This is a genomic window from Citromicrobium bathyomarinum (genome assembly GCF_021021475.1).
GTDB classification, from domain to species: domain Bacteria; phylum Pseudomonadota; class Alphaproteobacteria; order Sphingomonadales; family Sphingomonadaceae; genus Alteriqipengyuania; species Alteriqipengyuania bathyomarina.
The window spans coordinates 1,505,498-1,553,528 of record NZ_JAINWL010000001.1; the positions used below are offsets into that span (position 1 = coordinate 1,505,498).

Below are 48,031 nucleotides of genomic sequence, written 5' to 3' on the forward strand. Positions count from 1 at the left end.
AGCGCCTTTCACGTGCACGGCCCGACAGCCTCGCGCAGGCAGGCCGGGTTGCGGGCATTACGCCTGCGGCAGTGGCGGCGCTGCTGGTCTATGCTCGCAAATATCACGAGAGCCGCGCCGCATGATGATCGAGACCGAGGAAGAGGCGAAAGCCTTTGTGGCCGAGCGTTGCTCCGACGCTGCGTTCGCCAAGCTGGAGCAATTCGTCGCCGAGTTGCGCATCGAGGCTGAGCACCAGAACCTGATATCACGCTCGACGATCGACAGCGTCTGGCAGCGCCATGTTGCGGATAGCGCGCAGTTGCTAGACCATGTTCCACGTGAAACATCGGGCACATGGCTCGATATCGGCACAGGGGCCGGCTTCCCCGGCATCGTCACCGCGATCATGAGACCGGACCTGCCGCATGTACTTTGTGAACCAAGGGCGAAACGCGTCACGTGGCTCGAGCGGATGGTGGCGCTGGCCAAGCTGGGGAACTGCCGTGTCGCTGGCAGTCGAGTCGAGAAGGTGGAGACCTTCGCCGCGGATGTCATCAGCGCGCGTGCCTGCGCGTCGCTGAAGGATCTCATCAGCTTGTCCGCACGCTTTTCCACCGACGCCACGCATTGGGTCTTGCCCAAAGGCAGGTCGGCGGCGCAGGAAAGAGACGAGCTAAATTCTCAGCAGCACGCAATGTTTCACGTGGAACAATCGCTCACCAGTCGCGACGCTGCGATCCTAGTCGGCAGGGGCCGGCCCAAAGGCGGGAGCAGACAATGATCCGCATCGCAATTGCCAACCAGAAGGGCGGCGTGGGCAAGACCACCACCGCGATCAACATCGCGACCGCCATCGCGGCGACCGGCTGGCGAACACTGCTGATCGACCTGGATCCGCAGGGAAATGCCTCGACCGGGCTCGGTATTCCCAGCCGGGACCGTGAGGATTCGACGTACGACCTCCTGATGGAGGAGGCGACCGTTGCGCAATGCACGCTGAAAACGCGCATCCCCAATCTCGATATCATCCCCGCAACCCAGGACCTGAGCGGCGCTGAGGTCGAGCTGGTTGCGGAGGGCGACCGGGTCGAGCGGCTCAAGAAGGCACTGGTGAATGCCGATCATCATTATGATGTCTGCTTCATCGACTGCCCGCCATCGCTCGGCCTGCTGACGCTCAACGCGCTCAGCGCAGCCGATTCGCTGATGGTCCCGCTCCAGTGCGAATTCTTCGCGCTCGAAGGGCTCAGCCAGCTGCTCCAGACCGTCGAACGCGTGCAGCAGGGGATCAATCCCTCGCTCAACATCATCGGCGTGACACTGACCATGTTCGACCGCCGTAACCGGCTCACCGATGCGGTGGCAGAGGATGTTCGCGAGTGCCTCGGCGGGCTGGTCTTCGATACCGTGATTCCGCGCAATGTCCGTCTGTCGGAGGCCCCCAGCCACGGGTTACCGGCATTGATCTACGACCACTCCTGCGCGGGCAGCCGCGCTTACATGGCGCTTGCCCGTGAACTGCTCGGCCGGATGCCCCTGGAAAGGAAAGCCGCATGAGCAGCAAGCCCGAAGTCTCCACCGCCGCCGACGTCACACCGGATCGCGCAAAGCGCAAGCTGGGCCGCGGGCTCGGCGCGCTGCTCGGCGAAACCCATCGCGAAGAAAGCGTTGCGCCGAGCGAAGGCGGGACCGCGCTGTCGAGCGCTGCAGGCCAGGGTGAGGGCGGCGCGGGTGCACCGCGCAGTGGCCTCGCCTCCATTCCCGTCGCCCGGATCGAGCCGTTGCCCGGCCAGCCGCGACAAATCTTCGACGACGACGCGCTCGACGATCTTGCCCGCTCGATCGCGCAACGCGGGGTCATCCAGCCTGTCATCGTCCGTCCGCTTGAGCGCAAGGGCCGCTACCAGCTGGTCGCCGGCGAACGGCGCTGGCGCGCGGCGCAACGCGCCAAACTGCATGAAATTCCAGCGATTATCCGCGATCTCGACCAGCGCGAGGTGATGGCGATTGCGCTGATCGAAAATATCCAGCGCGAAGACCTCAACCCTATCGAAGAAGCGCGCGCCTACCAGCATCTCGCCGACGAAGAGGGCATGAGCCAGGCGGAAATCGCCGAACTGGTCGACAAGTCGCGCAGCCACGTTGCGAATCATCAGCGACTGCTGGCGCTCCCCGAAAAGGTCATCGCCTATGTCGAGCGTGGCCAGCTGAGCATGGGACACGCCCGGGCTCTTATCGGCCACGATGCTGCGGAGATGCTGGCTGAAGAGGCGGTGACCCGCAATCTGTCGGTGCGGGACGTGGAAAAGCGCGCTCGCAGCAAGGGCACCGCTTCGGGCCGCGCGTCATCAGCCAGGCCCAGCAAGTCTGGCAGCCACGAGAGCGAGGATATCGCCGCGGTCGAACGGCACCTGGAAGAATTCCTCGGCATGTCGCTCAAGATCAAGCCCGACGCCGATCCAAGCTCTGGAGCGATTACGATCAAGTACAAGACGCTCGATCAGCTGGACCTGCTGTGCCAGCGCCTCACCGGCGGGAAGATCTAGCCGAGAGGCGCGGCGCTGAAATGCGCCGCACGTCTCAGCGCTGCTTGGTGTAGCGGATCCGCTTGTCGCCCCGTCGCCGTTCTACGGGCAGGGGGACGTAGTCGGTAACGCGTTCGCGAACCGTTTCGTACTCGGTCGTCTCGTACGTCTCTTCGATGATTTCCTCTCGAATAACAGGCACATAGCGTTCGCCGCGCTGGTGTTCGACAACCACCACTACGCCCGCCGCATAGCCCCCGCCGGCGTATCCACCAGCATAGCCGCCCGAGTAACCCCCGCCGCTCGCGTAGGCGTAGCCACCGCCACCATATCCGGGCGCAGCATAGGCGTAACCATCGTCATACCCGTAACCGTAGCCCCCCTGATCGTAGCCGTAGTCGTAGTCGTAGCCATATCCGTCAGCTGCACGCTCTGCAGCTGCGCGTTCGTAGTGATCCAGCCAGGCCCTGCAATCGCGGCGCTCGTCGTCGCGACCTGCGAGACCGATTGCCGTTCCGATAGCAACTCCGGCCAGACCACCGATCCCGCCGCCGATCAACGATCCGGCAAGCCGCGAACCATCGTCCGCCAGCTCATTGCCCAGCAGGGCGCCGCCGGCCCCGCCGATCAGTCCGCCGACGACTCCGCCGGTCTCGCCCCGCCGACGGCGGTCGCGAAGATAGGCGCGGCACTCGCGAACCCAGTCGCCCCGATCATAGCTCGGCGGTAGCGGCGGGCTCGCGCGCGCAGGTGCAGGCGCATAGGCGGGGCGCGGCGCGTAGTACTGGGCCGACGCAGGCGCGGCGAGCCCGACAAGCGCAGCGGCACCGGAAATGAGAAACAGACGCATGGCAGACCAACCCCTTGTTGACGGGAGGCGCGCTCCAAGGACGCGCTCCCGATATACTTAATTTCGGGTTAGCGCTTTTGCTCCGTTGATGATTGTCGAACGATCCGACCTGTCCCGGGCTGGGGCAGCGGCTGCGCCTCAGACCCTGGTAGCGATACGCTTGGCGACTGCCTCGATACCGCGTGCATCGGCCTCACCGAATCGAGCTTTGCTGGGGCTGTCGAGGTCGATCACGGCGATAACCTGCCCATCGCGGATCACCGGCACGACCAGTTCGGACGCACTTGCCGAATCGCAGGCGATATGGCCGGGGAAGGCATGCACGTCTTCCACCAGCTGGGTTTCCCCGCTGCAAGCGGCGGTGCCGCAAACCCCCTGACCGAAGGGGATACGGATGCACGCGGGGCGCCCGATGAAGGGGCCAAGCACCAGTTCGCCATCGACCACACGATAGAAGCCGGCCCAGTTGAGATCGGGCACGAAGCTCCAGATCAGCGCTGCCAGGTTGGCCATGTTGGCCACCGCGTCGCTCTCACCATCGGTGAGGGAATCCCCGGCATTGGCGAGCTCGCGATAGCGCTCTTCATCACTGGTATCGGCGGGCAGGGCAAAATCGAACATGTAAGCTCCAGAATCAGGGCCGCGATCATTGGCGATTGCCGCCTGCGTGCCCGCGCCCTATTTCGGGTGCATGACCCTTCTTCGCAATATCGGCATCGCCCTGCTCGTCATTCTGGTTGCGGCTGCCATCGCCATCGCGCTGCTGTTGCGCGGATCGAAGGCCGAACTCACCGTGGATGAGGTTAGCGGAACCGATCCCACGCTGGTTGAGCCCGACAACGAGTGGTTTCCGACGATCAAAATTGCGGAGCCGGTCGGCTGGGCGCAAGACGAGGCCCCACCGGCCGCGAAAGGCCTCGAGGTCATCCGTTTCGCCGAGGGATTGGACCATCCCCGCGTGCTCTATCGCCTGCCCAACGGCGATGTTCTGGTTACCCTCACCAACAGTCCGCCGCGCGATGTCGGCGGAATCCAGGGCTTGGTAATGAAATATCTGATGGGTGAGGCAGGCGCTGGAGTGCCTTCGCCCAACAAACTGGTCTTGCTGCGCGATACCGATGGCGACGGGCGCGCAGATGTGCAGAAAACCCTGCGCGAAGCCGACCTCGATTCGCCTTCCGGCATCGCTTACGGCGACGGCAAGCTCTACATCGCCAACCACAACGCCTTGCTCGAATTCGATTACGAGCTGGGTTCGGACAAGGTGGCCGGAAACCCGCGCAAGCTGATGGACCTGCCGGGCGGCGGCAACCACTGGATGCGCAACATCATCCTGTCGCCCGATGGGGAGCGAATCTACATCGCGGTCGGATCGTCGAGCAATATCGGCGAGAACGGCATGGAGGCCGAGGAAGGCCGCGCCGCGATCTGGGAATACGACCTGACCGACGACTCCAAGCGAATCTACGCAACCGGCCTGCGCAACCCCAACGGGCTCGCTTGGAACCCGATGTCGGGCGAGCTGTGGACCACCGTGAACGAGCGCGACATGCTCGGCGGCGATCTGGTGCCCGATTACCTCACCAATGTGCCGATCGGCGCGAACTACGGCTGGCCCTGGGTCTATTACAAGAACGAGTTCGATCGCCGGGTCGATGCGCCGATGCCCAACTTCCTCTCCGAATATGCGCGCTATCCGGAATTTGCGCTCGGCCCGCATGTCGCCGCGCTCGGCCTAGCATTCAGCAGCGAAGGCAACCGGCTGGGTGAGCGTTACGGACGCGGCGCATTCATCGCCCGCCACGGCTCTTGGAACCGCAAGCCGCCCTCGGGTTACGACGTCGTGTTCGTCCGCTTCGACGAGCGCGGCAATCCGCTGGGCAAGCCGGTCCCCGTGCTGGGCAGCTTCCTCAACGGTGACGGCGAGACGCGCGGGCGGCCGACCTGGGTCGAATGGGCCCCTGATGGCGGACTGCTGGTAAGCGACGATACCGCCGGGATCATCTGGCACGTCATCGACCCCAAGGCCGATCCGTCGCCCGCGATCGAGCGCAACCAGGGCAAGTCGCTCGACCCGCAGGTCGAGCTCAAGGGTGATCCGCGCGAAGCCTTCACCGATGAGTTCGCCCGCGAATTCAATCCGATGGGGAACTGATCCCCATCGGGTTCAGGCGGCGAGCACGCTTCCGTCCAGTTCGTACAGCAGCGCTGCTCCGGCGGTTGCCGATGCTTTGAGGCCGATCGCTTCGGGCACGATGTGATCGAGGATGAAGCGCATCGTGACCTTCTTAGCGTGGGCGCGCTGGGTATCGTCGCTCTCGGTGAGCGCCGCGTGCTGCTTCGTCAGGCACCAGCCTGCCACTGCGACCGCGCACATGGTGGTGAAGGGCACGCTGCCCGCGAGGCGATCGTCGAGCGAGGCATCCTCGCGCATCCACTTGGCAATCGCCGCACATTCGCCCGCCAGCGCCTGTAACTGCGCTTCCTCGCCCGCATCGCGGGCGATATCGGCGAACAGGGCCTGCAGAACTTCGCCATTCTCCAGCCCCAGCTTCCGGGTGACCAGATCGGCCGCCTGGATGCCGTTGGTGCCTTCGTAGATCGGCGCGATCCGCGCATCGCGGAAATGCTGCGCGGCGCCGGTTTCCTCGACAAAGCCCATGCCGCCATGGACCTGGATGCCGAGCGAGGCGACCTCGATCCCGGTATCGGTCGCCCAGGCTTTCAGCATCGGGACCAGCACTTCGGCGCGTGCCTTCGCGGCAGCATCGCCGATGTCGCCACGGTCGACCTGTCCGGCGGTGTAGTACAGCAGCCCGCGCATCGCCTCGGTCAGACTGCGCATGCGCAGCAGCATGCGGCGCACATCGGGATGGTCCATGATCGCGACCGGCGTGCGGTCCTCGGCCCCGGCACGGGCCGACTGGACCCGCTCCAGCGCATAGGCGAGGGCCTGCTGCGTCGCGCGCTCGGCGATCTGCACGCCCTGCGAACCGACATTGATCCGCGCATTGTTCATCATCGTGAACATTGCGGCGAGGCCCCGATTCTCGGCCCCGACCAGCTCCCCGATGCATTCGTCATTGTCGCCGTAGGACATGACGCAGGTGGGCGAGGCGTTGATGCCAAGCTTGTGCTCCAGACTGACGCAGCGCAGGTCGTTATGCGCCCCCGGCGTGCCATCGTCCTTCAGATGGTACTTGGGCACCAGAAACAGCGAGATGCCGCGGCTGCCCTCAGGTGCGCCGGGGAGGCGGGCGAGAACCAGGTGGATGATGTTCTCGGCCAGCTCGTGCTCGCCCCAGGTGATGTAGATCTTCTGGCCCTTGATCCGGTACTTGCCCGCATGCTCGCCGTCTTCGATCGGCTGTGCGGTGGTCCGCAGAGCGCCCACGTCGCTGCCAGCCTGCGATTCGGTCAGGTTCATGGTGCCCGACCATTTGCCGCTGATCAGATCTGGGAGATAGCGTGCCTGCTGCTCCTGCGTCCCGTGCGCCGCCAGCGCCTCGATCGCTCCGACAGAGAGCATCGGCAGCAGGTTGAAGGCGAAGTTCGCCGCGCCAAGGTTTTCGAGCACGTTGCAGGCGAGGGTGAAGGGCAGGCCCTGGCCACCATATTCGGCGCTGCCCGCGATCGCGTTCCAGTCCTGCTCGACATAGGCCTGATAGGCCTCCTCGAACCCGTCGGGCAGCCGAACCACGCCGTTCTCCAGCTTGGCGCCTTCCAGATCGCCCTTGCGGTTGAGGGGTGCCCACTCGCCTGCCGCGAACTGGCCCACGCCTTCGACGATCGCCTCGACGAGGTCGGGCTCGGCGGCGGCGAAGTGTTCATGCTCGGCCAGTTCGGCGATGCCGGCATTGGCACGAATGGCGAGCAGCTGGTCTTGCGTGGCGGGCTTGTAGGGGGTCACTTGGCTCACATCCTCTTGGAATTCCTACGCCCCGGATATATCGCGCGGCGATGGACCGCAAATACGTTACGGAACGGCTAGCGCCCGACTCGACCGGAATCGCACGCACTGCGCAGATCCTGCGCGACGGCGGTCTGGTCGCGGTGCCGACCGAGACGGTCTACGGCCTGGCGGCGCGCGCGGATAGTGAAGACGCGGTCTCGCGGATCTTCGCAGCCAAGGGACGACCGAGTTTCAATCCGCTGATCGTCCATGTGAGCGATGCGCAGCATGCTGAGGCACTGGTCACAATGGAGCCGCGTGCCCTTGCGCTCGCCGCCCGCTTCTGGCCCGGACCGCTGACGCTGGTGCTGCCCCGGCACGGGAATGCTGCCGTGGCGTCATCGATCCATGCAGGCCTGCCCACGCTCGCAGTGCGGTGCCCGGCGCACCCGGTGATGCGGGCAGTGCTGGACGAGCTTGCCATTCCGGTGGCCGCACCCTCGGCCAATGCGAGCGAAACCGTCAGCCCGACCACGGCAGAGCATGTCCTCGCGACGCTGGATGGCAGGATCGACGCCGTGCTCGACGCGGGCGCGAGCGAGCGCGGGCTCGAGTCCACCATCGTCGCATTGCGTGCGGACGGGGGCTGGTCCGTTCTCCGGGAGGGGCCGATCGGACGCGAGATGCTCGAAGATATGCTTGGTGGCGAGGCGTCGAATGGGCGTGGGATCGAAGCCCCGGGCCAGATGCGGCGGCATTATGCGCCGGGAAAGCCGTTGCGCCTGAACGCCCGGAAGGCCGAAGCAGGGGAATTTCTGATAGGTTTCGGCGCAGTCGAAGGCGACGTCACGCTGTCAGCAATCGGTGACGTCAACGAAGCTGCGTCACGCCTCTACGCGTGCCTCCATCTGGCAGCCGCTTCCGACAAGCCGCGAATCGCGGTGGCTCCGGTTCCCGAAGACGCAGTAGGCCGCGCAATCAACGACCGGCTGCGGCGTGCTGCTGCGCCTCGCGGGGGCAATCAGCGCTCCGGTTCGTAGGGCACCGTCGGCAAGAGCCGCTGGATTTCCTCGTAAGTCTCGCGCGCCTCCTCGCACGCGCGGCGGTCGCCGTCCTCGCAATCCTCGCGCAGGTCGCGATAGCGGCGCTCCAGCTTCCCGAGCCGTTCCTCGCGCTTGCGCAGCTCGCGCCCGCGCTTTTCGTCCGCCTCGCTCTGGCTGGTCGTCGCCAGGTCAACCGCCTTGCTGCCCGCCTTTACCGGCAGCGTGGCGACATCCCAGGCGGTCTTGGCGAGACACCCCTGCAGGGTGAGGGCGGCTAGCAGGGCGAGCGGAATGATCGGTTTCATACCGCCAGCTTATGCCCTGCGCCGCCCCGGCACAAACGCCTATTCGGCGTCCTCGGCTGCCGCACCGCTTGCCGCGGTGCGCTTGCGGCATTTCAGCTCGCCCGAGCCCATCGAACTGACCGAGCAGCTGGCATTGCCCAGCACCTCGACCGTGCCCGAGCCCATGATGCTCGCCTCGACGTCGCCATCCGAGGCGAAGGCGGCATCGCCCGATCCCGCGATCGCAACCTCGGCGCTGTCCACCTTGACGTCGCGCATATCCAGATCACCCGACCCGGCAATCGAGAGATCGAGCGTCTTGGCCGCACCCGCTGCCTTGAGCGAGCCCGAACCCGCGACATTCACCTCCAGCGCGTCCGCATCGATCCGGCCGACCTTCGATTCGCCCGATCCGGCGATCGAGATCTCCGCCTCACCGCCCTTGCCAAGCCGATCGACGGTCATCGTACCCGATCCGGCCATGGACATGCGGGTCGGGGTGGGCATGGTCACGCGGATGGTCGCGACTCCGTTTTGACGCCAGTTGCCCTCGCGCCCGATTCCCAGAGAATCGTCGTCGAGATCGAAGCGCAGATCCTCGGTCACGCTCGAATCGCCTTCGACGTCGATGGTCAGCGTGTCGCCCGAGGTGACGATCACCCGGTCGGGGCCGGCCAATGAAATGCCGGTGGGGGTTGCGCCTTCGTAGTCGAGCTCGGCAAGCGGCACGCCGTCGCTGCTCGAGCTGATGTTGAAATCGGTGTTGCATGCCGAGAGCATGGTGGCTGCGGCGGCAACGGCTAGGCCTGGCCAGAACTTCATGACGATCTCCCTGTCGATGACTGTGTTAGCGATCTAATACAGGATGCGATGGGCGCAAAGCAAGAGGGCCGCCCCTTTCGGGACGGCCCTCTGTCGGACTGCGTTGGCAGCCGGTCGATCAGGCTTCTTCGGTATTCTCGTAATATTGCGGCGCGTGTTCGCGCAGCACCGAGAGGATCTTCTCGAGCGCGGCAGGCTCGTCGGTCTTCTCCATCGCGGCCAGTTCGCGGGCGAGGCGGCTGGAGGCGGCTTCGAAGATCTGCCGTTCGGAATAGCTCTGTTCGGGCTGGTCGTCGGGGCGGAACAGGTCGCGGGTCACTTCGGCGATCGACACGAGGTCGCCCGAGTTGATCTTCGCTTCGTATTCCTGCGCGCGGCGGCTCCACATGGTCCGCTTGACCTTGGGCTTGCCCTTGAGCGTTTCCATCGCTTCCTTGAGCGTCTTGTCGCTGGAAAGCTTGCGCATGCCGATCGCTTCGACCTTGTTGACCGGTACGCGCAGCGTCATCCGCTCTTTCTCGAAGCGCAGCACGTAAAGCTCGAGCTGCATTCCCGCGATCTCTTCGCTCTGCAGTTCGACCACACGGCCGACGCCGTGCTTGGGGTATACGACGTAATCGCCGACATCGAAGGCCAGTGCCTTGGCTGCCATGAAATTTCCTTTCATCCGAAGACAGGGTGTGCATCGGACGCAAGAAAAGACCGGCCGCCTGCAAGAGGCGAAGGTCCATTCGCGTCGTGATGCTGGGGGAACCTGCCTTTCAACTTCCATAGGCCGTCGCGACCGTGGATCGCGGCGGGAGTGCCTATATAGCAGGTTCTTGCGAATATTGCGAGTCGATGAAACAAATGCCGCAAGTCATGTCTGCTCCGCGCGTGCCTGGACGAATTCGCCGCCCAGCAGCAACACGAAGGCGCTGAGGTAGAACCACGTCAGCAGGATCACCACCGCGCCGAGCGAGCCATAGGTGGCGTTGTAGTTCGCGAAATTGGCGACGTAGCTGCCAAACAGCGCAGTCGCCCCAACCCACACCAGAGCGAACAGCGCAGCGCCGGGCAAGACCGCGCTCCACGGCGGATCGGGCCGGTTGGGCGCGAAGCGATAAAGAAATCCTGCGCCAAGCATCCCGGCGATGAACATCAGCGCGAAGCTTGCCACCGGTGCCGCCGCACCGGGCAGCGCCGCAGCGAGCGAAATGGCCGTGCCCGCCAGCGCCAGGGCGAACACTGCACCCAGCGTGACGACGAGTGCAATCGCGTTACTCTTCAGAAAGCCGCGATCCTCCTCGACATTGAAGACCACGTTGAGTCCGCCAATGATCGAGCGGGCAGCGTTGCGCGCGCCGAACAGCGCGATGGCAAAGGCGATAGCGAGCCCGAGTCCCTTCGCATTATCCTTCGCTTCGGTCACCGATTGCAGCTGGTCGCCGATGAGCGATGCGGCACTGGGTGGCAGTCCGCGACCGAGCGCGTCGATATCGCGCGCGACAGCATCGGGTGTTGCGACGAGGCCGTACAGTAGCACACACACCGCCAGCAGGGGCACCATCGCGAGAAAGGCGTAGTAGGACACGCCGGCCGCAACGAGTCCGGCATTGTCTTCCGACGCGCCGCGCCAGGTCCGCTTCAGCAGGTCGAGCATTCGATTCCCCCGTGTACCCCGAGACGACGCAGCTGGGTGCTGTCGGTTCCAATCGTCGTGAACCAACGGGATCGACACACAGGCCTGCCCGCCATACGCTGACGACATGTTTACCCTCGCTCTGACGCTCATGCAGCCCGCCGCCGTCAATACGCCGCTGCAGGAATCGGCGAGCGTGGTGGGGGAGAAGGCGTATAGCGCTGAAACGCTTGGCATCCTTGATACTATCGACCCTGCAGACCCCGACACCGCCATCGCGGCTCTGGAAGCGCTGGGGGAAGCAGGCGATGCCTCCGCGGTGGAGGCATTGGGCGAACTGTTCGGCGCGGGCGCGCGGGGTATTCGTCGCGACCCCGCACGGGCGTGTGATTATTTCGAACAGGTCCCCGCAGAGCGAGCCGATGCGCAGCACAATATCGCAACCTGTTACTACGACGGTGTGGGGCGCCCGCGGGATCATGCCAAGGCGCGGGTCCATTACGCGCGCGCGATTGCAGCCGGCTTCACGCAGTCGCAATGCGCGCTGGGAAACATGCTGATCAAGGGCGAGGGGGGCGCGCCGGACGTCGAGCGCGGACTGGCGCTGTGCAGGCAGGCTGCCACTGCAGGAAACGCCCATGCGCAGACCGATCTGGGCGGCTATCTGCTCATGGGCCAATATACCAAGCGCGATCCGGTTGCGGCGCGATACTGGCTCGAAAAGGCGGGCGCGCAAGATCAGGCCAACGCCAGTTATCTGCTGGGCCAGATTTATCAAAAGGGCGATGGCGTCGACCGTGATCTCGCCAAAGCGCAATCATGGTTCGAGCGCGCCCATGCCCATGGCCGCGCGGACGCGGCATTCCGGGTTTTTCAAACGCTCTTCCAGCGCGGCTACGTCAGCGACGGGGAGCGGGCGAGCGTCGATCCTGGATTGCTGCAAGACGCCGTTGAATGGGCGCGAGTCGCTGCCGAAGCGGACCCCGATGCAGAGTACCGCAAGCTTGCGGGGGAGGCTTCGGACGCAGTCCAGCGCATCCTGGCCTCCGTGAAGGCCGCCGATTGACGAGAATGAAATGCGCGCGGTCGCAAGCGACCGGCTGCGTCAGTCGCCTTCGCCGGGTTCCGGGTTGAAGAACTTTTCGAACTTGCCCTCTTCGCCCTTGTGCTCGTCGGCGTCTTCGGGCGGGTCCTTCTTCTGGGTGATGTTGGGCCACTCGTTCGAGAACTTGGTGTTGAGCTCCAGCCACTTCTCGAGGTTGTCCTCGGTATCGGGCAGAATCGCCTCGGCCGGGCACTCGGGCTCGCACACACCGCAATCGATGCATTCGCTGGGGTTGATCACCAGCATGTTTTCGCCCTCGTAGAAGCAGTCCACCGGGCAGACTTCGACGCAATCGGTGTACTTGCACTTGATGCAGGCGTCGGTGACGACATAGGTCATGGGGCGTTATCCTTGCGCGCCGTTTGAATCTCGCGCTGCTGCTAGTGGGTCGGTGCCCGCGCGGTCAAGCAGGCTGTAACATTCACGCGCTTCTGCTGGTGGTCCGCGACGCTTGGGCAGGGCCTCGATTCGGATGACCAGCACCCCGGATGTGCGCGGAATGGTAAGGACATCGCCCACCGCAATCTCGCGCGAAACCCGTTCTACGCGGGTGCCATTTACCCTCAGATGCCCGCCTTCGACCAGCCGCCGTGCCGCGCTGCGCGCGCGCACGAAGCGCAACCGGCACAGCGCGAGGTCGAGCCGCATCAGGCCCCGCGCATCAGGAAAGCATGTCCTTCAGCGCGGCGAAGGCGTTCTCCGGACGGGGCTCGCGCGGTTTGGCAGGTGCGTTCTGCCCGCCCTGCCGGGGGCCACGGCCCTTGCCCGCCTGCTTCCCTCCAGGCTTGCCGCGCCCCTTGTGCTGGTGGGCTTTGCCGCCGGGGCGGTGCTGCTGATGGCGATCGTCCCCGCCTTTGCGAGAGGGCAGCCAGCGCCACCGGTCGGGCAGGGCCGGGCCGAATGCGCCTTCCGCGAGCGGTTTGCCATCGATCATGCGGAACCCTGCCGCACCCAGCAGCCGCTTGATGCTGTCCGGAGTCAGCCCGGTCGACACCGCGAGCGAGAGGTCGAGCACGAAGGGCGCGCCACGGCCCTTCTTGCCGTCGCCCTTTCCGGCTCTGGTCTCGTGTGCCTGCTTGAACAGCTTTTCCGCAATATCGACGCGGACCAGCTGTTCGCCAGCCGGACGATATCCTGCGGGAAGCGGTTTGGTTGCAGGGATGACAGAGCGCATCGCCTCGTCGATCGGGCGCTCATCTATCCCGGCCTGCTTCATCGCGAGGCGTGGGGCAGGTTTGAGCAGCGAGGGCGCAAATATGTCGAGCGCGCCGAAGGTCACACCGACCCTGCGCAGGAACGGACGCGCTTCTTTGGGCAGGTTCTCGATCCCCGCCTGCTCGCGCGTGGCGATGCCGTGCCCGTCGAGAAGATTGAGAAGCAGCGCCCGTGCCCACGAGGTCGCATCCTCGCTCTTCGAGGCGAGCTGGAGCTTGCGTAAAGGTTCGAGCGGGGCGAGCCATTCGGTCACCTTCGCTTCGATGGCCGCGAGAAAGGCCTCGCGCGCGCCGTCAGGCAGGCGGTCCAGCTCTCGCGCAGGCTTCAACCGGGGCTCTGCCGGGTCGACCGGGTGTTCCAGCCGGGCGATCTCCTGCCCGGCCCACATCACCCGGCCATTTTCCAGCGTCACGCCTTCAAGCTTGTTCTCGCGCAGTCGCTCGGCCTGGGTGGCGAGGATGCGGGGAAGCGCCTTTTCGCCTGCCGACAGCAGCATCTTGCGGTCGCCGACCGCCGCCTGCGGATCGATCGCGAAGCGGAACCCTTCCAGCTTGCCGATCGGCTGGTCCTCGACCAGCAAGGTGCCGTCATCCTCCAGCGAAATGGGGAGCAGCGCAGGGTCGTTTCCAAGATGCTTCATTAAAACGGAGGTCCTTCGATTCACGAATCGCTCGGTCAGGCGCATGTGCAATGCGTCCGACAGGCGTGCTTCGACCGCGCGGGCCCGCGCTGCCATTTCGTCGCGCGCGAGCACCCAGTCGGGCCGCTGGCAGATATAGGCCCAGGAACGGATCGCGGCTATCCGCCCCTGCAACACGGCAATATCGCCGCGCACGGTATCGAGTTCGGCGATCCGGGCGGCGACGAAGTCCGCGCCGATATAGCCTTCGCGCAGATCCTGCCAGAGCCGGGTGACGAAGCGCGCATGAGTCTCCACGCCCGAGGCGCGGAAATCGGGCAGCGAGCAGACCTCCCAGAACCGCCGGACATTGGCAGGGCCGCGAATCATGCGCGCGAAGGGCTGGTCGGCGAGCTTGCGCAGAACCGCCAGGTCGATCGCTTCGGGGGCGGGTGCAAGCTCTCGTTCGTCGGGCCGAGCGCACAGGTCTTCGATCAGCACGGACAGCGAATCGAAGCGCGGCTCCGCCTCGCGCCAGTAGAGTTTGGTCAGCGGCTGGAAGCGGTGTTCCTCGATCGCGTAGATCTCTTCGTCGGTGAATTCGGCGTCGTGGCCGCCGGTGCCCGTCAACGTGCCGAAGCTGCCGTCGCGATGGTGGCGACCCGCGCGCCCGGCGATCTGCGCCATCTCCGCCGGAGTCAGCCGCCGTCGCTTGACCCCGTCGAACTTGGCGAGACTGGCGAAGGCGACATGGGTGACGTCAAGATTGAGTCCCATCCCGATGGCATCGGTCGCGACGATGTAGTCGACCTCGCCATTCTGGAACAATTCGACCTGGCGATTACGCGTCTCCGGGCTCAGCGCGCCCATCACCACCGCCGCTCCGCCGCGATGACGCCTCAGCATTTCCGCGATGGCGTAGACTTGGTCGGACGAGAAGGCGACCACCGCGCTGCGCTTGGGCAGGCGGGAGAGCTTTTTCACGCCCCCATGGGTGAGCGTCGAAAAGCGCGGCCGCTCGATTAGTTCAGCATGCGGAATCAGTGATTTGATGACCGGCGCTGCGGTGGAGGAGCCCAGCAGCATGGTCTCCTCACGACCGCGTGCATTGAGCAGCCGGTCGGTGAAGACGTGACCCCGCTCCCGGTCGGCGGCCAGCTGGACCTCGTCGAGCGCGACGAAGGCATGTCCTCCGCCATCGTGCGGCATCGCCTCTGCCGTGCACAGGAAATAGCGAGCATCGGGCGGCTCGATCCGCTCCTCGCCCGTGATCAGCGCAACCGCCTTCTCCCCCTTGATCGCGACCACGCGGTCGTACACCTCGCGCGCAAGCAGGCGGAGCGGGAAGCCGATCGCCCCGCTCGAATGGCCGCACATCCGCTCGATCGCGAGGTGCGTCTTGCCGGTATTGGTGGGGCCGAGGACGGCCTTGATCGCGGGGGCGGACATACCTCCCAATGTGGCAAGGTCGGCAGGCACCCGCAAGCGAACGCGGTTCGCCGCGCATCAGCCTCCGGTCGTCGACCAGCCGGGCAAGCACTATAGCGTGATTAAACACGGATTAAGTTTGCCGTGGCACATAATCCTCTCACCCGATATGCGCCGCCCGGTCATGAAAAGACAGGTCCGGGCGGCAGCACCAGACTATCGGAGACGGGATCTGACCAACGCCGAACAGCAGGTGACAGGGGAGCAAGCGCCCGCACCTGCGGATGACGACATTGCCGCGATCAGGGACAGGGCAGCAGCCGAGTCGACCAAGGCCAGCGTGCGCATGGAGCGTGCGGTGAAGGCTTCGCGCGCGTGGTTTTCGGCGCAGGCGCAGCGGATCGAGCGGGCCGACCTGGCCCCCGATCTCGCCCAGAACATCGGCAGCCTGCGCTGGTTTCGCGGGGCGGCCACCTTCCTTTCGCTATCCGCTGTCGCACTGGCTTTCTGGCCCGACTTTGCTCCGCTGGAGGCCGCACCGGCAGTCCGGCTGGACGAGCAGGCGCGCGACGAATTTCGCAGCCAGACCATTCAACCGCTCGCGCTGGGCGGCGATACCGGCACGCGGATGGCGGCGACCGCGCTGGTCCGCCCGCTTGCCGATGCGCCCGAGCGGCCGCAGCTGGAGGCGACTGCGACCTTCGGGCGGGGTGACGATCTTGCGCGGATGCTCGCGCGGCAGGGTGTCGGCAAGGCCGACGCGGCGCGCGCTGCCGAACTGGTCGCGCAGGCGATCGCGCTCGACGAGATCGAGCCCGGCACCCAGATCGATGTGACGTTGGGCCGCCGCGCAGCGCCCAAAGCGCCCCGTCCGCTTGATGAAGTGCGCTTCCGCGCGCGCTTCGACCTTGCGCTGGCCGTCGCGCGTGGGGACGACGGCAATCTCTCGCTGATCCGCGAGCCGATCGAAGTGGACGAGACGCCGCTGCGCGTACGCGGCACCGTGGGCGGCAGCCTCTACCGCTCGGCCCGTGCGGTCGGCGCACCGGCGAGCGCCATCCAGTCCTACCTGAAGGCGCTCGGTGATTACGAGGATCTCGACCAGGCGCTGCAGCCGGGCGACACCTTCGACATGATCGTCTCCTACCGCCGCGCTGCGACCGGTGAACGCCAGGCAGGTCGGCTGCTTTACGCCGGCGTCGAGCGTGACGGGAAAGACAAGATCCAGCTGATGCGCTGGGGCAAGGACGACCAGTTCTTCGAAGCCTCTGGCGTGGGCGAGCAGCGATCCGGCCTGCTTGCCCCGGTACCGGGGCCGATCGGCTCCCGCTATGGCATGCGTCGCCACCCGATCCTGCGGTACAAGCGGATGCACGCGGGCGTCGACTATCGTGCCCGCTACGGCACGCCGATCGTCGCTCCGACCGATGGCCGGGTGACCAGCGCGGGTCGGATGGGCGGCTGCGGGAACGCGGTGAAGCTGTCCCACGAGGGCGGCCTCGGAACCAAGTTCTGCCACATGAGCCGGATCGCGGTGTCGCGCGGGCAGTATGTGAAGCGCGGCCAGATCATCGGCTATGTCGGATCGACCGGCCTCTCAACCGGGCCGCATCTCCATTACGAGATGTACCGTGGCGGCCGCCATATCGATCCGCTGAGCGTACGCTACGTCACCCGCGCGCAGTTGAGCGGGGCCGAGCTGCAGCGCTTCCGCTCCACGCTGGAGGCGCTCAAGACGGTCGATGCCGGGGTCGCGCTGGAAGAGATGCACCCGACCAAGCCGGTTGCGGAAGAGCCGCTGCGCGAGATCGACCGGATTGCGCTGGTCGCGCACCACCGCCGCGGCGGCTAACGCCCCTTGCGGGGGGCGCGGCCATGCGCCACACCTCGCCGCCATGGCTGCTGCATTTCCCTCGACCCGCCTTCGTCGCACCCGCACCCGCGACTGGAGCCGCCGGCTTCACCGTGAGACCACGCTTTCCCCTGCCGACCTGATCTGGCCACTTTTCGTGATCGACGGGGAGGGGCAGGAGCAACCCGTTGCCAGCCTGCCCGGTGTCAGCCGCTGGTCGGTCGATCTGCTGGTGGACCGCGTGGGCGAGGCGATCGACCTCGGCATCCCGTGCGTCGCGCTGTTTCCGAACACGCCCGCGCGGCTTCGCAGCGAAACCGCGGAAGAGGCCTGGAACCCTGATAACCTGCTCTGCCGCGCGGTCCGCGCCATTCGTGAGCGCTACGGCGATGCGATCGGCGTGATCTGCGATGTCGCGCTCGACCCCTATACCAGCCATGGGCAGGATGGCTTGCTGGACCAGCATAACTATGTCGCCAACGACGCGACGATAGAAGCGCTGGTGAAACAGTCGCTCAATCAGGCTGCGGCGGGTGCCGACGTGATCGCCCCGTCGGATATGATGGACGGGCGCGTTGGCGCGATCCGGCAGGCGCTGGAAGAAGCCGGGCACACCAATGTCCAGATCATGAGCTATGCGGCCAAGTTCGCGTCCGCCTTCTACGGCCCGTTTCGCGATGCGGTGGGCACGGGCGGCAGGCTGAAGGGCGACAAGCGCACCTACCAGCTCGATCCGGGCAACAGCGACGAGGCGATGCGCGAAATCGCGCTCGACATTGCCGAGGGTGCGGACAGCGTAATGGTCAAGCCCGGGCTCGCCTATCTCGACATCATCCGGATGGCGCGCGACCGGTTCGATGTGCCGATCTTCGCCTATCAGGTGAGCGGCGAATATGCGCTGATCGAGGCGGGTGTCGCGGCCGGCATCGGTGAGCGGGAGGCGTTGGTGATGGAGAAGCTGATCGCGTTCAAACGTGCGGGGTGTGCAGGCATACTGACCTATCATGCGCCGCTCGCAGCTCGCGTCCTCGCTGGCTGAGCATCCGTGGGCGAATTCCGGCACGAAACCGACCGGCTGATCCTGCGCGACTGGCGCGAGGAGGATTGGCCGCGCTTCTGGGAGGGGACCAACACGCCCGCAGTCATGCGCTGGCTGGGCGGCGTGTGCGATGCGGACAAGCGGGCCGGGGCGCAGGATCGCCTGCTGGGCTATCAGCGCGATCACGGCCACACCTTCTGGGTGCTCGAGCGCAAGGCGGATGGCGCGATCCTTGGCTTTTGCGGGCTCAAGCGGTGCAACCAGGCGGGTGGGCCGCTGGGCATGATGGAGGTCGGCTGGCGGCTGCGCGAGGATGCGTGGGGTCAGGGCTATGCCAGGGAGGCGGCCACCGCATCGCTCAACCTCGCGTTCGAGCGTTACGGGGCCGATGAGGTCGTCGCGCTGACCGTGGCGCGCAACATCGCGAGCTGGGGTCTGATGAAGCGGCTGGGCATGCAGCGGCGCGAGGATCTCGATTTCGCCAATGCCGATTTCGACCCGGAAGAGCCGACGATCATCGTGTATTCGATCACCCAGCGCGAATGGCGGTTAGCGCGTGGCTGAGTGGATCCTCGAGACCGAGCGGCTGCGGCTACGCCGGATAGAGCCGGGCGATGCACAGCTGCAGTTCGGCCTGCTCAACACCCCGGCGGTCATGCACCATCTGGGTGGGCCGCTTTCTCTGGAGGCGATCGAGCAGAAGCACCGCACATCGATGGACCTTCACGATCGCGAGGGTTTCAGCTTCCTGTTCCTGATCGAGCGCGACACCGGCGAGTTCGTGGGCCACTGCGGCCTCAAGCGGGTCGATGCCGAGGGTGCGCGCAACCCCGGAGACTTCGAAATCGGCTGGCTGATCCGCGAGGATCGCTGGCGGCGCGGCTATGCCATCGAAGCTGTCCGCGCGGTGCTGCGCTGGGCCTTCGTCGACCACCATGCACCGCATGTCGTCGCGCTGACATCGCGCGCCAACGAGCCAAGCTGGCGGCTGATGGAGCGGCTGGGGATGGAGCGGCGCGAAGACCTCGACTTCGACGACCCGCGCTTCCCGCCCGAGGACAACCCGACCATCCTCTATTCGCTTAGCCGGGAGGCATGGGCCGCGAGCAAGCCGAACGTCGCATGAAGGCACCTGCGCGCCCTCTCTTCGTCGCGACGATCCTGCTCGGCAGCTTCCTGCTGTTCCTCGTCCAGCCGCTGGTCGCCCGGCTTGCTCTGCCGCAGCTGGGCGGTGCGCCGGCCGTGTGGAACAGCGCAATGCTGGTCTATCAGGCGCTGCTGCTGGGCGGTTATGCCTACGCCCACGCGATCTCCCGGCTGGCGATCCGGCGGCAGGCGCTGATCCACTTGGCGCTGATGATGGTGGCGCTGGTGTTCCTGCCCATCGCGCTGGCCGATGTGCCGCGGCCGAGCGGGTACGAGGTGTTCTGGGTCCCGCTGCTGCTGGTCGCCACCATCGGTGCGCCCTTCTTCGTCGTCGCCGCGCAGGCCCCGCTGATCCAGCGCTGGTATGCCGCCGAGCCTTCCGCAGGCGACCCCTATTGGCTCTATGCCGCGTCCAACATCGGCAGCTTTGCAGGCCTGCTGAGCTATCCGCTGCTGCTCGAGCCCAACCTGCCGCTGGCGGGCCAGAGCATTGCCTGGGCGGCGGGCTACGGCGTGCTGATCGTGTGCATGGCGCTGCTCGCGTGGACCCGGTGGCGCACGCCCGATGTCGCTGCGCAGGGCCCGGCGGACGGCGACGATGTCGAGCCGATCGGCTGGCGGCGGATCGCGCTGTGGCTCGCACTGTCCGCCGTGCCTTCGGGCCTGATGCTCTCGACCACCACGCATCTGACCACCGATATCGTCGCGATGCCGCTGCTGTGGGTGCTGCCGCTGGGCTTGTACCTGCTCAGCTTCGTGTTCGCCTTCAACGCTCGCAGCACGCTGGGCTTCGCGCTCGCCCGCACTGCACCCACCGTGATCCTGCTGGTCGGCGCGATGGCGATGGTGAGCCGCGGGGCGGACGGGCTCTCGATCGCGATCGCGGCGGTGCTGATGCTGTTCGTGGTCGCGACCGCGCTCCACCGGCGTCTCTATGCCACGCGCCCGGAGCCTGCCCGCCTGACCCTGTTCTACCTCGTGATGAGTGCAGGGGGCGCGCTCGGCGGGCTGTTCGCGGCTCTCATCGCGCCGCTGCTGTTCGACTGGGTGTGGGAGCATCCGCTGCTGGTGCTCGCCGCCGCTGCGCTGCTCCCGCAGACCCCGCTGGTGCCGTGGATGGACCGGCTGGGGTTGAGCGCGCGCCAGCGCAGGTTGGCACGGCTGGCGCTCGTTCTCGGGGCGGCGCTGCTCGGCTGGTGGATGACCCGGGCGATCGACGCGCAGGGGGATATGACGGTCCACCTCCTGCTGCTCGCCATCGCGCTGCTGGGCGTGCTGGCGCTGGGCAACAGATGGGCGTTCCTCGCGATCCTGCTGATCCTGATGCTCGCGCGCGGAGGCTGGACGACGCTGGGGGAAAGCGCGGCGGGCATTCGCGAACGCAGCTATTTCGGCGTCTACACCGTGCGTCAGTTCGACAATCCACCGACCCGCGTGCTGTCGCACGGGACCACGATCCACGGGCGCCAGTTCCTCGATCCCGAGCGGCGCGACCTGCCGACCAGCTATTACGGGCCGACCTCGGGCGTGGGCCTCGCCCTGTCGGCAGCGGATACGATCTATGGCGACAACGCGCAGATCGGCGTGATCGGCCTCGGCACCGGCACGCTCGCCTGTTACCGCGAGCCGGGGCAGCGCTACACCTTCTACGAGATCGACCCGATGGTGGTCGACTACTCGCGCAATGGCGTGTTCACCTACCTCAGCGACTGCGCCCCCGATGCGCAGATCCATCTGGGCGATGCGCGGCTGGAGCTGGAGGCGGAGCCTGCCCAGCAATACGACATCCTCGCGGTCGACGCGTTCAGCTCCGACGCGATCCCGCTGCATCTGCTGACGCGTGAGGCGATGCATGCCTACGGCCGCGCGCTGAAGCCCGACGGGCTGATGCTGATCCACATTTCCAACCGCTATGTAAACCTGCGACCGGTGATCGCTGCACATGCGCTGGAGAACGGCTGGATCGCGCTGATGCGCGACGATCCGGGCGATCCGGACCGGGGCATTTCGGCCAGCTACTGGGTCGCGATTGCCAGCGATGCGGTGCCGATGGCCAAGCTGCTACAATCCAGCCCGCAGACCAACTGGATCGAACTGGGCGACCCGCGCGGCCCCGCGTGGACCGACGACTTCGCGTCGATCCTGCCCTACCTCGATTGGGACACAATATTGGGAGACAGATGATGACCGACACGAGCAGCAGGCCCGGCGTGCGCCTGATCCCGATCCACGGCAAAGCGCCCCGGATTCACGAGAGCGCCTTCATTGCGCCCGGCTGCACGATCGTGGGCGACGTGACGATCGGGGCGGGCAGCTCGATCTGGTACAACTGCGTACTGCGCGCCGATGTCAGCAGCATCACGATCGGGGAGCGGACCAATGTGCAGGATGGCAGCGTGCTCCACTGCGACGGCCCTTCGCCGCAATACCCCGATGGCTGCCCGCTGGTGATCGGCGACGACGTGCTGATCGGCCACATGGCGATGGTCCACGGCTGCATCATCGAGGATCGCGGCTTCGTGGGCCTCGGCGCGATCGCGATGAACAAGGCGGTGATCGCCAGCGATGCGATGCTGGCGGCGGGCGCGATGCTGACCGAGAACAAGGTGATGGGTGCGCGCGAGCTGTGGGGCGGCCGCCCTGCGCGCAAGATGCGCGATCTCGACGATGCGGCGATTGCGGGCATGAAGCTGGGCGTGGCGCACTACGCCGAAAATGCGAAGCACCACGCGGCGGCGGTCGCTGCAGGCGAGCAGCCCTGACACACCTGACACACAGTCCAGGGGTTGAAACCCGCTCGATCGACGGGCGCGAATTGATCGCGTGTCTCGATCAGGAGCGATTGGGATGCGCACAAGAATACGGACCATGGGAAAGAACGGCCTGACCATGCCACGGCAGGGCATCTGTAGGACAGCGCGCAATCGCGCCGAATGCGATGGCGCGACCCAAGGCTGACCTCCCCGATGCCCAGGCGCTGCGCGCGCTGGTCCGCTCGGGCGAGCTGCGCGTGCGGGTGACGCCCGGCGCCCGCACCGAATCGCTCGCGATCGTCGCCGGCGGCGTGCAGGTGAAGGTCCGCGCCAAACCGCAGGACGGCGCAGCCAATACTGCGGTTGCAGAGCTGGTTGCCAAGGCGCTCGGCATCCCCAAATCGCGCTGCACGCTGTTGCGCGGCGCAACTTCGCGCGAGAAGGTGCTGGGCGTTACGCTCTAGCGGGCGCGATGCGCGTTGCCGCGAGGCACAGCGCCAGCGCCAGCCCGCCCGCGACCCATAGCGAAGCGGCACCCCATTGCATCGCGAGGACCCCGCCGCACAGCGCGCCGACCAGCAGGCTGACCCACAGCAGCGCGAAGGGCAGCGGATCGGCCTTGCGGTCTCCGGACAGGCGATCTGCAATCAACTGCCCCGTGCGCACCAGCGCGCCGGTCATGTAGGTCAGCCCCACCGGGCTTTCGCGATTGGCGCTCAGCACGGTGTTGAGCGCACCCATCGCGATCACCAGCAGGCCGAGCGAGATCTCGCGCAGCTCCGCCACCCGTGCCAACGCCGCGCAGATCAGCAGCGTGGCAACCAACCCGGTGACCACCACCTTGCGTCGTGACGCCACCCGGTCCCCCACCAGCGTGCCCGTCACCACCCCGATCACGAAGCCCGCAATCAGCAGCGCGGGCACCGCCACCCGGCTCGCCCCCTCCGCCAGATCGCGCGCGAGCAGGGTAGTGTTACCGGTCATGAAGGAGACGAAGTAGCCGTTCAGCTGGAGATAGCCGGTGACGTCGACGAAACCGGCCAGTCCGGCGACGGTATAAGCGAAGAGACGCTGCGGAGGCGTGAAGCGCTGCATGGCATTGGCGGTACACCGCGCGCGCGCAGGATTGAAGACGCGGCGGTGGTGCTGTCGTGACGTCAGTATTCGCGCCGACCTCTCTATCTCGTCAGCCGGGGTGACGAGGAAGAAGAGGTCAGTCTCTCACCAGCGCGCGCAGTGCCTCGATCCGGTCCGCCTCGTGCGGCGGCTTGTCCCAGCGGATGCGGTGGATGCGGGGGAAGCGCATGGCGAGGCCGGACTTGTGCCGCTTGCTCGCGTGGACCGAGTCGAACGCGACCTCGAACACCAGACTCCGGTCGGTCTCGCGCACGGGGCCGAAGCGGTTGACGGTGTTCTGGCGCACGTGGCGGTCGATCTTTTTCAGCTCGGCATCGGTGAAGCCCGAATAGGCCTTGCCCACCGGCAGCAGGTCCGCGCCCGCATCCGGGTCGCCGTTCCAGCAGCCGAAGGTGTAGTCGGAGTAGAAGCTGGAGCGTTTGCCTGACCCGCGCTGCGCATACATCAGCACGCAGTCGATCAGCAGCGGGTCGCGCTTCCACTTGTACCATAGCCCGGTGCGGCGGCCCGGCACGTAGGGCGAATCGCGGCGTTTGAGCATCAGCCCCTCGATCGCATCGTCGCGCGCGCCTTCGCGGATTTGTGCGAGGTGCTCGAAATCGCGTGCTTCGACGATTGCGCTGAGGTCGAAGCGTTCGGACGGCAGCCGCGCCATCAGCGCTTCGAGAACCGCGCGCCGCTCGTGCCACGGCTTGTCACGCAGGTTCTCCCCATCGAGCGAGAGGACATCGTAGACGCGCACGAAGGCGGGGCTTTCGGCCAGCATCTTCTTGCTGACGGTCTTGCGCCCCAGCCGCTGCTGGAGCGCGTTGAAGCTGGCCGCGCCGCCTGCTTCACCGCCTTGCGTGCTACCCTGCACCAGCAATTCGCCATCGAGGATCGCGGGAAAGTCGAGCGCGGGCAGCATTTCGGGGAAGGTGTGCGAAATATCGTCGCCGCCGCGCGAAAAAAGCCGCGTCTCGCCGCTACCTTCGGGGCCGGCATGGACGAGCTGCACGCGGATCCCGTCCCACTTCCATTCCGCAACATAGTCGTCGAGGCTGACCACCGTGTCTTCCAGCGGATGCGCGAGCATGAAGGGCTTGAACAGCGGGATGCCCGCCATGTCGGGCGGGTCCGCACCCTCGGCGGCCCAGGCGAACAGTTCGGGATAGGGCGGGGCGAGCCCGTGCCAGTATTCCTCCACCTCCTCCACCGGCACGTCGAACGCATCGGCAAAGGCGACCTTCGCGAGCCGCGCGGAAATGCCGATCCGCATTGCGCCGGTGGCCAGCTTGAGCAGCGCGTAGCGGCCCGACACGTCCAGCCGGTCGAGCAGCGCGGGAAGCTCTGTCAGCACGGACTTGCGCGTCATCCCCCTGAGCAGCTCCACCGTCTCGCTCACGCTCGGCGGGGAAGGCGCATCGTCGGGTTGGGGCCACAGCAGGCTCGCGGTTTCCGCCGTGTCACCCACGAAATCGCGGCTGAGCGTCCACAACACGGGATCGACCCGCTCCTTCAGCAAGGTGCGGATGGTGGAGGATTTGACCGCGGGAAAGTCCAGCCCGTCGCTCAGCGCGGCGAGCGCCCAGCCGCGGTCGGGATCGGGCGTGGCGCGCAGATATTCGCCGATCAGCCGCAGCTTCTCGTTGCGGCTGCGGGTATAGACCAGCGCGTCGATCAGGGCGGCGAATAGCTCCACTTCTCAATCCGTTCTTGCGCACGGCGCTGGGCGTGCGATGATCGGTGCCGGGCGCATCGCGCGCCCCGCCATTCCACCGGAGAGACTGCCATGAAGACCGCCCTTTTTGCCCTGCCGCTGCTGCTTGCGACCAGTGTCGCCCCCGCGATCGCGCAGGACGACCATTCCGGCCATGAAGAGGCCGCTACCGCCTACACGATCGAGACCCCGATCGAGGCGCTGATGGCGAACGAGACTACCAGGGCGATCGTGCTCGGCGAGCTTCCCGGCCTCGACGAACATCCCGCCTACGGCCAGTTCAAGGCGCTGAGCCTCAAGGCCGTGCAGCCCTTCTCGCAAGGCGTGATCACCGACGAGAAGCTGACCGCGATCTCGGCCAAGCTGGCCGAAATCAAGTAGGTTCGTCTGACATATGGCCGGTGCCCGGCTGTTGTCGGGCACCGGTCGCACTCCCCTCGCGCGCCCCGATCGCTGGCTTCCAGGGGATCCGCGCAGAGCCGCGCCGATCGCAGGCAACCGGCCCTTGCGGGTGCGGAGGTGGCAGGTCGAAGCGGCGAAAGGTCCCATGCGGCGATAACCAGGGACCGGCCCGATAGCTCCCGAGCGGGCCCGGATGCGTATCGAATGGGCGCAGTTGCGCGGCGCAAGGGGCGGTGGCACATCCTTTCGCCACGGGGGCACGCCATGAGTCGACTTGGTTCACACACCGAAGCGCACGCGACATCGCGGATCGGATGGCTTCGGGCCGCGGTCATGGGCGCAAACGACGGCATCGTGTCGACCGCCAGCCTGATCATCGGTGTCGCGTCCGCCAGTGCAAGCGCCAATGGCGTGCTGGTTGCCGGGATTTCCGCGCTCTTCGCCGGTGCAATGTCGATGGCTGCGGGCGAATATGTCTCGGTCAGTTCGCAAGCCGACACCGAAAAGGCGGATCTCGCACGCGAAGCCGCCGAGCTGGCCGATCAACCCGACCAGGAACTCGCCGAACTGACCCGGCTGTACGAGGAGCGCGGGGTGCAGCCCGAAACCGCGCTTGCCGTTGCCCAGCAGATGACCGCGTTCGATGCGCTGGGCGCGCATAGCCGCGACGAACTGGGCATTTCGCATGCGACGAAGGCGCGCCCGCTGCAGGCTGCGATCACATCCGCGCTGACCTTCACGGCCGGCGCAGCGGCACCGCTGGCGGTGGTGCCCCTTGCACCGCCGCACATGCTGGTCCCGGCGGTGGGTGTGATTTCGCTCGTCTGCCTCGCCGTGCTGGGTGCGTTGGGTGCGCGGACCGGCGGCGCCCCGATCCTGCCATCGGTGCTGCGGGTGGTCTTCTGGGGTGCGCTCGCGATGGCGATCACCGCAGGGGTGGGTAAGCTGTTCGGTGTCGCGGTGGGGTAGCAGGCGAGGCTCCGACTCTCCGCCGTCCCCGTCAATCATCCTCGTCCTCGTACCCGACCAGCGCGAGCGCGCGGGCGGGCCGCTGGTGCAGCTGGCACCAGCGCAGCAATGCCTCCTCGCGGCCATGCGTGATCCAGGTTTCCTGCGGATCGACCTCGCGGATCGTGTCGGTCAGCTCGCCCCAGTCGGCATGGTCGGAGATGATCAGCGGCAGCTCGACATTGCGCTGTCGCGCGCGCTGGCGCACCCGCATCCAGCCCGACGCCATCGCGGTGATCGGATCGGGCAGGCGGCGGCTCCACCGGTCGTTCAATGCCGAGGGCGGGCACACGACGATGTGGCCGCGCATGTCGTCCTTATCGTGATCGGAGACGAGCCGCAGCTCGCCCAGATCGACGCCGTGCTCTTCGTACAGGCGGCACATCCGCTCCATCGCCCCGTGGAGATAGATCGGGTCGGCATGCCCCGCCGCGCGCAGCTCTGCGATCACCCGCTGCGCCTTGCCCAGCGCATAGGCACCCACGAGCACGCAGGAATCGGGATGCGCCGCCAGCCGGTCGGTCAGCTTGGCCATCTCGCCTGCGATCGGCGGGTGGGTGAACACCGGCAGGCCGAAGGTCGCCTCGGTGATGAAGATGTCGCAGGGCGTCACTTCGAAGGGCGGGCAGGTCGGGTCCGGACGGCGCTTGTAATCGCCGGTGACGACGATCCGCTCGCCCGCATGTTCGAGCAATATCTGCGCGCTGCCCAGCACGTGTCCTGCGGGAATGTAGGTGACGTCGACGCCGCCCTTCAGCCGGACCGTCTCTCCGTAGCGAACCGGCTCGGCCCGGTGCGGAATCTCGCCCGCGTCGTCCTCGGCCCCGGTGCGGTAGCGCAGCTCCATGATGGCGAGCGTCTCGGGTGTCGCATAAGTGGTGCCATGCCCACCGCGCGCATGGTCCGCATGACCGTGGGTGACCAGCGCATTGTCGACCGGGCGCGAAGGATCGACCCACGCATCGGCGGGCACAACATGGATGCCGTGTGGATGCGGCTGGATCCAGGAGAAGGGAGCTGCGGGCATGCCGGAATAACCTAGGCAGGGGACGCCGCGTTCCCCAAGCGCCGCAATCCCACCCCGCTGCGACTAGCGAGCAAGCTCGCAAGTCTCGCTGCCCCTCCCTTGAGGGAGGGGTTGGGGTGGGTGTTCGACCGTTGAGGCTTAGCTCTCGCTATCCTTCGTGACCCCGCCATCGGCTTCACCCGACGCAGCCTTCTTCTTCGCCGGAGCCTTCTTGCGCTTCGCCTTGGGCGGAGCGGGCGTCAGCTCGAAGTGCGGTTTGCCGTCCTTCAGTGTCACGTTGACCTCGCCGCCGTCGGCCAGCTTGCCGAACAGCAGTTCCTCGGCGAGCGGCTGCTTGATCTTTTCTTGGATCAGGCGGCCCATCGGGCGCGCGCCGTAGAGCCGGTCGTAGCCCTTGTCGCCGAGCCATTTCTTGGCTGCGTCGTCGAACTGGATGTCGACGTTCTGTTCGGCCAGCTGGAGTTCGAGCTGGATGATGAACTTGTCGACCACCCGCGCGATGGTGTCCTTGCCGAGATAGCCGAACGGCACGATCGCATCGAGGCGGTTGCGGAATTCGGGGGTGAACATCTGCTTCACCGCCTCCTCGCTCGCATCCTCCTTGCTTACGTCGCCGAAGCCGATGCCGCTGCGCGCCATGTCCGCCGCGCCGGCATTGGTGGTCATGATCAGCACCACGTTGCGGAAATCGACCGTCTTGCCGTGATGGTCGGTCAGGCGCCCGTTATCCATCACCTGCAGCAGGATGTTGAACAGGTCGGGGTGCGCCTTCTCGATCTCGTCGAGCAGCAGCACGCTGTGCGGATTCTGGTCGACGGCATCGGTCAGCAGCCCGCCCTGGTCGTAACCGACATAGCCCGGAGGTGCGCCGATCAGGCGCGAGACGGAGTGCCGCTCCATATATTCGGACATGTCGAAGCGCTTGAGCTCGATGCCCATGATGCTGGCGAGCTGGCGCGCGACCTCGGTCTTGCCGACGCCGGTGGGGCCGGAGAACAGGAACGAGCCGATCGGCTTGTCCGGATCGCGCAGGCCTGCGCGGCTGAGCTTCATCGCGGTCGAGAGTTTCTTGACCGCCGCGTCCTGCCCGAAGACGACCTGCTTCAAATCGCGTTCGAGGTTTTCGAGCGCGGCCTTGTCGTCCTTGCTCACCGATTTGGGCGGGATGCGCGCCATCGTCGCGATGACCTGTTCGATCTCGCGCGCGGTGATCTTCTTCTTGCGGCGGCTGGGCGGGACCAGCATCTGCATCGCGCCGACCTCGTCGACCACGTCGATCGCCTTGTCGGGCAGCTTGCGGTCGTTGATGTAGCGCGCGCTCAGCTCCACCGCGGTCTTCAGAGCATCGGCGGTGTAGGTCACCTTGTGATGCTGCTCGAACGCGGACTTGAGGCCCTTGAGAATCTTGACCGTATCCTCGATCGTCGGCTCGTTGACGTCGATCTTCTGGAACCGGCGCAGCAGCGCGCGATCCTTTTCGAAGTGGTTGCGGAATTCCTTGTACGTGGTCGACCCGATGCAGCGGATCGCGCCGCTGGACAGCGCGGGCTTGAGCAGGTTCGAGGCATCCATCGCCCCGCCTGAGGTCGCACCCGCACCGATTACCGTGTGGATCTCGTCGATGAAGAGAATCGCGTGCGGCATCTTTTCCAGTTCGGAGACGACCTGCTTCAGCCGTTCCTCGAAATCGCCGCGATAGCGCGTGCCCGCGAGCAATGCTCCCATGTCGAGCGAATAGATCACCGCCTCGTTCAGCACCTCGGGCACGTCGCCCTCGATGATCTTGCGCGCCAGACCTTCGGCAATCGCGGTCTTCCCGACGCCGGGGTCGCCGACATAGAGTGGGTTGTTCTTGCTCCGACGGCACAGGATCTGGATCGTCCGGTCGACTTCGGGGCCACGCCCGATCAGCGGGTCGATCTTGCCACCCTGCGCCTTGGTGTTGAGGTTGACCGTGAACTGGTCGAGCGCGGTTTCCTTCTTGTTGCCCTTGGCCTCTTCCTTCTCCTCGGCCTCGGCCTCGTCGGCACCGCGCGGCGAGCGCGGCTCGATCGCCTGGCCGCCCTTGCCGATGCCGTGGCTGATGAAGCTGACCGCATCGAGCCGGCTCATATCCTGCTGCTGGAGGAAATAGACCGCGTATGAATCGCGTTCGGAGAACAGCGCGACCAGCACGTTGGCACCGGTCACGGTATCCTTGCCCGAAGACTGGACGTGCAGGATCGCGCGCTGGACCACGCGCTGGAAACCGGCGGTCGGCTGCGGTTCGCCCGATTCCTCGGCTTTGAGGGACTGGTATTCCTGGTCGAGATAGGTGCGCACCACGTCGGCCAGCTCGGCGAGGTCGACCCCGCACGCGCCCATCACTTCGGCTGCATCCTCGTCCGCGATCAGCGCGAGCAGCAGGTGTTCGAGCGTGGCGTATTCGTGACGTCGCTCCCGCGCGCCATCGAGCGCGGCGTGGAGGGTCTTTTCGAGATTCTGGGCGAAGCTAGGCATGATGCTCCTGCGGGGTATGGCAGCGCGAAGCTGGGCTGCGGAATGTCACCGAAAATCTGCGCAAGGGGTTTAGCGCAAGGTGAACAGGTTGCCTGAGATATTGGATGCCGCCGGTGCCATGTGAAGGGCGCGGCACGCTCAATTCTCGTTTTTCTTGGCAAACAGCGCCTCGGCGGCACTGCGCTGCTGCGAATAGCGCGTTCGGTGCTGTTCGACCCGCGCGATTTCCAGCTGCAGCATGCGGATACGCTCGTCGAGTTCGAACTGCGACAGGCGCGTCAGATCCTCCGCAGCCAGCTGGCTGGCCGCATCGCTGGCAGGGCGGGGGCCGACGTCTTCTTCCATGACCGTGCCACCTTCCTCCCAGCGTCGCTTGCTGTCAATGCACGCTGAAGCTAGGTGGCGGGCTCGCGACAGACCTGTTGACCGCGATTTTGGGGGGAAATCGATGCCAGCCGTACCCGACACCATGCAAGCGATCGGCTTTGCCGAGCCCGGCGGACCCGAGGTGCTCAGGCTGGAGCAGGACGTGCCGGTGCCCCAGCCCGGGCCGGGCGAGATCCTGCTGAAGGTCGCCTATGCGGGGGTCAACCGTCCCGACTGCATCCAGCGTGCGGGCAATTACCCCGCCCCGCCGGGTGCTTCGCCGATCCTCGGGCTGGAAGCTGCGGGCGAGATCGTCGCGGTGGGCGAGGGCGTCGATCCGGCGCGGCTGGGCGAGCATGTCTGCGCGCTGACGCCGGGCGGTGCCTATGCGCAATATTGCGCAGTGCCCGCCGGCCACACGCTGCCGGTGCCCGACGCGATCACCCTGGCGGAGGCGGCGGCGCTGCCCGAAACCCTGTTCACCGTGTGGCACAATGTCTTCCAGCGCGGAATGGCGCGCGACGGGGAGACGTTGCTGGTCCATGGCGGCACCAGCGGGATCGGCACAATGGCGATCATGCTGGGCAAGGCGTTCGGCCTGAAGGTGATCGTGACCGCGGGCAGCGAGGAAAAGTGCGAGGCCGCGCGGCGTGTGGGTGCCGATCATGCGATCGATTACAAGACCACCGATTTCGTTGAGGCGGTCGGCAATATCACCGGCGGCGAGGGGGTCGATCTGGTGCTCGACATGGTCTCTGGCGACTATGTCGCGCGCAATCTCAAGTGTCTCAAGCCAGGCGGGCGGCACGTGACGATCGCGGTGCTCGGCGGAATGAAGGCCGAGATCAACATGGCGCTGGTCATGTCCAAGCGGCTGGTGCTGACCGGATCGACTTTGCGCCCCCGCTCCGACGCGTTCAAGGCCGCGCTGGGCAGCGAGATCGCGCGCGAGGCGTGGTCGCTGGTCGAAGAGGGCGCGGTGCGCCCGGTGATGGACGAGATTTTCCCGCTGGCCGAAGCGGCCGCGGCACACACGCGGATGGAGGCGGGCGATCACATCGGCAAGATCGTGCTCGCGGTAGACGAAGAACTCTAGGCACGTTCAAAGTCGCCGACTTCATGGCGATATGACGGACAAGGCTGTGGAAATTAGCGGTACTGTAACCGTTCTGTGAGTCGCCTGTAACAATAGCGGTCTACCCCACGCCCAATATACCGCACGGAATACGAGATATTCTTTGCGGGCTTTTGGACGACGAACCTCCCTTCAGAGGGACAACAGGGGCCGCCCACCGCCATGTTCGACCAGACCACGCCCGACGGCTTGCCCAAAGAATTCGCCGCCTTCGCGGGCGGCGCAGGCAACGTCTCCGCCTTTCCCTCGATCGAGCCATCGGTGCCCGAGCCCCAAGACGGCAAGCGCCGCCGTTTCCGCACAATCTGGATCAGCGACGTGCATCTGGGCACCAAGGGCTGCAATGCGGAGATGCTGATCGATTTCCTCGACAGCACCGATTCCGAAACAATGTATCTGGTCGGCGATATCATCGACGGCTGGCGGCTGAAGAAGAAGTTCTACTGGCCCGCCGCGCATAACGACATCGTCTGGCGGATCCTCAAGCGGTCCAAGCGCGGCACGCGGATCGTCTATATTCCGGGCAACCACGACGAGGTCGTGCGGCCGTTTTGCGGGATGAACTTCGGCGATGTCGAAATCCGCCGCGCCGCGTTCCACACCACCGCCGACGGGCGCCGGCTGATGGTTCTGCATGGCGACGAATTCGATACCGTGATGCTCACCCACAGGTGGCTCGCATTCGTGGGCGATACCGCCTACCATCTGATGATGGCGCTGAATCAATGGGTCAACAAGGCCCGCACGGCGCTGGGGATGCCCTACTGGTCGCTGTCGAAGGCGGCCAAGCACAAGGTGAAGAATGCGGTCGAGTTCATCTCGAAATACGAGGAAATCGTGGCCCGCGCCGCCGGAGAGCGCGGGGTCGACGGGGTCGTGTGCGGCCATATCCACACCGCAGAGCACCGCATGTTCGCCCATCACGGGCGCGAGATCGAATACTGGAACGACGGCGACTGGGTCGAAGGGTGCAATGCGCTGGTCGAGCATTTCGACGGGCGGATGGAAATCCTCCACTGGCCGGACGAGATCGCGAAACGCGAAATCGCGCCACCCGCGCATGACGGTGCGGCGGACGACGTGCGGGCGGTCGCCTGATGCTGCTGGTCGAACCGGGGGGCTTGGCTGAGTTGGCCGAACTGCCGCCCAAGTCGATCGCGATCGTCACCGACGCGTGGTATCCGCAGATGAACGGCGTGGTCCGCACGCTGACCACCACCTGCGACATCCTGCGCGCGCACGGGCACCAGGTGGATATGATCACGCCCGATCAGTATCCCTCGCTGCCCTGCCCGACCTATCCCGAAATCCGCCTTGCGCTGACCCTGCCCGGCACCGTGGGCCGGCGGCTGTCGGACCTGCACCCCGATGCGGTGCATATCGCCACCGAAGGCCCGCTGGGGCTGGCCGCGCGGCGATATTGCATGGCCAAGGCGGTGCCGTTCACCACCGCCTATCACACGCAGTTTCCCGACTATATCGCGCGGCGCACCTCGCTGCCCTCGGATGCGTTCTGGCCCTATATCCGCTGGTTCCACCGCCCCGCGCAGCGGGTGATGGTGGCGACCGAGAGCATCCGCGAGGAACTGCGCGCGCAGGGCCTCACCCGGCTGCATCACTGGGGCCGCGGGGTCGATCTGGAGGCCTTCCATCCCGATGTCGGCCCCTGCGAGGATTACGAGGGGCTGGTCCGCCCGATCCAGCTGTATGTCGGCCGGGTCGCGGTCGAGAAGAACATCGAGGCGTTCCTGCGCACCACAAGGCCGGGCACCAAGGTGGTGGTCGGCGACGGGCCGGCCCGCGCCGATCTGGAGGCCCGCTATCCCGAGGCGGTGTTCCTTGGCAAACGCAGCGGAGACGCGCTCGCCCGCTGCTATGCCAATGCCGACGTGTTCGTGTTCCCCAGCAAGACCGATACCTTCGGGCTGGTCATGATCGAGGCACTGGCCTGCGGCACGCCGGTTGCCGCCTTCCCCGTGCCGGGCCCGCGCGACGTGCTGAGCGAGGAAGCGGGCGCGATGCGCGACGATCTCGACGATGCGATCGCCAATGCGCTGCTGCGCGACCGGCAGACCTGCGCCCAGTACGGCGCGCAGTTCAGCTGGGAAAAGGCGACCCTGCAGTTCGTCGCCGGGCTGGAAGAGTTCGATGGAGAAACCCTCACTCCCTGAGCGAGTCCCTGAAATGCCGATCTTCCTTGCCCAAAGGCGGCGCGATCCTTACAATGGCGCTTACGAGGCCGCTCCTGCATGGGGCGGCCCTTTCATTTTCAGGGCTCCGCCAACCGATCGGGGCCGAGCAGTTCAGGATGACCGTCATGGCCGACCAACCCACTCCGCTGATGCCGCACGCGACCGCCACCTGGCTGGTCGACAATACCGGCCTGAGCTTCGAGCAGATCGCCGAATTCTGCGGGCTGCACATCCTCGAAGTGCAGGCGATGGCAGACGATCTGGCGGGTAGCAAATATACCGGGCGCGACCCTGTCTATGCCGGCGAGCTGACCCAGGAAGAGATCGAGCGCGGTCAGGCAGACAGCACCTACAGCCTCAAGATGCAGAAGGCTCCGGCGGAAGTGACCCGGACCAAGGGCCCGCGCTATACCCCCGTGTCCAAGCGGCAGGACAAGCCGGACGGCATCGCCTGGATTCTGCGCAACCACCCAGAGGTGACCGACGCGCAGATCTCCAAGCTGATCGGGACCACCCGCAACACGATCGGTGCGATCCGCGAACGCAGCCACTGGAACATCCAGAACATCCAGCCGAAAGACCCGGTGACGCTGGGCCTTTGCTCGCAGCGCGAGCTCGACGCGGTGGTCAAGGCTGCGGCGAAGAAGGCCGGGCTGGAAAACGCCGTCTCCGACCCCGCGGTCGAAGCCAGCGACAAGGCGCGTCTGATCGAGGAACTGCGCCGCGAACGCGACGATAACGAGAAGGCCGCCGCCGAAGCCGCGCAGGAAGCCGAAGCCGCCGCATGGCTGCAGGCCAAGCGCGCGAGCGAGGAAGAGCAGCTGAGCGGCATGCCGATCGGCACCGCAAGCGAAGCGCCCGCCGAGCCGGAAGCCGAAGCGGCCCCCGCTGAAACCCCGGCTGATACCGAGGATGCCGAGGAGCAGACGGAAGAATAATCCGCCTGCGCTCAAGCAAATACTTGCCGAGCCGCGCGCGCGTCTGCATCATGCTTACATGGATGTAAGCAGCAGCAATTATCACCACCCGCGCCCGTGGGACACGCCCATCAAATCGACCACCATGCCCGCGCTGCTGGCGCGGGCGGTGGCGGCGCACCCTGACCGCACGCTGATCGATTTCCTCGGCCGCAGGCTCAGCTATCAGGCAATGCATGCCGAGGCGCGGCGCTTTGCCGCTGGACTGCAGGCGGCGGGGATCGGGCGCGGCGACCGGGTCGGGCTGTTCCTGCCCAACGTGCCCATCTACCTCTCCGCCTATTACGGCGCGATGCTGGCGGGCGCGACGGTGGTCAATTTCTCGCCGCTCTATTCGGTCGACGAGCTTTCGCATCAGGTGGAGGATTCGGGCACCCGGCTGCTGGTCACGGTCGACGCGAACGCGCTTTACGGCACCGCGCAGGCGGTGCTCGAAGGCTCTTCGCTGGAAACGCTGGTGGTGGGCGAACTCGCCGGCATGCTGCCGACGCTCAAGGCGCTGGGCCTCAAGCTGTTCAAACGTAGCGCGATCGCCAAGCCCGCCTATGGGAAGAGCATCGTGCGCTGGGACGCAATGCTGCCGCGCAGCGAGCCGACCCCGCTCGACATCACGCCCGACGAAATCGCGCTGCTGCAATATACCGGCGGCACCACGGGCCGGCCCAAGGGCGCGATGCTGAGCCACGGCAACCTTGCTGCCAATGCCCAGCAGGTCGATGCGATCGACCCGTTCGAGCGTGACGAGCCGGACATCATCATGGGCGCGCTGCCGCTGTTCCATGTCTTTGCGAACACCTGTGTGCTCAACCGCAGCATCGTGCGCGGGGCAACCATCGCGATGGTGCCGCGGTTCGAAGCGGGCGACGTACTCAAGACGCTCAGTCGCGCAAAAGTGACCGGATTCCCCGGCGTGCCGACCATGTTTCAGGCGCTGCTCGACCATCCCAAGGCGGCGACGACCGACTTCTCCTCGCTCAGAATCAGCATTTCGGGCGGCGCGCCGCTGGCCGATCCGCTGCGCGACAAGTTCGAGACGCTCTCCGGCGTGCGGCTGGTCGAAGGTTATGGCCTGACCGAGAGTTCTGGCGTGGTTTCGACCAATCCCTACCTCGCCACGCGCAAGACGGGCACCATCGGTCAGCCGATTCCGGGCACGAGACTGCTGTTGCTCGACAAGGAGGACGAAACGCAGCTCGCCCCCGAGGGCGAGCCGGGCGAGCTGGCGATCAACGGCCCGCAGATCATGCAGGGTTACTGGAACCTGCCCGAAGCCGACGCCGAGGTGTTCATCGAGCATCAGGGCCGCAAGTGGCTGCGTACCGGCGATGTCGCGCGGATCGATGCGGACGGCTTCATCGAGATCGTCGACCGGATCAAGGACATGATCGCGGTCGGCGGGTTCAAGGTCTTCCCCAGCCAGGTGGAGGACGTGCTCCAGACCCATCCCGCCATTCGCGACGTGCTGGTGATCGGGGTGCCCGACGATTACCACGGTGAGGTTCCGCGCGCCTACGCCACGCTGCAACCCGATCAGGAAGCCCCCACCGCCGAGGCGCTGCGCGACTGGCTCAACACCCGCGTGGGCAAGCACGAGCGGGTCGACCAGGTGGTGATTCGCAAGGAACTGCCGGTGACGATGGTCGGCAAGCTCGACCGAAAGGCGCTGCGGGCCGAAGTGCTTGGCTGATCACGCGGCCTCGTTGCGAGGATACAGCGCATGAAAAAGGGGGCCGTCACGCGATCCGCGTCGGCCCCCTTTTTTCGTAAGATCGGCGATCAGTAGTAGTTGGCGCTCGCGCTGGCACTCTTCTCGTCCGAGCTGTCGTCCGAGGAGAAGGGCGAAATGCCCAGATCGGCGGTGGTCGAACCGCCCGCCGAAGAGGTGCTTTCGCTGCTGCTCTCGCTCTGGGCGCTCGACTGGCTCGAAGACGCACTGGCGGAACCGGCCTCGCGCGGGGCGAAACGGCCCTGGACCGAGGCACCCTGTTCCACCGTCAGCGCTTCGTAATGGACATCGCCGTTGATCGTCGCGCTGCGCAGGATCACCAGCTCACGCGCGTGGATCGATCCGTCGACCCGCCCGGCAAGGCGCGCGCTTTCCGCCTTCACTTCGCCGGCGATCTGGCTGGCCTCGCCCTGCACCAGCGAGGCGCAGTCGATATCGCCTTCGACCGTGCCGTCGATATGCAGTTCGGTCGAGGCCGCGATGTTGCCGGTGATGGTGACGTCGGCGCCGAGCACCGAGAAGCTCCCCGAGGAGGACGACGACTTAGACACCGGCGTCGCCCTGGGTGTCGCTGGCCGTGCGGGTGCGCTGGGCGCCGGAGTTTCGGCGGACTTTTTTGAGAACATCGGGGGCTAACTCCAAGAATGTGCGCGGATTGACTGCTGTGCCGTTCACTCGAACCTCGAAATGCAAGTGCGGGCCGGTCGAACGACCGGTGCTACCGATTGCGCCGATAACCGTACCTGCTTCAACCCGCTGCCCGACCCGCGCCTCAAAACGCGACATGTGGGCGTAACGGGTTAAAAGACCTTGCCCGTGGCTGATTTCGACCACGTTACCATAGCCGCCCTTTCGGCCCACAAATGTCACGGTTCCCCGCGCGGTGGCGAAGATCGGCGCGCCCATCCTGGCCGGGAAGTCCAGCCCGCGGTGCATCGCGGCACGCCCGGTGAAGGGATCGCGGCGATAGCCGTAGGAGGAATTGACCGCCGCCGCCTTGGTCGGTGCGAACTGCGGTACGCCCTGCAGCGTCGCTTCGAGTGTGGCCATGCGCGACAGGCTTGCGCCGAGGCGTTCGAATCGCGGATCGATCTGCTCGTCCTTGCCGAACAGCGCTTCGAGCGGGCCGCCGCGCGCGCTGGTGTCGGCCGAGGCGAGCATCCGGTCCGGATCGAGCCCAAGTTCGCGCAGCGCCCACATCGCGCGGCGCGATCGCTGGTCGGCGTAGCGGGTCAGCCCTTCGACGAAGGCGAGCTGGCGTGATTCGATCCGCGCAAGCGAGGCCGCTTCGGGCACTGCGGCGGAGACCTTCTCGACCAGTTCGTCGGTCTCGTTGGTGCTGTCGGTGACATTGTCGTGCTTGACTGCATCGGGGGGCAGCATCTCGATCATGCCCTCGATGAAGTCCTGCCGCTTCTCCAGATCCTGCGTCACCTCGCCGATATTGGCGCGGTAGGCTTTCAGCCGCTCTTCCGAAGTGGCGACATCCGCCTCGCGCTCCAGCAGCGCGACTCGCTCCACGCTGGAGCGGTATTGCAGCACGCTCATCACGCCCATGCTGCCCACGAAGGCGACCGAGGCGGTCAGCGCCAGTGCGGCGGTGCGTTTCTGAAGTTTCGAACTGATCTTGATGAAACGGACCTGGCCTTGCGAGCGCATGAAAAACTCACGCTCCGGAAACCAGTTTTCCATCCGCTCACGCCACGTGAGCCGGTGCTGCTGTTCGTTGCTCAAGTCGACCCCTACCGTTGTCCCGGTCCCGATTCGGGGGTTAACAGTGGGGTCCGACACGGTCGAATCCCGCGCCGAGTCGTTAGGACGAATGGAACTCTACCTACGATGAACTGTTAAATACCGATGGCGTTAACCATGTTTACGCGGGAACCACTTGCTCATTCGCGGGTTCCGCTGCGCTTGACCGACCGTCCGCCTCCACCATTCCACGCGTCCACCACCGGACGCAGGAGGCGGCGCGTCGGCCTGCTCGGGGGCAGCTTCAACCCGGCGCATGGCGGCCACCGGCGAATCTCGCTGTTCGCGATGGACGCGCTCGGGCTGGACGAGGTGTGGTGGCTGGTCTCGCCCGGCAATCCGCTCAAGCCGAAAGAGGGCATGGCTCCGCTGGCCGCGCGCTATGCCTCTGCAGTGGCGCAGGCGCGCCGCGCGCCGATCCGGGTGACCGCTATCGAGCGCGAGCTGGGCACGCGCTATACGGTCGACACCATCGCAGCGTTGCAGAATCGCTTCTCTGCCCACGAATTCGTGTGGCTGATGGGGTCTGACAATCTGGTGACATTCCACAAGTGGCGGGCGTGGCGCCGGATCGTGTGGAGCGTGCCGATTGCGGTGATCGCCAGACCGGGGTATGAGATGGCAACCGTCGCCAGCCCCGCGGCGGCCATGCTGCGGCGTTTCCGGGTGGATCCGGCGCAGCTCAGGAAACGGGGCGAGTGGAGCGCACCTATTCTGGTGACATTGCGTTTTGATCCCGATGCCCGGTCCGCCACCGCGATTCGCGCTGGCGCGCCAGACTGGGCCGCCGATTATCGTGACGCTGCGCTCCGCGATCAGATTACCCATCGCCCCATCATAGATTTCAGTACCGATCCGGAGCCGGGCAGCGCATGACTCGCATATGCTCCCGGCCATTCCCATATCACTGGAATGACAGGAGTATCGACCTCGCCCATGACCAATGTGCAAGCCGCCATCATGCCCGCCACCAAAGCCCCGAGAGTTTCTGCCATGACTGAAGACAGGTCCGACGCGCTCCACGCGCTGGTGATGCAGCAGCTCGACGACGATCAGGCGCAGGACATCGTCAGCATCGACCTGGCCGGCAAGTCGAGCATGGCCGATCATATGGTGGTCGCCTCCGGCCGGTCGACCCGGCAGGTCGCCTCGATCGCGCAGAAGCTGGCCGAGAAGATCAAGCAGGACGGCTACGGCTCGGTCCGGCTCGAAGGCTTGCCCGCCGCCGACTGGGTGGTGATCGACGCGGGCGACGTGGTGATCCACCTGTTCCGCCCCGAAGTGCGCAGCTTCTACAATATCGAGCGGATGTGGTCCTTTGGCGAGAACGGCCAGATCGCTGCCGGGGGCAATGCCTGATCCGGGCTGCTGAGCGCGCATGCTTCTCCATATTGTTGCGCGCGGCAAGATCGGGCGTTCGCCTGAGGCCGAGCTGGTCGACCGCTATCTGACACGGATCGCGTGGGACACTAAACTGACCGAACTGCCCGACACCGGCGGCAAGATCCCGCCGACCAAGGATCCGCACCGCACCGTCGCGCTCGACGAGAAAGGGCGCGATCTTTCCTCCGAACAGCTCGCCGAAATCCTCGGCCAGTGGCGCGATGGCGGGATTCGCGAGACGCGTTTCCTGATCGGCGCCGCCGACGGGCATAGCGAGGCACAGCGCGAGGAAGCGGACCTGCTGCTCGCCTTCGGCAGTGCGACCTGGCCGCACCTGCTGGCGCGCGCAATGCTGGCCGAACAGCTCTACCGCGCGACGAGCATTCTTGCAGGACATCCCTATCATCGGGCAGGGTAGCACGCGTGCTACACCGCCTCGCCCTGCTTGCCGCGCCGATTGCCGCAATCGCGCTGGTCGTCGCCGCACCGCAGGTGCGTGGGCAGGGCATCGAGGCTTACGATAATGCGGACGCGGTGCGCGCCGCGATCGAGCGGGCGCAGCAGGCGTCGCAGCGCGCTGCTCAGCGCGCCCGGTCTCTCGAAGCTGCTGCGGCCGAGGCGGAGCAGGAGGCAGCGAAGGTCGCGCGCCAGTCCGCCGCGCTTGCCGCGCGAATTCAGGAAACCGAGGCGCAGATCGCGGTGGCGCAGGGCCGCCTGTCGCTGATCGCGCGCCAGCAGCGCGCGCTCGATGCACGGCTGGCCGAGCGACGCGAACCGCTGATCCGGCTGACCGGCGCGTTGCAGAACGTCTCGCGCAGGCCGCTGGTGCTGTCGGTGTTCCGCCCCGGCTCGATCCGCGACAGCATGTACCTGCGCGCGGTTCTGGAGACGACCATCCCCGAAGTGCGCGGGCGCACCGCCGCGCTGCGCGGAGAGATCGACCGCAGCCGCGCGCTGCGTGATCGGGCCGAAACCCTGCTCGCCAAGCTGGCCGAGGAAGAGGGGCACCTCGCGCTGCGCCGCAAGCAGCTGGCCGAGATCGAGACCCGCAAGCGGCTCGCCGCGCGCCGCCGGGGCGGGGAGGCCGACCGGCAGGAAGAGCGCGCGCTCGCCTTCGCCGAACAGGCGCGTGATCTGGACGGGCTGGTGGCGCGGATAGATGCCGCAGGCACATTGCGTGAGGAGCTGGCCGCGCTACCCGGCCCGGTGATGCGCCCGTCCGACCCGGGTCGTGCGCGCACGCGCGCCATACCGATGCCCGCACCGACGCGCGAGCAGGTCCGCTCGCCCGCAGGCCTGCGGCTGCCGGTCGACGGGCGCACGCTGCGCGGATTCGGATCGGTCGATGGCTCGGGCGTGCGCAGCGACGGCATCCTGCTGCGCGCAGGCGGCGGGGCGCAGGTCGTCACCCCCGCACCGGGCCGGGTCGCCTTCGCCGGGCCGTTTCGCGGCTATGGCCGGATCGTTATCGTCGAACATCCGGGCGGCTGGACCAGCCTCGTCACCGGGCTTGCGCGCACCGACGTGACCGTGGGTGAGCAGCTGGGCGAAGGCGCATCGCTGGGGGTCGCCCCGTCTGCGGGCGGTCCGATCGGGTTCGAACTGCGGCTGGGCGGGCGCCCGGCGAACCCTCTCGACCACCTGTCGAACTGAGCTTGCCCCCTCTCGGCCACGCCCCAAGTGCATCTGGCGTTAATGGCTTGCTCCCTATAAACGGGGGCGAATGTCCGGAAGGCTTGAGACTATGAAACTGCCCGTCGTCGCCCGTTCGCTCGCTCTGGTCACCGCCGTGGCGATGATTCCCATCGCCACCGCCGGCATGGCCCAGGTCGACAGCCGCGTGGCGCCCGAGTTCGCCAAGCTGTTCGCCACCTATCAGCGCATTCAGGCGAGCTATGTCGACGAGGTCGATGACGAGAAGCTGATTCGCGGCGCGATCGACGGGATGCTCGCCAGCCTCGATCCGCATTCGGCCTATCTCGACGGCAGCGATCTGGAGCGGCTCGAAACGCTGATCGACGGCAATTATTCCGGCCTCGGCCTGTCGGTCGTGATGGAAGACGGCGCGGTCAAGGTGATCAGCCCGTTCCGCGGCAGCCCCGCGGAAAAGGCCGGGATCAAGGCGGGCGACTTCATCACCCACCTCGATGGCAAGCTGATCTACGGCGGCGATCTGGACGAGGCGGTGCAGCAGATGCGCGGCCCCGCCGGCACCTCGATCAATCTGACGATCTTCCGCCCCGGCAGCGATGAGCCGATCGAAACCAGCGTGACGCGCGGCGTGATCGAGCTGGAGCCGGTCACCTACGAGGTGAAGGACGGCAAGATCGGGGTCATCACCGTCAACGAGTTCTCACGCGATGTCGGCGCGGACGTGTTTGCGGCGTGGAACGATATCCAGCGCGAGGCGGGCGGCCGGGTCAACGGCCTGGTGCTCGACCTGCGCTCCAACCCTGGCGGTTCGCTGGACGAGGCGATCGCGCTGTCGGACCTGTTCCTCGACGAGGGGCGGATCGTCTCGCAGCGCGGCCGTGCGCGGGGCGAATCGATGTCGTTCGATGCGGAAACGGTCTATCGCGGGCAGATCGCGGCAGATGTTCCGCTGATCGTGCTGATCGACGCGGGCTCCGCCTCGGCAAGCGAGATCGTCGCGGGCGCGCTGCAGGATCACCGCCGCGCGCTGATCATGGGCGAACGCAGCTTCGGCAAGGGCAGCGTGCAGTCGCTGGTCCCGCTGGGGCCGGACGCCGCGCTCAAGCTGACCACCGCGCGTTACTACACGCCGTCGGGCCATTCGGTGCAGGAAGGCGGGATCAAGCCCGACATCCGCGTGCCGCAGCTGTCCGATCCGGACATGGAGCGGCGCCGCAAGTACCAGCTGCGCGAAAGCGACCTGCGCGGTCACCTGATCAACGAGGCCGATCTGAAGGACGACGATCTGGAGAACGATATCCGCCAGGATCCGCGCTTCACCCAGACCGCCGCCGAGCTGGAAGAGCAGGGGATCGAGGATTTCCAGCTCGACTATGCGCTCAAGACGCTGCGCCGGACCACGCCCAGCTCGGTCGCGCTGCGCAAGTAGTCCGGGCGATACAGGCATGATCGACACGCCCGCCGCGCGCACCGCCCGCTGGATCGTCCTGCTCGTCCCCGCGCTGCTGCTGGGCGGGGCCTATGTCAGCCAGTACGTCTTCGGCCTGTACCCGTGCGAAATGTGCTGGTGGCAGCGTTACCCGCACTTCGCCGCGCTGGCGCTGGCGCTGCTCGCCTTCATCGCCCCTCCCCAGCGGGTCTGGATCGCCCTCGCGGCGCTGGCGATCATCGCCTCGGGCCTGATCGGGCTGTTTCATGCAGGGGTGGAATATCACTGGTGGCAGGGGATCACCGGCTGCGCGGCGATCCCCTCGTCCAGCGAAGGGGGCAACGCGCTCGACGCGATCATGAACACGCCGCTGGTGCGCTGCGACGAGGCGGCGTGGCGACTGTTCGGAATCTCGCTGGCGGGTTACAACTTTCTTATATCGAGTGCGGCGGGCATCGCCGCGATTTCGCTGCTGGCGAAGAAGGGCAAGCGCGCATGAAAGACCATATCCACCGGATGATCCGAGTCGATCAGGCAGGCGAGTTCGGCGCAACGCGCATCTATGCCGGGCAGCTGGCGGTGATGGGCGATCGCGGCCCGCATTCCGGCGAGATCGCCGCGATGGCGCGGCAGGAAGACGAACATCACGATGCCTTCAACGCTCTGATGGCCGAGCGGGGCGTGCGCCCGACCGCGCTGCACCCGTTCTGGTCCGTCGCAGGCTATGCGCTGGGCGCGGCGACCGCGCTGATCGGGCCCAAGGCTGCGATGGCCTGCACCGCCGCTGTCGAGACCGAGATCGACCTGCATTATTCCAAACAGCTCGACGAGCTGAAGGATGCCGACGAAGATCCCGAACTGCAGGGCATGATCGAACAGTTTCGCGAGGAAGAGCGTGAGCATCACGATGCCGCGATCGCTGCTGGGGCAGAGGAAACCCCCGGCTATCCGCTGCTCTCTGCCGCGATCCGGCTGGGCTGCCGCGCGGCGATCCGCCTGTCCGAGCGGGTGTGATGCGCGGGAACCGCCCCTCGCGCTCGCTCGCTTCAGTCACAGTTCAGCCATCCGGCGCGCTTATGCAGTGCGCCCACAGACCATCCCATTCCTTGCCGCAGAGGCCTGCCATGAAAATCTTCGCAACCGCCGCCATCGCCAGCCTGATCGCCCTTGGCGCAGGCGCGCCCGCCGCCGCACAGGACGAGGCCGGGGACAAGGTCAGCATGGTCATCGCCTATGGCGACGATGAGGTCGACTGCCCGGAAGATACGATCTGCGTCGTCGCGCGGATGGACGAGAGCGAACGCTTCCGCATCCCCGAAAACCTGCGCTACAGCAACGATCCGGCCAATACGGCCTGGGCCAAGCGGGTCGAGAGCTTCGAATATGTCGGCAAGTTCGGCGCGATGAGCTGCTCGCCCTCGGGCGCGGCGGGCTTCACCGGCTGCACCCAGAAGATGATCGACGCCGCTTACGAAGCGCGCGAGGGCGGGTCTGCTGCGCGGTTCAGCCAGCTGATCGCCGAGGCGCGGGCCGAGAGGCTTTCGACCATCGATGAAGATGCCGCTGCCGAGCAGGAGCGGGTCGAACAGATCGAGCGCGAATATATGGAGCGGATCGAGCGCGAGCGGGAGGCCGAAGTCGCTGCAGAGGCGCTGCCGCAACCCGCAGCGAAGCAGCCTGACGGCTCGGGCGACGAGTAAGGCGCTCGAACGGCGTTAACGCGCCGTCTCGGCTTGTTAACCGATTTTGCGTAAGCGGGCGACATGGCCCGCACGAACACCACCGCGCCGCTCAAGATTGCGATCGTCTTCGGCACCCGGCCGGAGGCGATCAAGCTCTTCCCGCTGATCCACCTGCTGCGCGAAGACCCGCGCTTTGCGCCGGTGGTCGTCTCTACCGGGCAGCACCGCGCAATGCTCGATCAGGTGCTCGATATCGCGCAGGTCGTGCCCGATCACGATCTCGCGGTGATGCGCGCGGACCAGAGCCTCGACGCGCTGACCGGACGGCTTCTGACCGGAATCGGCGAAACGCTCGATGCCGAGGTGCCCGACTGGGTGGTGGTGCAGGGCGATACCGCCAGCGCGATGTGCGGCGCGCTTGCCGCGTTCTACCGCAAGATCCCGATCTGCCATGTCGAGGCGGGCCTGCGCAGCGGCGACATCCACCATCCCTGGCCCGAAGAGGTCAACCGCAAGGTGATCGGCACGATGGCCGCGCTTCACTGCGCGCCCACGCAGACCGCCGCCGACGCGCTGCGACGCGAGAATATCGACCCCGCGAACATTCACGTCACCGGTAACACGGTGATCGACGCGCTCCACTGGGTGCTCGGCGCGATCGAGCGGAAACCCGCTCTCGCGGCGGATCTGCACACGGCGGCACAGCGCTTTGCAGGCAAGCGGATCATCGGCGTCACCACCCACCGGCGCGAGAATTTCGGCGAGGGGATGCGCGCGGTTGCCCGGGCGATCCGCGCGATCGCGGAGCGGGACGATACCGCCGTGCTGTTCCCCGTCCACCTCAACCCCAATGTCCGCGCGACCATGCATGACGAGTTGTCCGGGCTGGACAATGTCGCGCTGCTCGAGCCGCTCGACTATCCCAATTTCGCCGCCTTGATGCAGGCGAGCACGCTGATGCTGACCGACAGCGGCGGGGTGCAGGAAGAAGCGCCCGCGCTGGGCAAGCCGGTGCTGGTGATGCGCGCTACGACCGAGCGGCCCGAAGGGGTCGAGGCAGGCACAGCGAAGCTGGTCGGCACCGATCCCGAAGCGATCCAGCGTGAGGTGTTTCGCCTGCTCGACGACGAGGCTGCCTACGCCGCGATGGCGCAGGCGCACAATCCGTTCGGCGATGGCCACTCATCGCAGCGGATCGCGCAGCTGATGGCCCAGCACTGACGGCGCTCGGCGTGCCTAGTCGATCCCGTGATAGGCCTTGAACCAGCTGACGAAGCGCGGGAAGCCTTCGTCGGCGCTGGTCTGGGGCTGGAAACCATGGTCACGCACGATCGCATCGATATCTGCAAAGGTGCGCGGCACGTCGCCTTTCTGCATCGGCAGCAGCTCGACCTGGGCCTTGCGACCACACGCCGCCTCGATGATCCCGATCACCCGCATCAGTTCTTCTGACCGGTTATTGCCGATATTGTAGAGCGCGTGCGGTGCCACGCTGCCGCCCGGCTTGGTCGCTCCGTCGTCGCCCGGCGGGCCGTCGAGGCAGGCGACGATGCCGCGCACGATATCGTCCACATAGGTGAAATCGCGGCTCATCTCGCCATTGTTGAAGACCGGGATCGGTTCGCCCTTGAGGATCTTTTGCGTGAATATCCACGGCATCATGTCGGGCCGCCCCCACGGGCCGTAGACCGTGAAGAACCTGAGCCCGGTCTGCGGCAGGCGATAGAGATGGGCGTAGCTTTCGCTCATCAACTCGTCCGCCTTCTTGGTCGCGGCGTAGAGCGAGTAGGGGTGATCGACCCGGTCCTCGACCGCGAAAGGCACCTTCTCGTTCCCGCCATAGACCGAGCTCGAGCTGGCATAGACCAGGTGGTCGACGCCCCGGGTCCGTCCCAGCTCCAGCATGTTGAGATGGCCGGTGATGTTGGCATGCGCATAGGCACGCGGGTTTTCGAGCGAATAGCGCACGCCCGGCTGCGCGCCGAGATGGACGATCCGGTCGAAGCCGTGCTGGTCCAGTGCGCGCGCCAGCGCCTCATGATCGCCGAAGTCGCATTCGATGAAGCGAAACGCCTCGTCCGCCGCGGCCGCCACCCGTGCGAGCCGGTCACGCTTCAGAGAGACAGCGTAATAGGGGTTGAGATTGTCGATCCCGATCACGCGGTCGCCGCGCGCCACCAGTGCCTCGGCCAGCGCTGCACCGATGAAGCCTGCCGCTCCGGTAACCAGAATGTTCACGCAGGTCTCCTTGCTCGCGCATGCCCCTAGCACCGGGGCCGTTACCATAAATTTTACCCGCGCCATGCAAAAGCGATGCGGAAGACTAGGCCACAGGGGCACGCAGACGCATGACCAACGACACACCCACGGTTGCCGTGGTCGGGCTCGGCTATATCGGCTTGCCCACCGCTGCAATCATCGCGCGCACCGGATGCGCGGTCACCGGCGTCGATGTCTCGCCCGAAGTGGTCGAAACGATCAACCGCGGCGCGATCCATATCGAGGAAGTCGATCTGGACGGGCTGGTCCAGGCGGTGGTCTCGCGCGGGACGCTGTGTGCCTCTACCCAGATGCCGCGCGCCGATGTCTATGTCATCGCGGTGCCTACCCCGTTCGAGAAGGATGGCGAGCATACGCCCGATACCGGCTACGTAATGGCCGCTGCCGACGCGATCGCGCCGGTTCTGGATGCGGGCGCGCTGGTGATCTGCGAAAGCACCTGTCCGGTCGGCACGACCGATGCGGTGCGCGACCGTCTGGCCGCGCTGCGCCCCGACCTTGCGATGCCGGGGCTGGCCGCGGGCACGCCCGATATCGCGATCGCCTATTGCCCGGAGCGGGTGCTGCCGGGCCGCATTCTGGAAGAACTGGTCCATAATGATCGCTCGGTCGGCGGCGTCACGCCGCGCTGTGCACGCAAGGCGATCGCCTTCTACAAGCGCTTCGTGCGCGGGGAATGCATCGCCACGGACGCACGCTCGGCAGAGATGACCAAGCTGGTCGAAAACGCGTTTCGCGACGTCAACATCGCCTTTGCCAACGAATTGTCGATGATCGCCGACAAGCAGGGGCTGGACGTGTGGGAGGTGATCCGCCTCGCCAACCGCCACCCGCGGGTCAACGTTCTCCAGCCCGGGCCCGGTGTCGGCGGCCACTGTATCGCGGTCGACCCGTGGTTCATCGTCCACGGCGCACCCGAAGACGCCCGCGTCATCCGCACCGCGCGTGAGGTCAATGATGCCAAGATGCAGCACGTGCTGGAGCGCGCGAGTGCGCTGATCGAAGAGAACCCGCGTGTGCCGGTCGCGTGCCTTGGGCTCGCGTTCAAGGCGAATATCGACGATTTTCGGGAAAGCCCCGCGCGCTTCATCGCCGCGCGGCTGGCGCGCACATTCGGCTCGCGAATCAATATCGTGGAGCCGTTTGCGCGCGAACTGCCGATCGAATTCGGGGAAACCGGCGCGAAGCTTGTCGACATCGACACCGCGCTGGAAACCTGCGGCATCCTGATCGTGCTGGTCGACCACGACCTGTTCCGCTCGATCCCGGCGGAAGAGCGCGCCCACGCGTTGGTTTACGATACGCGCGGTATCTGGGCGGCGGATACGCCTGCACCGGGCCGGGCGACTCCGCTACGCCTGGCAAGCTGAAGATGTGAAGCGGCCGGCGTGACTCAGGTCTTGGCCTTGCCGCCCTTCTCCTCATCTTCTTTGCCGTATGAGTATCCATATTCGTAGCCGTAGGAATATCCGTAAGCGGATTTCTTGGCTTCGAACTTGGTGAGGAGG

Annotated in this window: 49 protein-coding genes (1 of these 49 only partly in view); 31 read left to right on the forward strand and 18 right to left on the reverse strand. The window is 66.2% G+C overall.

Going from position 1 to position 48,031, the window contains the following annotated elements:
* The 4 genes in view from mnmG to K7H93_RS07610 are tightly spaced (each overlapping or abutting the next) and all read left to right on the forward strand, a layout consistent with a single transcriptional unit that may run on beyond the window.
* Window positions 1–125: the 3' portion of a tRNA uridine-5-carboxymethylaminomethyl(34) synthesis enzyme MnmG gene (gene mnmG / locus K7H93_RS07595; protein WP_230783095.1), read on the forward strand. Its footprint begins 1,735 nt before the window's first position; the window shows 125 of its 1,860 coding nt (coding positions 1,736–1,860); its start codon lies off the left edge, out of view; it ends in the stop codon at window positions 123–125.
* A complete protein-coding gene (gene rsmG / locus K7H93_RS07600; protein WP_230783179.1) occupies window positions 125–763 on the forward strand; it encodes a 16S rRNA (guanine(527)-N(7))-methyltransferase RsmG in 639 nt (212 codons plus the stop codon). Before mnmG ends, rsmG begins: the two co-directional genes overlap by 1 nt.
* Window positions 760–1,539: a ParA family protein gene (locus tag K7H93_RS07605; protein ID WP_230783096.1), complete on the forward strand. Its 780-nt coding sequence runs from the start codon at window positions 760–762 to the stop codon at window positions 1,537–1,539. Before rsmG ends, K7H93_RS07605 begins: the two co-directional genes overlap by 4 nt.
* Complete coding sequence (locus K7H93_RS07610) at window positions 1,536–2,528, forward strand: ParB/RepB/Spo0J family partition protein (RefSeq protein ID WP_230783097.1); 993 nt, start codon at window positions 1,536–1,538, stop codon at window positions 2,526–2,528. Before K7H93_RS07605 ends, K7H93_RS07610 begins: the two co-directional genes overlap by 4 nt.
* Window positions 2,529–2,562: 34 nt before the next feature.
* On the opposite strand, the gene K7H93_RS07615 is transcribed toward K7H93_RS07610, so the two are convergent.
* Both K7H93_RS07615 and K7H93_RS07620 read right to left on the reverse strand, forming a co-directional pair.
* Entirely contained in the window at window positions 2,563–3,357 is a 795-nt protein-coding gene (locus tag K7H93_RS07615; RefSeq protein ID WP_230783098.1) for a hypothetical protein, read from the reverse strand.
* 138 nt (window positions 3,358–3,495) lie between these two features.
* Window positions 3,496–3,978 carry a GAF domain-containing protein gene (locus K7H93_RS07620; protein WP_230783099.1) on the reverse strand — a complete coding sequence of 161 codons (483 nt, stop codon included), beginning with the start codon at window positions 3,976–3,978 and terminating at the stop codon, window positions 3,496–3,498.
* A 70-nt stretch (window positions 3,979–4,048) separates the two neighbouring features.
* Between K7H93_RS07620 and K7H93_RS07625 the strand changes: the two genes are divergently transcribed.
* Window positions 4,049–5,512 carry a PQQ-dependent sugar dehydrogenase gene (locus tag K7H93_RS07625; protein WP_230783100.1) on the forward strand — a complete coding sequence of 488 codons (1,464 nt, stop codon included), beginning with the start codon at window positions 4,049–4,051 and terminating at the stop codon, window positions 5,510–5,512.
* Window positions 5,513–5,524: 12 nt separating this feature from the next.
* On the opposite strand, the gene K7H93_RS07630 is transcribed toward K7H93_RS07625, so the two are convergent.
* Entirely contained in the window at window positions 5,525–7,267 is a 1,743-nt protein-coding gene (locus tag K7H93_RS07630) for an acyl-CoA dehydrogenase family protein (RefSeq protein ID WP_230783180.1), read from the reverse strand.
* A 50-nt stretch (window positions 7,268–7,317) separates the two neighbouring features.
* Between K7H93_RS07630 and K7H93_RS07635 the strand changes: the two genes are divergently transcribed.
* On the forward strand, window positions 7,318–8,289 hold the full coding sequence (locus K7H93_RS07635) for an L-threonylcarbamoyladenylate synthase (RefSeq protein ID WP_230783101.1): 972 nt from the start codon (window positions 7,318–7,320) through the stop codon (window positions 8,287–8,289).
* On the opposite strand, the gene K7H93_RS07640 is transcribed toward K7H93_RS07635, so the two are convergent.
* The 4 genes from K7H93_RS07640 to K7H93_RS07655 all read right to left on the reverse strand — a co-directional run bounded on the left by K7H93_RS07640 (window position 8,271) and on the right by K7H93_RS07655 (window position 11,040).
* Complete coding sequence (locus K7H93_RS07640; RefSeq protein ID WP_010239518.1) at window positions 8,271–8,597, reverse strand: hypothetical protein; 327 nt, start codon at window positions 8,595–8,597, stop codon at window positions 8,271–8,273. The two genes, K7H93_RS07635 and K7H93_RS07640, sit on opposite strands and share 19 nt — an antisense overlap.
* Before the next feature lie 39 nt (window positions 8,598–8,636).
* Complete coding sequence (locus tag K7H93_RS07645; RefSeq protein ID WP_230783102.1) at window positions 8,637–9,398, reverse strand: head GIN domain-containing protein; 762 nt, start codon at window positions 9,396–9,398, stop codon at window positions 8,637–8,639.
* Between the two features lie 118 nt (window positions 9,399–9,516).
* Window positions 9,517–10,050 (reverse strand): CarD family transcriptional regulator, encoded by a 534-nt coding sequence (locus tag K7H93_RS07650; protein WP_029140608.1) that lies wholly within the window; start codon window positions 10,048–10,050, stop codon window positions 9,517–9,519.
* A gap of 207 nt (window positions 10,051–10,257) precedes the next feature.
* Entirely contained in the window at window positions 10,258–11,040 is a 783-nt protein-coding gene (locus K7H93_RS07655; protein WP_230783103.1) for a YihY/virulence factor BrkB family protein, read from the reverse strand.
* A gap of 106 nt (window positions 11,041–11,146) precedes the next feature.
* Here K7H93_RS07655 and K7H93_RS07660 point away from each other — a divergent pair, with 106 nt between their 5' ends.
* Window positions 11,147–12,085 carry a tetratricopeptide repeat protein gene (locus K7H93_RS07660; protein WP_230783104.1) on the forward strand — a complete coding sequence of 313 codons (939 nt, stop codon included), beginning with the start codon at window positions 11,147–11,149 and terminating at the stop codon, window positions 12,083–12,085.
* A 39-nt stretch (window positions 12,086–12,124) separates the two neighbouring features.
* On the opposite strand, the gene fdxA is transcribed toward K7H93_RS07660, so the two are convergent.
* Genes fdxA through K7H93_RS07675 form a run of 3 tightly spaced genes read right to left on the reverse strand, consistent with a single transcriptional unit; the run spans window position 12,125 to window position 15,407 of the window.
* Window positions 12,125–12,463 (reverse strand): ferredoxin FdxA, encoded by a 339-nt coding sequence (gene fdxA / locus K7H93_RS07665; RefSeq protein WP_010239507.1) that lies wholly within the window; start codon window positions 12,461–12,463, stop codon window positions 12,125–12,127.
* Between the two features lie 6 nt (window positions 12,464–12,469).
* Complete coding sequence (locus K7H93_RS07670; protein ID WP_230783105.1) at window positions 12,470–12,772, reverse strand: S4 domain-containing protein; 303 nt, start codon at window positions 12,770–12,772, stop codon at window positions 12,470–12,472.
* A gap of 13 nt (window positions 12,773–12,785) precedes the next feature.
* A complete protein-coding gene (locus K7H93_RS07675; protein WP_230783106.1) occupies window positions 12,786–15,407 on the reverse strand; it encodes a helicase-related protein in 2,622 nt (873 codons plus the stop codon).
* 232 nt (window positions 15,408–15,639) lie between these two features.
* On the opposite strand from K7H93_RS07675, the gene K7H93_RS07680 reads away from it, so the two are divergent.
* The 7 genes from K7H93_RS07680 to K7H93_RS07710 all read left to right on the forward strand — a co-directional run bounded on the left by K7H93_RS07680 (window position 15,640) and on the right by K7H93_RS07710 (window position 22,640).
* Complete coding sequence (locus K7H93_RS07680) at window positions 15,640–17,238, forward strand: peptidoglycan DD-metalloendopeptidase family protein (RefSeq protein ID WP_338080288.1); 1,599 nt, start codon at window positions 15,640–15,642, stop codon at window positions 17,236–17,238.
* 43 nt (window positions 17,239–17,281) lie between these two features.
* Window positions 17,282–18,277: a porphobilinogen synthase gene (gene hemB / locus K7H93_RS07685; protein WP_230783108.1), complete on the forward strand. Its 996-nt coding sequence runs from the start codon at window positions 17,282–17,284 to the stop codon at window positions 18,275–18,277.
* 6 nt (window positions 18,278–18,283) lie between these two features.
* Window positions 18,284–18,841: a GNAT family N-acetyltransferase gene (locus tag K7H93_RS07690; RefSeq protein ID WP_230783109.1), complete on the forward strand. Its 558-nt coding sequence runs from the start codon at window positions 18,284–18,286 to the stop codon at window positions 18,839–18,841.
* Window positions 18,834–19,403: a GNAT family N-acetyltransferase gene (locus K7H93_RS07695; RefSeq protein WP_230783110.1), complete on the forward strand. Its 570-nt coding sequence runs from the start codon at window positions 18,834–18,836 to the stop codon at window positions 19,401–19,403. The genes K7H93_RS07690 and K7H93_RS07695 overlap by 8 nt, the downstream gene beginning before the upstream one ends.
* Entirely contained in the window at window positions 19,400–21,607 is a 2,208-nt protein-coding gene (locus tag K7H93_RS07700; protein ID WP_230783111.1) for a spermidine synthase, read from the forward strand. Before K7H93_RS07695 ends, K7H93_RS07700 begins: the two co-directional genes overlap by 4 nt.
* On the forward strand, window positions 21,607–22,185 hold the full coding sequence (locus K7H93_RS07705; RefSeq protein WP_230783112.1) for a gamma carbonic anhydrase family protein: 579 nt from the start codon (window positions 21,607–21,609) through the stop codon (window positions 22,183–22,185). Before K7H93_RS07700 ends, K7H93_RS07705 begins: the two co-directional genes overlap by 1 nt.
* Before the next feature lie 176 nt (window positions 22,186–22,361).
* The gene (locus tag K7H93_RS07710; protein WP_230783113.1) at window positions 22,362–22,640 is read left to right on the forward strand and encodes a DUF167 domain-containing protein; all 279 of its coding nucleotides are present in this window, start codon (window positions 22,362–22,364) and stop codon (window positions 22,638–22,640) included.
* Here K7H93_RS07710 and K7H93_RS07715 read toward each other — a convergent pair.
* Both K7H93_RS07715 and K7H93_RS07720 read right to left on the reverse strand, forming a co-directional pair.
* The gene (locus tag K7H93_RS07715) at window positions 22,630–23,271 is read right to left on the reverse strand and encodes a YoaK family protein (RefSeq protein ID WP_230783114.1); all 642 of its coding nucleotides are present in this window, start codon (window positions 23,269–23,271) and stop codon (window positions 22,630–22,632) included. The genes K7H93_RS07710 and K7H93_RS07715 overlap by 11 nt on opposite strands.
* 118 nt (window positions 23,272–23,389) lie before the next feature.
* The gene (locus K7H93_RS07720; protein ID WP_230783115.1) at window positions 23,390–24,994 is read right to left on the reverse strand and encodes a cisplatin damage response ATP-dependent DNA ligase; all 1,605 of its coding nucleotides are present in this window, start codon (window positions 24,992–24,994) and stop codon (window positions 23,390–23,392) included.
* Window positions 24,995–25,084: 90 nt separating this feature from the next.
* Between K7H93_RS07720 and K7H93_RS07725 the strand changes: the two genes are divergently transcribed.
* On the forward strand, window positions 25,085–25,393 hold the full coding sequence (locus K7H93_RS07725; RefSeq protein WP_230783116.1) for a hypothetical protein: 309 nt from the start codon (window positions 25,085–25,087) through the stop codon (window positions 25,391–25,393).
* 285 nt (window positions 25,394–25,678) lie between these two features.
* Window positions 25,679–26,383, forward strand: a complete 705-nt coding sequence (locus K7H93_RS07730; RefSeq protein WP_230783117.1) for a VIT1/CCC1 transporter family protein — start codon at window positions 25,679–25,681, stop codon at window positions 26,381–26,383.
* A 31-nt stretch (window positions 26,384–26,414) separates the two neighbouring features.
* On the opposite strand, the gene K7H93_RS07735 is transcribed toward K7H93_RS07730, so the two are convergent.
* The 3 genes from K7H93_RS07735 to K7H93_RS07745 form a co-directional block, all read right to left on the reverse strand.
* Complete coding sequence (locus K7H93_RS07735) at window positions 26,415–27,449, reverse strand: ligase-associated DNA damage response exonuclease (protein WP_230783118.1); 1,035 nt, start codon at window positions 27,447–27,449, stop codon at window positions 26,415–26,417.
* Between the two features lie 138 nt (window positions 27,450–27,587).
* Entirely contained in the window at window positions 27,588–29,948 is a 2,361-nt protein-coding gene (gene clpA / locus K7H93_RS07740) for an ATP-dependent Clp protease ATP-binding subunit ClpA (RefSeq protein ID WP_230783119.1), read from the reverse strand.
* Between the two features lie 138 nt (window positions 29,949–30,086).
* The gene (locus K7H93_RS07745; RefSeq protein WP_010239464.1) at window positions 30,087–30,293 is read right to left on the reverse strand and encodes a DUF1192 domain-containing protein; all 207 of its coding nucleotides are present in this window, start codon (window positions 30,291–30,293) and stop codon (window positions 30,087–30,089) included.
* Between the two features lie 124 nt (window positions 30,294–30,417).
* Here K7H93_RS07745 and K7H93_RS07750 point away from each other — a divergent pair, with 124 nt between their 5' ends.
* From K7H93_RS07750 to K7H93_RS07770, 5 genes are all read left to right on the forward strand, one after another.
* Complete coding sequence (locus tag K7H93_RS07750; protein WP_226663369.1) at window positions 30,418–31,410, forward strand: NAD(P)H-quinone oxidoreductase; 993 nt, start codon at window positions 30,418–30,420, stop codon at window positions 31,408–31,410.
* A gap of 201 nt (window positions 31,411–31,611) precedes the next feature.
* Window positions 31,612–32,547 carry a UDP-2,3-diacylglucosamine diphosphatase gene (locus tag K7H93_RS07755; RefSeq protein ID WP_230783120.1) on the forward strand — a complete coding sequence of 312 codons (936 nt, stop codon included), beginning with the start codon at window positions 31,612–31,614 and terminating at the stop codon, window positions 32,545–32,547.
* Entirely contained in the window at window positions 32,547–33,620 is a 1,074-nt protein-coding gene (locus tag K7H93_RS07760; protein ID WP_230783121.1) for a glycosyltransferase family 4 protein, read from the forward strand. Before K7H93_RS07755 ends, K7H93_RS07760 begins: the two co-directional genes overlap by 1 nt.
* A 146-nt stretch (window positions 33,621–33,766) precedes the next feature.
* Complete coding sequence (locus K7H93_RS07765) at window positions 33,767–34,579, forward strand: DUF1013 domain-containing protein (RefSeq protein WP_230783122.1); 813 nt, start codon at window positions 33,767–33,769, stop codon at window positions 34,577–34,579.
* 58 nt (window positions 34,580–34,637) lie between these two features.
* The gene (locus K7H93_RS07770) at window positions 34,638–36,305 is read left to right on the forward strand and encodes a long-chain-fatty-acid--CoA ligase (protein WP_230783123.1); all 1,668 of its coding nucleotides are present in this window, start codon (window positions 34,638–34,640) and stop codon (window positions 36,303–36,305) included.
* Between the two features lie 89 nt (window positions 36,306–36,394).
* On the opposite strand, the gene K7H93_RS16075 is transcribed toward K7H93_RS07770, so the two are convergent.
* Both K7H93_RS16075 and K7H93_RS07780 read right to left on the reverse strand, forming a co-directional pair.
* Window positions 36,395–36,859: a bactofilin family protein gene (locus tag K7H93_RS16075; protein WP_338080289.1), complete on the reverse strand. Its 465-nt coding sequence runs from the start codon at window positions 36,857–36,859 to the stop codon at window positions 36,395–36,397.
* Between the two features lie 28 nt (window positions 36,860–36,887).
* Window positions 36,888–38,036 (reverse strand): M23 family metallopeptidase, encoded by a 1,149-nt coding sequence (locus K7H93_RS07780; RefSeq protein ID WP_226663370.1) that lies wholly within the window; start codon window positions 38,034–38,036, stop codon window positions 36,888–36,890.
* 222 nt (window positions 38,037–38,258) lie between these two features.
* Between K7H93_RS07780 and K7H93_RS07785 the strand changes: the two genes are divergently transcribed.
* The 9 genes from K7H93_RS07785 (at window position 38,259) to wecB (ending at window position 45,464) form a co-directional block, all read left to right on the forward strand.
* Window positions 38,259–38,972, forward strand: a complete 714-nt coding sequence (locus K7H93_RS07785; protein WP_230783124.1) for a nicotinate-nucleotide adenylyltransferase — start codon at window positions 38,259–38,261, stop codon at window positions 38,970–38,972.
* A 117-nt stretch (window positions 38,973–39,089) separates the two neighbouring features.
* On the forward strand, window positions 39,090–39,455 hold the full coding sequence (gene rsfS / locus K7H93_RS07790) for a ribosome silencing factor (protein WP_156313729.1): 366 nt from the start codon (window positions 39,090–39,092) through the stop codon (window positions 39,453–39,455).
* 19 nt (window positions 39,456–39,474) lie between these two features.
* Complete coding sequence (locus tag K7H93_RS07795; protein ID WP_054523139.1) at window positions 39,475–39,897, forward strand: 23S rRNA (pseudouridine(1915)-N(3))-methyltransferase RlmH; 423 nt, start codon at window positions 39,475–39,477, stop codon at window positions 39,895–39,897.
* A gap of 5 nt (window positions 39,898–39,902) precedes the next feature.
* Window positions 39,903–41,132 carry a murein hydrolase activator EnvC family protein gene (locus tag K7H93_RS07800; protein ID WP_230783125.1) on the forward strand — a complete coding sequence of 410 codons (1,230 nt, stop codon included), beginning with the start codon at window positions 39,903–39,905 and terminating at the stop codon, window positions 41,130–41,132.
* A 91-nt stretch (window positions 41,133–41,223) separates the two neighbouring features.
* On the forward strand, window positions 41,224–42,561 hold the full coding sequence (locus K7H93_RS07805) for a S41 family peptidase (RefSeq protein WP_230783126.1): 1,338 nt from the start codon (window positions 41,224–41,226) through the stop codon (window positions 42,559–42,561).
* A gap of 16 nt (window positions 42,562–42,577) precedes the next feature.
* Complete coding sequence (locus tag K7H93_RS07810) at window positions 42,578–43,060, forward strand: disulfide bond formation protein B (RefSeq protein WP_230783127.1); 483 nt, start codon at window positions 42,578–42,580, stop codon at window positions 43,058–43,060.
* Window positions 43,057–43,575 (forward strand): demethoxyubiquinone hydroxylase family protein, encoded by a 519-nt coding sequence (locus tag K7H93_RS07815; protein ID WP_230783128.1) that lies wholly within the window; start codon window positions 43,057–43,059, stop codon window positions 43,573–43,575. Before K7H93_RS07810 ends, K7H93_RS07815 begins: the two co-directional genes overlap by 4 nt.
* 110 nt (window positions 43,576–43,685) lie before the next feature.
* Entirely contained in the window at window positions 43,686–44,261 is a 576-nt protein-coding gene (locus tag K7H93_RS07820; protein ID WP_230783129.1) for a hypothetical protein, read from the forward strand.
* Window positions 44,262–44,324: 63 nt separating this feature from the next.
* Window positions 44,325–45,464, forward strand: coding sequence for a non-hydrolyzing UDP-N-acetylglucosamine 2-epimerase (wecB, locus tag K7H93_RS07825; protein ID WP_230783130.1), 1,140 nt, complete (start codon window positions 44,325–44,327; stop codon window positions 45,462–45,464).
* 15 nt (window positions 45,465–45,479) lie between these two features.
* Here wecB and K7H93_RS07830 read toward each other — a convergent pair whose 3' ends face one another.
* Entirely contained in the window at window positions 45,480–46,481 is a 1,002-nt protein-coding gene (locus tag K7H93_RS07830; RefSeq protein ID WP_230783131.1) for an NAD-dependent epimerase/dehydratase family protein, read from the reverse strand.
* A gap of 110 nt (window positions 46,482–46,591) precedes the next feature.
* Here K7H93_RS07830 and wecC point away from each other — a divergent pair, with 110 nt between their 5' ends.
* Window positions 46,592–47,893, forward strand: coding sequence for a UDP-N-acetyl-D-mannosamine dehydrogenase (gene wecC, locus K7H93_RS07835; protein WP_010239414.1), 1,302 nt, complete (start codon window positions 46,592–46,594; stop codon window positions 47,891–47,893).
* Window positions 47,894–48,031 lie beyond the last annotated feature (138 nt).

Coding starts and splice junctions, on each gene's coding strand:
- K7H93_RS07810 (WP_230783127.1), top strand. CDS start 42,578: ATGATCGACACGCCCGCCGCGCGCACCGCCCGCTGGATCGTCCTGCTC.
- clpA (WP_230783119.1), bottom strand. CDS start 29,948: ATGCCTAGCTTCGCCCAGAATCTCGAAAAGACCCTCCACGCCGCGCTC.
- K7H93_RS07615 (WP_230783098.1), bottom strand. CDS start 3,357: ATGCGTCTGTTTCTCATTTCCGGTGCCGCTGCGCTTGTCGGGCTCGCC.
- K7H93_RS07760 (WP_230783121.1), top strand. CDS start 32,547: ATGCTGCTGGTCGAACCGGGGGGCTTGGCTGAGTTGGCCGAACTGCCG.
- K7H93_RS07605 (WP_230783096.1), top strand. CDS start 760: ATGATCCGCATCGCAATTGCCAACCAGAAGGGCGGCGTGGGCAAGACC.
- hemB (WP_230783108.1), top strand. CDS start 17,282: ATGGCTGCTGCATTTCCCTCGACCCGCCTTCGTCGCACCCGCACCCGC.
- K7H93_RS07725 (WP_230783116.1), top strand. CDS start 25,085: ATGAAGACCGCCCTTTTTGCCCTGCCGCTGCTGCTTGCGACCAGTGTC.
- K7H93_RS07675 (WP_230783106.1), bottom strand. CDS start 15,407: ATGTCCGCCCCCGCGATCAAGGCCGTCCTCGGCCCCACCAATACCGGC.
- K7H93_RS07650 (WP_029140608.1), bottom strand. CDS start 10,050: ATGGCAGCCAAGGCACTGGCCTTCGATGTCGGCGATTACGTCGTATAC.
- K7H93_RS07610 (WP_230783097.1), top strand. CDS start 1,536: ATGAGCAGCAAGCCCGAAGTCTCCACCGCCGCCGACGTCACACCGGAT.
- K7H93_RS07670 (WP_230783105.1), bottom strand. CDS start 12,772: ATGCGGCTCGACCTCGCGCTGTGCCGGTTGCGCTTCGTGCGCGCGCGC.
- K7H93_RS07815 (WP_230783128.1), top strand. CDS start 43,057: ATGAAAGACCATATCCACCGGATGATCCGAGTCGATCAGGCAGGCGAG.
- rsfS (WP_156313729.1), top strand. CDS start 39,090: ATGACTGAAGACAGGTCCGACGCGCTCCACGCGCTGGTGATGCAGCAG.
- K7H93_RS07780 (WP_226663370.1), bottom strand. CDS start 38,036: ATGGAAAACTGGTTTCCGGAGCGTGAGTTTTTCATGCGCTCGCAAGGC.
- K7H93_RS07710 (WP_230783113.1), top strand. CDS start 22,362: ATGGCGCGACCCAAGGCTGACCTCCCCGATGCCCAGGCGCTGCGCGCG.
- K7H93_RS07645 (WP_230783102.1), bottom strand. CDS start 9,398: ATGAAGTTCTGGCCAGGCCTAGCCGTTGCCGCCGCAGCCACCATGCTC.
- wecB (WP_230783130.1), top strand. CDS start 44,325: ATGGCCCGCACGAACACCACCGCGCCGCTCAAGATTGCGATCGTCTTC.
- K7H93_RS07750 (WP_226663369.1), top strand. CDS start 30,418: ATGCAAGCGATCGGCTTTGCCGAGCCCGGCGGACCCGAGGTGCTCAGG.
- K7H93_RS07635 (WP_230783101.1), top strand. CDS start 7,318: ATGGACCGCAAATACGTTACGGAACGGCTAGCGCCCGACTCGACCGGA.
- K7H93_RS07715 (WP_230783114.1), bottom strand. CDS start 23,271: ATGCAGCGCTTCACGCCTCCGCAGCGTCTCTTCGCTTATACCGTCGCC.
- K7H93_RS07705 (WP_230783112.1), top strand. CDS start 21,607: ATGACCGACACGAGCAGCAGGCCCGGCGTGCGCCTGATCCCGATCCAC.
- K7H93_RS07620 (WP_230783099.1), bottom strand. CDS start 3,978: ATGTTCGATTTTGCCCTGCCCGCCGATACCAGTGATGAAGAGCGCTAT.
- K7H93_RS07730 (WP_230783117.1), top strand. CDS start 25,679: ATGAGTCGACTTGGTTCACACACCGAAGCGCACGCGACATCGCGGATC.
- K7H93_RS07765 (WP_230783122.1), top strand. CDS start 33,767: ATGGCCGACCAACCCACTCCGCTGATGCCGCACGCGACCGCCACCTGG.
- K7H93_RS07700 (WP_230783111.1), top strand. CDS start 19,400: ATGAAGGCACCTGCGCGCCCTCTCTTCGTCGCGACGATCCTGCTCGGC.
- K7H93_RS07795 (WP_054523139.1), top strand. CDS start 39,475: ATGCTTCTCCATATTGTTGCGCGCGGCAAGATCGGGCGTTCGCCTGAG.
- K7H93_RS07655 (WP_230783103.1), bottom strand. CDS start 11,040: ATGCTCGACCTGCTGAAGCGGACCTGGCGCGGCGCGTCGGAAGACAAT.
- wecC (WP_010239414.1), top strand. CDS start 46,592: ATGACCAACGACACACCCACGGTTGCCGTGGTCGGGCTCGGCTATATC.
- K7H93_RS07640 (WP_010239518.1), bottom strand. CDS start 8,597: ATGAAACCGATCATTCCGCTCGCCCTGCTAGCCGCCCTCACCCTGCAG.
- K7H93_RS07805 (WP_230783126.1), top strand. CDS start 41,224: ATGAAACTGCCCGTCGTCGCCCGTTCGCTCGCTCTGGTCACCGCCGTG.
- rsmG (WP_230783179.1), top strand. CDS start 125: ATGATCGAGACCGAGGAAGAGGCGAAAGCCTTTGTGGCCGAGCGTTGC.
- K7H93_RS07660 (WP_230783104.1), top strand. CDS start 11,147: ATGTTTACCCTCGCTCTGACGCTCATGCAGCCCGCCGCCGTCAATACG.
- fdxA (WP_010239507.1), bottom strand. CDS start 12,463: ATGACCTATGTCGTCACCGACGCCTGCATCAAGTGCAAGTACACCGAT.
- K7H93_RS07735 (WP_230783118.1), bottom strand. CDS start 27,449: ATGCCCGCAGCTCCCTTCTCCTGGATCCAGCCGCATCCACACGGCATC.
- K7H93_RS07625 (WP_230783100.1), top strand. CDS start 4,049: ATGACCCTTCTTCGCAATATCGGCATCGCCCTGCTCGTCATTCTGGTT.
- K7H93_RS07755 (WP_230783120.1), top strand. CDS start 31,612: ATGTTCGACCAGACCACGCCCGACGGCTTGCCCAAAGAATTCGCCGCC.
- K7H93_RS07745 (WP_010239464.1), bottom strand. CDS start 30,293: ATGGAAGAAGACGTCGGCCCCCGCCCTGCCAGCGATGCGGCCAGCCAG.
- K7H93_RS07770 (WP_230783123.1), top strand. CDS start 34,638: ATGGATGTAAGCAGCAGCAATTATCACCACCCGCGCCCGTGGGACACG.
- K7H93_RS07820 (WP_230783129.1), top strand. CDS start 43,686: ATGAAAATCTTCGCAACCGCCGCCATCGCCAGCCTGATCGCCCTTGGC.